The organism is Paenibacillus sp. Soil522, assembly GCF_001428245.1.
In the GTDB taxonomy this organism is placed as follows: domain Bacteria; phylum Bacillota; class Bacilli; order Paenibacillales; family Paenibacillaceae; genus Pristimantibacillus.
On record NZ_LMRV01000099.1, the window covers coordinates 1 to 57,671 of the forward strand.

The following is a 57,671-nucleotide window of genomic DNA, read 5'->3' on the forward strand; positions in this document are numbered from 1 at the left end:
TGGTATTATCCCCTTTAAGTAGACACTCTAAAAAAACCTCATGTTATCATGAAGGAAAGAGTGAACTTGGAGGGGATATTTTTTATGGCAAAACAAGGACAAGTGTTTCAGCAATATACGGAAGCATTCAAGTTAGCGGCAGTCAAAGCGTATGTTGAGGGATCTGAGAGCTATCAAGCAGTAGCAGAGAAGCTAGCCATTAGAAACTGCACTCAGTTAAAGGTGTGGGTAAAGAAATGGCGGAATGAAGAGGCATTCGATGTTCGTAAAGGTCTGTCGAGTCCACTAAAAGGACGACCACGTACARCCTTTGCCTCTGTGGAGGAAGAGCGAGATTACTTAAAAGCACAGGTGGACTATTTAAAAAAGCGGTATCCAAATCTGTTAAAGGAGACTGCCTCAGTCAGCAAGACAGCTATAAAGTAATTGAAGAACTACGTGACCTACACAGTGTCACACGTTTGCTAACCATTGCAGGTATACCCAGAGCCAGTTACTACAAGTGGAGAGCCACTCGGTCTCAACGTATCGACAAACAGACACGTGATCACGATCTCAAGACACATATGATGGCCATACACTTAGTGCATCCTTACTTTGGATATCCTCGAATGATGAACGCCTTGTGGGAAGAAGGTTATCGTGTAAATCACAAAAAAGTATGGCGGCTGATGAAAGAATGTGCGATCCAGTCCGTCATTCGAAAGAAACGAAACCATTCCAGTTATACCCCTTCTGTCATGTACCCAAACCGATTGAAGCGTCAATTCCATGCCATAGGGCCTGGACAGAAGATGGTCACCGATATTACGTACATCTCGGATGGYACGCGCTTTTATTACCTGTCGGCGATCCAGGACCTRTTCAACAATGAGATCGTGGCTTGGAAACTCTCCGAACGTAACGATGTCAAACTCGTATTGGATACGATTGATCAGTGGACAAAGAAAAAAGACGTCGCGGAAGCCGTGCTCCATTCGGACCAAGGCTTCCAGTACACGTCTCAAGCATACAACATACGGTTAGAAGCATTCAGCATCAAAGGCAGCCACTCTCGCAAAGCAACCTGCCTGGATAACGCGTGCATCGAATCCTTCTTTTCGCATCTCAAAACAGAGAAGTTGTATCTCCATCAGTGTAAATCAGAAGCTGAGATTCATCAAGCTATTGAGGAATACATCTATTTTTATAACTACCAACGATTTCAAGCCAAACTCAAACAGCGCGCGCCGATTGAGTATCGGCACGCGCTGGCAGCTTAGCTTTTTTCATCTGTCTACTTGACAGGGGTATGACCAACGATTTCAAGCCAAACTCAAACAGCGCGCGCCGATTGAGTATCGGCACGCGCTGGCAGCTTAGCTTTTTTCATCTGTCTACTTGACAGGGGTATGACCACAAGCAAAACCCGATCTGGTTTCTTTTGTTTCAAATGTTTTGTCCCTCATCAAAGTTATACTTCCACTCTAACCTACCATCAAGATTACAACCGCAATTTTTAAACCTGTCATAATCTTCTTCAGTTGCATCGTAGTTTATTGTCATTGTTGAACTGCATTGATTACATTCCCATATATACCATTTTTCCATATATCCCCCTCCTATTATTATGATCATTTCCAAAATCGAAAGTATATATAATAACAAAAAACGGAAAATTAAAAAAAGAGTCACTTGAAAAACCATCTCGCTATGGAAACAATCAATGACAATATAATGCTTATGACTATGCAAGTGACTATCGGGAAGTAGAACTTTACATTTCCCTTCTCGACAGCAATATCACCAGGTAGTCGTCCAAGGTTTATAAACCGTCCTATACCGATCTTTCAAGAAGCATGGAAAAAACCAGGCCGAGTTAAACTCGGCCTGGTTTCAGGTTTGGAGGAATTATTGCAGTTGAATGGGGAACATTCAGTGAGTGATTAATATCAGCAGACTCCGCCAAAAAATCCGCAGCTACATGCAATGATTACCAACAAAATGAATAGCACCAGAATAAAACCAATATTGTTATTAGCGCCGCCAACGATTCCAGACATTAAATATTCACCTCCGAAGTTTACTACCCTGTAGGTTATGCACGGTGTCTGCTTCATGTTTGGGTGTTTGTACTGGTTTTAATAGCCTAGATTAAATAAATAAAAACTTTGTCATTACGGGACGCCGAGACGATTCGATGGTCAAGAAGTGATGCGAACCTATACGAGCTAGCGATTTTTTGCTATATCACTTAGGACGTGCTATAAAAATAGTAATGATATACTTCTATTTTTTGTGTTATTATACATTTGTAATGTTTTAGTCCAAAAGCACTATACAAATATTGTAAAAGGAGAGGAAATCGATCAATAGATATGGTAAATCAATTGCTCATTCATCTTGTTATCATATTGTTTCCGATCTTTATCCAACAGTTTTTTTTCACACGTAAAAAAATATCTGATAGCATTCCCTCTCAGATTGTGAATGGATTAATGTTTGGCGCTTCGGCCATCCTTTGCATAGCCATGCCGGTTAATGTGCTTGGCAGTTTTCAAGGCGATTTAAGCAGCATTCCTATAATTATTTCAATAGTATATGGATCTGGCAAATATGTGCCGGGAACAATCGTCATTGTCGTTGCCGCTTTGTACCGCATATACTTAGGTGGTGATGCCGTATTATTAGCTACGGTTGCTTTACTGTTATGCGTAATTCCAAGCTTCTTTTTTGTTAAAACTTTTCAAAATTATTTAGCAAGAAAAAGAATATTCATTTGTTTGCTGTTATCGGCAAATACCGTAATTATCGGATTTATCATTCTTTTCCTATACATAGAGATCAATGATTATTCGCTAGAGAATCAAAAAAATTTCTATCTCATTCTTATTTTTTGGGGTGCAGTATCGTTCGTCGGGATGGGAATTTCCTCATTGCTTAAGGAGCATATCATTGAGACCAACTTACTAAAGCTTGAGCTGGAGCGCAGCGAGAAGCTGAAGATTGTAAGTCAAATCGCAGCATCTGTCGCACATGAAGTGCGCAACCCGCTAACGGTAGTCAAAGGTTTTCTTCAATTGCTCAAAGAGTCGGTGGATGACAAGAAGAAGGACTATTTGAAAATAGCGTTATCGGAATTGGAAAGAGCTGAATTTATTATCACCGATTATTTGAATCTGGCTAAGCCTCAGGCAGACCACCTTGAATTAATAGAGGTTTCGGGATTTCTGAGTAGCACGCTTGAGATCATGAACTCCTATGGATTGATTCAAAACGTTCAAATGCACCTAAACTGCAATCAAACCGATCTCTTCGTATGGGCGGATAAGCCGAAGCTTTCTCAAGTGATACTGAATTTAATCAAAAATGGCGTGGAAGCGATCCCAAATACGGGGGCAGTAACGGTAAACGCATATTATCGTAATGAGGAAATATTTATCGAGATCATCGATACAGGAAAAGGGATGACCAAGGAGGATTTGAACAACTTAGGTACGGCTTTCTATACAACAAAGGATACGGGCACAGGACTCGGCATTTTGGTGACCATTCGAATAGTTGAGGCATTAAACGGTAAAATCGTATTTGAAAGCGTATATGGCAAAGGTACGAAGGTTATCATCCGATTTCCGGCAGCAGAGCCGAGAAAATTAAAGTTATGATACATATGTAAAGGCCAGTTCAGAAAAATGCCCCCAATCTCGCATGCAGAGAACGGGGGCATTTGTCGTTATTTGATACGCAGCATCATCGTCCACAATTCAGAGCTTTCATAACCTAACCGCCAAGCCGCAACGCCTGCTAAATCGTAAGCTTTAGCGATGTCGATACGGGCTTTCACAGTACTTTCGGTTTCCGCCCAGAAGAGGTAAGTATAGCCGTCTTTGACGTACTTGTATTTCATCTGGCCTGATTCATTGTCAAATACGCCTTGAGCATTCGTATCGGCAATCAGCTTCGGTACTTCTTTCATGTAAATCGCGCGGTTCCCCACCAGCTTATTTGAACTGTCGAGCTTCCATTCCCTTACGTAGAACGGAATGCCAAGCATGAGCTTGCTCCGCGGAATACCGTAGCTTAGAAATTGCTTCACGCCTTCCTGGACCCATTTCAAGCCTGCGACGGAGCCGGGCGTATCACTGCCGCTCCAGTGCTCGTCATAGGCCATGATTATGATCGTATCCACAACAGCGGAGAGAGCAGCATGGTCGTAAGCGGTTACATGATTCCAGCTTAGGCTGCCTCTAGGCAGGTCAATGGATAGCTGCATTCCTTTCGCATGAACCGCTTTCGCAAGAGAGGTAACGAAGGTGGTGAAGGCGGTTCGATCGCTGCCGGCTACCTCTTCGAAGTCGAGATTAATGCCAGCTGCTCCAAGCTGCGCGAGCTTGGCGACGAGATTGCTAATAAACGCCTGCTGAGCAGCTTTATTTTTCAGAAAGTCTGTCGTCAGCTTCTTGTTGAATTGGTTATGAACGAGCGGCATTACTTTTATGCCTTGTTCCTTAAAGGCGCCCGCGACCGCGATATCCGATGTATCCGTTATAGAGCCGTCCGCAGCGGCAAGTTCAAACCAGGTCGGCGAGTCAATCGATAAACCCTGCGTATTCGCCACATGATTGACTACGGCCTCGCTGGTCGAGCTGCCATTCCAGCCCATATATACGAGGCGCTTTGTATTGCTCCATATCGTACGGCCTTCGGAAGTGCGGACCGTACTGTTAGAATAAGCTTTCGCGAAAGCTACGGCGCTGCTGCGCGTGTTAAACGCTCTTAATTTATTGTCTCCCTGGAAAACGGTTAAATAGGGAATGCCGGACCAATAAACGTTGCCTTTAAAGTAGACTTCAGCATTCGGCGTTTTCTTCGCAATGTGGACAGCTGCATCCAAGCTAAGTGAAGAGGTGACGATAACGCCATTTTTTTTGACCAAATAATTAGGTGCGTTCGAATGGACGATTTTGCCGGTTGCAACGTTTCGCACCTCACTGCCGGAAATGGGGGCAGAAGCGTTGATTGCATCGAAAAGGAAGGAATAGAGCGGTTTCTCTTCAACAGGCAAGCCGTCCACTGTAATCTGGTAGATTGGATTGGCTGCGCGCTGCGCTTTTTTTTGAGCATCGGTAAGGTTACCCCATACCCACTTGTTCGTCGTTAATTCGATAATGTGCGCGTTGCCCCATTTTTTGGCTTCCTGTTTAGCGGCGGCAAGTGTAAGGAAGGACCAATTCTCCCTCGTATTGTCGCCTTGGTACACCTTAAACTTCGCATAGGACTGATAGGTCCAACCGATGTTTTCTAAATCGCGAATATGTACGTTGTTTAGCTTCTTAGCGACGGTTAATGCTTTATCGTAAGAGCTAAATTCCCAATTTGGGTTGGTCTGGCCGTTCTGATAAATTTTGTACCGCGGGAAGTTGTCCCATACCCAGCTGCGGCCGGCAATCGTTTCGACATGGCTATACCGGAATTTGCCTGCATAAGCGATAGACTGCGGCTCCGTCGTAAATTCACGCAGCGCCTGGTCATTCTGATAGACACGGAACTTTGTCATTTGCATTGCTGCTGCGACTGTGATTCCGGCTGTACCTGTCATTACCGTTTGGAAAAATAATACCAGCAGCAAAGCGATGTTCAATTTTCTTCTCATAAGTTTGGCGAGCTCACTCCTCTCGTAGTCTAAAGGTTAGACGCAAGATGAGCAGGGAGGTTTCTTTAAATCTATCATTATTTCATTAGTAATTATTAGGAGGCTGATCGCTAACAGGAAAAAGCGCACAAAAAAACATCCTGGACCTGCTTTATCATTACTGATAAAGCAAGCCGCAGGATGCTTTCCTCGCGATTAATCGGAAATATCCGCCCAAAATTGTTCGTCCGCATCAAGCGTAATATTCGAACGGAACACGCGCCGATTATATTGCTTAAATATATATTGCTCGATAGCCTCGAGGATATTGGCTTCAATAATATATTGGCTGCGGCCGTTCACCCAAACTTCGGCCGTAAACCCATACTCTTCTTCCCAGGAGAGCTGCACTTCCACATCCGAAGGGCTTACGCCCCTGCGCTCAGCCATGCTATAGCAGATGGCGTTAATAATTTCATCCGTATATATACGCACGATTAGTAAGGTCTCCGTTGATCTGGCGGGTTACGCTTGCTGCGCAGATAAACGAACGCTACGCGGATAAGCATAATAACCGCGAAAATTGCGAGCAAATTAATCATCAAGCCAAGAATATTACCGAATGCGCCCAGGCCGGAGAACAAGCTGCCGAACATTAAGCCTGCCAGACCGCCGATCATCAAGCCTTTCATCAGACTGCCGCCGCCGAAAAATCCGGGTTTTGTTGTACCAGTTGTAGCACCAGTTTTCGTTCCCGGATTCGTTTGACTAACGTTATCCGATTTCTTTGGGGTTTGCGTATAGCTTTGCTTAGGAGATTTAAGGCCGCCCCTTGGTTTTGCATCGGCATACTGTCCGAACCCTAGCGTAAAAAATAGAGCTAATGCCAGTACAACCATGAATCCTTTTTTCATCTGTCTCTTCTCCTCCTGATATATGCTTCTAAAGCTAGTGCTAACAAGCTAAAATACGTCTAAAATAAACATTGGTTTCACTTATTCATATAGGATTGGTTTAAAGGTATGAAAGTATAAGCGACATATGCTAATATTTTTGTAAATGGCAACAAGACGAATGAATTATTTTCGCATGGCCGGGAGGATCTGATGATTACTTTTCCTAATGCTTATATATCCTATTTGGTGGAATTCCACGCTTCGCGAGATTATTTTGAATGCCATGAGCTGCTTGAGGAATATTGGAAGGAACATCCCGGAGACCCGTTTGCGAATACATGGGTGGGACTTATCCAGCTGGCGGTCGGACTTTATCATGAGCGGAGAGGCAATTTGCGGGGGGCAGCGAAAATGCTGGTGCAAGCAGAGCAAAAATTATCGTTATCGCCGCTGGAGAAGCTTGGAATTGATAAGGACAGCTTGCAAAAACAATTGATTCCGAGAATTGCTGCCTTGCAGGCGGAGGACGAGACGGTTTATTCTGACTTCAATCTTCGAATCATTAACGATGAGGTTTTTGCATTATGTAAGCAGGCTTGCAAAGATCGGGGGCTAGTCTGGGGCTCGCCAAGTCCGCTAGACGATGATTCGATCATTCACCGCCATACGAGGAGAGACCGTTCTGATGTAATTGCCGAAAGACTGAAAGCCTATACAGCAAAAAAACGGGAGCGTAACGGTCTGTCTTAACAGCCGTGATGCTCCCGTTTATGTGATTAGCCCTCAGGATAAGCAGAATCTACAAGCTCCAATTCACCCGTTTCCGAGTCGATGATTAATCCATGGACAAGAATGTTAGCCGGGAGCAGCGGATGATTTCGGATAATGCTCACGCTGTTCAAGACGCTGTCCCGAATATTATCGAGGCCTGTCAACCAGCGCATAAGATTGAGTCCGGAATGCTTCAGCGTTGTAATCGTATCGGCTGAAACGCCCCGTTCCTCCATATGCTGCATAATAAGCTCGGGGTTAATTCCGGTCATGCCGCAGTTCGTATGGCCGATGACGAATACTTCGTCTGTCTGCAGTTCATATAGGGAAATAAGGATGCTCCGCATAATATTACCAAAGGGCTGGGTGACGATAGCGCCGGCGTTTTTGATAATTTTGGCGTCTCCGTTTCTGAGGTTCATTGCCTTAGGAAGCATTTCCGTTAAGCGCGTATCCATGCAGGTGACAATGACCATCCGTTTATCCGGATATTTGCTTGTGGAGTATTTCTCGTATTCACGGTTTTCAACGAATTGCTTGTTATAGTTTAGGATTTCATCGATTTTGTTCATGCTGCACTTCCTTTGGTGATGAAGCGTAGGTGCAATGTATAGATTTGACTATCGCTCTTCAGACTAAAGCTGTTACGCTCCGTATTGTAATCTACGCGAAGCTGAGGCTCATAATAAACCTCATGCCGCGGTTCATACCAGAAGGGAAGGGGCTCGCCTTGCGCGAGCTTGTCGTCGACAGAAGGCTCACTTATTAGCTGAAGCGCAGGAACGCCGCTGACGACGCAGCCGCAGCCCTCCGTATCGTGGAGCAGCTTAAGCTGTTTTGTCCCGTCTTCTAAATAAGGGGATAACCGGTCCGTAGCTGCTTTGGAAAAAACAATATGCATATGGTTCCCTCTCTTTCTATCTATTGCACAGTATGTCTAGCAGGTTTAAGATGATTATAAGGATTGACATACGTAAGATCAAGTGAAGTTCCTATGAAAGGAACGCGGTTCCGAATCGAGAATAGGAAGGTGGAAAAATGATGTCGACAAAACATAACGATGCTCTGCAAAGCTTTACGGAAACGATTCGAAAAATAAAGAGCTATGACGAAGCACTCGGCGTTCTGTACTGGGATCTGCGCACCGGCGCGCCCCGCAAAGGGATGGATAATCGTTCCGAGGTCATCGGCGCTTTGTCCGCTGACCAGTTCAATCTGTCAACCTCGCCTGAGCTGGGAGAGTGGCTGTCCACGCTGGAGGAAAGCAAGGTTTATTCGAATCTCAGTGAAATCGAGCAGCGTCTAGTGACAGAGACTCGCAAGGAATATGACCGCAGCGTAAAAATTCCGCCGAAGCTTTATCAAGAATATGTAGTGCTATCCTCGCAATCCGAATCCAAGTGGGAGGAAGCCAAAGAAAATAATGATTATGCGGGCTTCCAGCCGTATTTGGAGAAAGTTATATCATACACGAATCAATTTATCGATCTGTGGGGTGCCAAAGCGACTCGTTATGATACGCTGCTTGATCAGTACGAGCCTGGGATGACGGTAGCAGAGCTGGACCAAGTATTCGGAGGCTTGCGTGAGCAGCTCGTACCGCTGGCAGCTGCAATCGCGAATTCGCCCCATCAGCCCGACACCTCATTCCTAAAGCAAAATTATGATAAACCGGCGCAAAAAGCATTTAGCTTATACATACTGGAGCAAATGGGCTATAGCTTCGAAGCAGGACGGCTGGATGAGAGCGTTCATCCATTCGCAACCGGTCTTAGCCCGGGTGATGTTCGGATTACGACGCGTTATTTGGAAAATGATGTTACGAGCGCTTTGTTTGGCACGATTCATGAGGGCGGTCATGCGCTGTATGAGCAAAACATTATGGAGGAGCTCATCGGCACGACACTCTGCACTGGAACTTCGATGGGCATCCACGAGTCACAATCCCGCTTCTGGGAAAATGTAATCGGCCGCAGCAGACCGTTCTGGAATCGTTATTTCGGCGAGCTTCAGAAGCGGTTTCCGGGTCAGCTGGATGTCAGCGTTGATCAATTTTATCGCGGGAATAACGTTGTGCAGCCATCGCTTATCCGTATTGAAGCAGATGAGCTGACCTACAATCTGCATATTATTATCCGCTACGAGATGGAGAAGCTCATCTTCAATGAAGGTGTGAAGGCAGCTGAGTTGCCTGCGATTTGGAACGATAAATATAAAGAGTACTTAGGCGTGACACCACCAAACGACGCGGAGGGCGTTCTTCAGGACGTGCACTGGTCGGGCGGCGCCTTCGGCTACTTCCCGTCCTACTCGCTCGGAAATATGTACGCTGCACAGATTGCCGATACGATGGAGCGGGAGCTTGAAGGCTTCTGGACGAAGGTTGGAAATGGCGAGTTATTGCCGATTAAGCAATGGCTGACTGAGCGGATTTACAAATACGGTAAGCTGAGAACACCTTCTGAACTTATTCAAAATGTAACGGGCAAGCCGCTTGATCCTCAGCATTTGGTCGCGTATTTAACGAAGAAATATACCGATATCTACAAGCTGTAGTGCTGGAGCGAAGCTTGCAGGAATGAATAGAAGGCAGTCCGGTCGTCCTTTGACGATGTGCGGGCAGCTTTCTTTTTTTTGTACACATTCACCGCCTAGAACACTGCCGCATAGGCTGGAGTACATTTATTAAACGCAATTGCGCGGGAGGGAAGAAACATGAAAAGACGAATGATGTGGTCACTGATGCTTACGGTAGCGCTCGTCATGTCTGCGGCTTTGGCAGGCTGCGGCAAAGGAGATTCGGAAAATGTGAAAATCCGAATTGGCGAAGTAACACGCTCGGTATTTTATGCGCCGGAGTATGTGGCGGTCGCGAAAGGTTTTTTTGAAGAGGAAGGTCTTGATGTGGAATTGACGACGACGCCGGGTGGCGACAAAACGATGACAGCATTGCTCTCGAATGTCATCGATGTTGCGCTTGTTGGCTCAGAAACGTCTATTTATGTGTATCAGCAGGGCACGGATGATCCGATTATTAACTTTGCTCAGCTTACGCAGACTGACGGCACGTTTCTCGTTGCCAGAGAGGCAGATGAAAGCTTCGATTGGAATTCGTTAAAAGGGAGTGTGTTCCTCGGACAAAGAAAAGGGGGCATGCCGCAAATGGCTGGCGAGTTTGCGCTGAAGAAGCTGGGAATCGATCCTAAGACTGATTTGGAGCTTATTCAAAACGTTGATTTTGCTAATATTCCTGCGGCCTTTGCATCAGGAACCGGCGATTATGTCCAGCTGTTCGAACCGACGGCTTCGATTTTTGAGAAGGAAGGCAAAGGCTATGTTGTCGCATCGTTTGGCGCTGAAAGCGGCCACCTGCCTTATACCGTCTTTATGGCGAAGCAGAGTTACATCAACAAGAACAAAAAAGCTATACAATCGTTTACGAATGCCATTTATAAAGCGCAGCTATGGGTAGAGAGCAACGATGCCGAGACGATTGCGGATGTTGTGCTTCCTTATTTTGAAAATGTAGATCGCGATATTCTCGTTAGCTCCATCGACCGTTACAAGCAGCAAGGCTCGTACGCAACTGATCCGATCATTGACGAAGCGGAATGGAATAACCTGCTCGACGTCATTACGACGGCAGGAGAGCTGGAAAAACGTACGGAGCATAGCGAGCTGGTAGACACCGGCTTTGCGGAAAAAGCGATCGAAGCGATGAAATAGACACGGGGCAAGAAACGGAGGCTTAGGCATGTCGCATGAACCGGTGCTTGAGCTGCAGCAATTATCACATGTTTATGTGAATGAAAAGGGAGCCTCGCTCGCGGTTGAGCAAATTGAGCTGACGGTTGACCGCGGGGAGTTTATTAGTCTGGTCGGCCCCAGCGGTTGCGGCAAGACGACGGTGCTTAGCTTGCTCGCCGGCTTGTTTCCTCCGACAAAGGGCCAAGTACTGTTAAACGGGGAGCGGGTTGCCGGCCCCTCGCCCAAGGTAGGCTATATGCTGCAGCAGGATTATTTGTTTCCATGGCGCACGATAAGTGAAAACGCCGCGATAGGGCTTGAGATCAGCGGCCGGAAGACGGAGAAGAGGCTTCAAGCCGTCGATGCGCTGCTCGGAGAGCTGGGCTTGCCTGAATCAGGCCGCAGATATCCGCATGAGCTGTCGGGCGGCATGAGGCAAAGGGTCGCGCTGGCAAGAACGCTGGCCACCGAGCCTGAGGTGCTTTTGCTCGATGAGCCGTTCTCCGCGCTGGATCTGCATATCAAGCTTCAGCTTGAGGAGTTGGTTCACCAGACGCTGAAGCGGCTTGGCAAAACGGCTGTGCTCGTGACGCATGATCTTGCCGAAGCGGCTGCGATGAGCGATCGCATCATCGTGCTCGGCCGCAACCCAGGCCATATACGCTGCGAGATGGAAATACCGGATGATATTCGCCGGGCAACGCCAATGGCGGCACGCAGGCTACCGGGCTTTCAAGAGCTATTTGAACGGTTATGGGCTGAGCTTGATAAGGAAGATATGGAAGGCGAAGGAGGTGGACAGAGTGGATGAACGCAGAAGGCCGGATCTTAGAAATGCGGAGAAGCCGGAAAGGGCGGCTGTTTCCGGTATACAGGAGGATCGCCTCTTTTGGATGAGCGAGCTTCATGTCCGCTTTAAAAAACGGAAGCGGCGGATAACGGCTGCTGTCGTTGCGACCCAAGCTGTCCTGCTTCTTCTATTTGTTAGCTTATGGGAAGCAGCGGGGCGAAATGATTGGATTGATCCCTTGCTGTTCAGCTATCCGTCCAAAATGTTTTTGCAGTTATGGAAGACGATGGCTGACGGATCCATTTGGCCGCATATTGGCGTGACGGTGACCGAAACGGCAGCAGGTTTTCTGCTTGGAACATTGCTGGGAACTGCGATAGCCGCTGCGCTGTGGTGGTTTCCATTTTTGTCGCGCGTATTTGATCCTTATTTGGTCGTTCTTAACAGTATGCCGAAGGTGGCGCTGGGTCCAATCTTTATTGTGGGGCTTGGTCCGGGATTTATGTCGATCGTGGCCATCACCTTGTCGGTGACCGTTATCATTACGACGTTAAACATATACAACCGTTTTCGAGAAATCGACTCCGGCTATATTAAGGTAGTCAGGCTGCTCGGAGCTTCCCGTTTCCAATTGTTCAAGCTCGTTATTTTGCCTGGCTCATTTCCCGTCATTATTTCAACCTTAAAGGTAAATGTCGGTTTGGCGTGGATTGGCGTCATCGTTGGCGAGTTTCTCGTCGCGAAGCTGGGTCTTGGCTATTTGATTATATACGGCTTTCAGGTATTCAATTTCACGCTGGTCCTGTCAAGCCTGATTGTTATTGCGGTAGTTGCAACAGTTATGTATCAGCTCGTTGCCGCGCTCGAGAGACGGTTGACGGCAGGCTGGCGCGAGCGGTAGGATGTAGAAATAAAATCCTACTGTTCGCGAGGTTATTTCATGGGCATTCGTATTATCAAAACGGCGTTAGCCACCATCGCAGCTATTTATACCGCCGTTTATCTGGGACTGGAGCCGCCTCTTGGAGCCGGTATTCTCGCGATACTCGGCGTCGAAGTGACGAGAATGAAAGGGCTGAAGAGCGCATTCGTCCGATTTATCGCCTCCGTGCTCGGACTTTTTTTTGCATCGCTTATTTTTACCTTGTTCGGCTTTCAGATATGGGCGGTTGCTTTATTTATTCTCATCACTTTTCCTGTATTATCGCGATTTCAATTAAAGGATGGCATTGTCACAAGCTCGGTTATCGTCTTTCATTTGTTTAATCGGGCCGAAGTGACGACGGGGATTATCGGCAATGAGATTTTGCTGCTGTTCACCGGTCTCGGATGGGCGACGATCGTGAACATTATTTACATGCCGAAGGATGAGCATCAACTAGGCTTTTACCGCTCAGCGATCGAGCGAAGCTTTGGCGTTATTTTTCAAGAGATGGCGCTCACGCTGCGCAATCCAGCGCATGTGTGGAACGGCGGGGAAATATTAGAAGCCTACAATGCGATCGAGGAAGGCGCGCTTCGCTCCGTCCGCAACCGGGAGAATCGGCTTTGGGGCCAGGAGCAGTATTGGTCTACTTACTTCGAAATGAGACGGCAGCAGCTTGAATCGGTGCAGCAGATGCTCGTCGAGCTGGCGTTTGTATTCGAGAAATTCCCTCAGGCAGTCATGATTGCCGAATTGCTTGATCAGCTTTCGAGCGATGTGAAATCGGATGTGTACGAAGGCAACGTCGAAGAACGGATATTCGAGCTGGCGCAATTATTCCGTGCGATGGAGCTCCCAAAATCACGGGATGAGTTCGAAATTCGCGCAGCACTTCTCATGCTGCTCCGTGAGCTGGAGAGGTATATAAGCATTGCGAAGCGATTAAAAAAAAGAAAAGTCATGTCGTCCGAACTTCAGCCATAGAATGTAGAGGGAAAAATTCGTTGCGAGGCAAGCGTAAACGGCTGGCGACGACTAGGGGAGGCGCAGCTATCGTTTCGCGCAGAAATGCAAGCGTGATTATTAGGGAGAAACCTGTAACGTCTTGCAATTCAAGCGTAAACGGCTGGCGGAGACTAGGGGTGACGCAGCTATCGTTCCGCGTAGAAATACAAGCGTGATTATAGGGAGGAGCCTGTAACGTCTTGCATTTCAAGCGTAAACGGCTGGCGGCGGGCTAGGGGAGGCGCAGCTATCGATTCGCTCAGAAATGTAAGTATGTTTATAGGTGAGGAATCTATAATATCTTGTATTTTCAAGCGTAGATGGCCGGCGGCGGCTAGTAGCGGCGCAGCATACGTTTAGCTGAGAAATATAAGCACCGTTATAAGTGTGAGACTTATGTATTCTTATATATCAAGCGTAACGGCTGCATCCGGCCTTGTACGGTTCTAGCCTTTCGTTCCGCAAAGATCTATATGGATCGCTATAAGTATGAAACTTATATAATCTTATATTTCGAGAAAATTAACAGTCACCCTAGACGAATGTCCTGCATACACTTTAAATGAATGATTGTATGGAGGAGGTTAAATCAATGACTATTGCAGATAAACAGCTCCAGTACAGAGAAATAATTACGAAAGCTGTCTGCGGCAAAGGTCGTAAGTTTTCCACTGTAACCCATACCGTAACACCGCCTCATCATCCGACCAGTATTTTGGGAGCATGGATAATCAACCATCAATATGAAGCGGTTCGTTCGGGCGACGGCATTGAGGTAATTGGTACTTACGATATCAACATTTGGTATTCGTACAGCAAAAACTCGCAAACAGACGTAGCTAAGGAATCCGTGCATTATGTCGAGCATGTCAACCTCTCCTATGTAGATCCGAAGCATCGGCCTTCTACAGTGGAAGTGTCAGCCGACGTGATACAGGAGCCGAACTGTATCGAAGCGAATATTTCTTCGAACGGCTCCAGTGTGGTGATTCGTGTAGAACGTGAGTTTTCGGTGGAGCTAGTTGCCGAGACTAAGGTTTGCGTGGCAGTACTTCCAGGCGGTTGCGGCGACCTGGACGGCAAGGATCTGGAATTCAGCCTCGGCGATAACGATTATGAGGATTTGGATCCGGATTTGCTGGACGAAGAGCTTTAAGCAAGCCGGGAAGCTTTGCTGTCAAGGTATCATATGCTGCGTGAGCAGCAAATTCGAGGGCGAAAGCCCTCTTTTTTTTGGAAATTTTTTCAGGCGTAAAATCACTCCGACAAAAATGACTAAAGGCGGGAAGCATGATGGCTTCGACGTGGATATGGAGGGGCAGCTACGACAGGTTGGAGAAGGTTACATATCATGAAAATGGTCTGCATGTCTCAGGGGAACGAAACGGGCAGCCGCTGCATGCGCAGCCATGGACCGAAGTGAAGGCAGGCGATGCGGTGATCGCATGGTCGGATGCCCGTTCGATCGATTGCAGCCGTTTTAAAGGCGCCTGGGTGCTTAATATTAATGGTCACATAGCCATAAAGCTGTCAGAAGCAGAGAAGCAGCGGATTTGGCGCCGGGCCGGCCTTTGCGGCGGTCCTAAGGCTGAGAGTGAGCGTTTGTATCGCATCGGCATTGTTCATTTGGAGCCGGTGGAAATGGTGCGCATTGACGTCTCGGGAAAAACGGTGCAAGGAAAGCCGCTGCTGCCTGCGGGTACTGGCGGCTGGCCGGAGGATCCGGCAATGCGGCGAGTGATTCATACTGCCGTTTCGGCGCTGTATGCGTTAGGCCTCGATATCGGCGAGGCCGTGATCTCGCTTGGCGGGGACGGGCGCACAGCCGTCCGCACCGCTTGGCCGAAGCTGAGTGATACGAGGCTGGAGGCGGCAGTGCTGCGGCGATTCGCCGCTTGGCATGCGGCGGCGAGAGCGGAGGCTGTGGGTCGGCAGCTGCTTATTGGCGCCGATCCGGAGTTTGTGCTTGTGACGCCGGCGGGGAAGGTGGCTTCGGCGTCGCGGTTTTTTGGAGCTGGCGTCGGCGGGGCAGCAGGGACCGACGCCGTGCTTGTCGGGCGGCGGCTGTTCTATCCCGTCGCCGAGCTGCGGCCCGAGCCGGCAGATAGCCCGGCCGCGCTCGCCGCGAACGTGCGGCGGCTGTTGCTGCGCGCCGCCGAACGCATCAGCGACCCCGCATTGCGCTGGGCCGCAGGAGCGATGCCCGTGCCGGGGCTTGCGCTCGGCGGGCACATCCACATCAGCGGAGCGCCGCTTACAAGCCGCTTGCTCCGCTTGCTCGACAGCTACGCGGCATTCCCGCTCGCTCTTATCGAGGACCCCGCAGGGCGGGCACGCCGTCCCCGTTACGGTACGCTCGGGGACTTTCGCCAGCAGCCGCATGGCGGGTTCGAATACCGGACGCTGCCGAGCTGGCTCATCTCGCCGGCAGCGGCAAAGGCTGCCTTCGCTGTGGCGCTGCTATGCGCTCGCGAGGCGCTAAACATCGACTACATTCCTGCTCTGGATGAGCGGTATGCAGAAGCCTATTATGCCGGCGACCGCTCCGGGCTGGCCGGCTGCTTAGACGGCCTTGCCGCATCCATCTCCGCCACTCCCGGCTACGACGCGCTCGCTCGCTTTATCGAGCCGTTGTTCGAGGCTGCGCGGCGCGGCACGACATGGGATGAGAGCTCGGATATTCGCGTCAAATGGCGGATACCCCAATAAACGTCGTTCAGCAAGTAATAAAACTCAAAATACGGGCGCCTACAGTTGAAAGTAAATCTATGGCGCCCTCTTTCGTTTTTCGTTCCGAAGCGAGTTCACCGTTTTCGCTTATGGCGCACATCTGTTCCGCTTGTTATAATGGGTATCTAATGTTTATTGCGGGGGATACAAGGCTTAAGTGGACTTGCGCATGTAATTAACGATATTAAATATTGAGATTCGGACGAAGCGTCAGGATATAAACGTTTTTGAGGAGGATCGGAATGGCTGGATATACTCCAATGATTTTGCAATATCTCGCGATAAAAGAAGAAGCGAAGGACGCATTTTTATTTTTTCGATTAGGCGATTTTTATGAAATGTTTTTTGATGATGCGATAGCGGCTTCCCGTGAGCTGGAAATTACGTTGACCGGCAGGGAGGGCGGAGGCGAGCAAAAAATTCCAATGTGCGGGGTGCCGTATCATTCCGCTGAAAACTATATTAGCAGACTGGTGGATAAAGGGTATAAAGTAGCGATTTGCGAGCAGGTTGAGGACCCGTCAGCTTCAAAGGGCGTCGTGCGCCGGGAAATCGTGCGCATTATTACGCCAGGTACGGTTATGGAATCGAAGGCGCTGGAAGGCAAAGCTAATAACTTTATCGCGGCAATCGTTCGCGTAAGCGGAGTACTTGGGCTTTCCGCTTGCGATTTATCGACAGGCGAGCTTTATGTGACGTCGTTTCCTGAGCATATCGAAGCGTTGATTGATGAAATAAACGTCTATCAGCCCTCCGAGCTTGTGGGCGATGGCCAGCTGCTGGAACTCGTTCAAGCCGCGGCGGTTTGGAATAAGCAGCTGCTTCTCACGGCGCGCGAGCCGATGGCCGCAGACAAGCTGTCGGAGCAATTCGGGGAGAGCGAGCTTGCCAAAATAACGGGAGCACGGCTTCTTGCCGTTAGCGTCCTGACTGGATATTTGGAGGAAACGCAGAAGCGTTCCCTAGGGCATGTGCGCACGATAACAAGCTATGAGCCTAATCAGTATATGATTTTGGATCATTATACAAGAAGAAATCTGGAGCTTACCGAAACGGTTCGCGACCGCAACAAGAAGGGCTCGCTTTTATGGCTGCTGGACCGCACGCAAACGTCGATGGGCGCGCGCTTGCTGCGCCGCTGGATTGATAAGCCGCTGCTAAGCAGCGCTGCTGTAGAAGCCCGCTTGGATGCGGTCGAAACCTTATATCTTGATTTCATTTTAAGAGACGATATCCGTAAGGAGCTGCAGCCCATTTATGATCTCGAGAGGCTGGTCGGCAGAGTGGCCTTCGGCAGTGCGAACGGACGCGATCTGAATGCGCTCCGCAGCTCCCTTCGCCGAATTCCGCAGCTGACGGATCTGTGCGAGCAATCCGGCTCAGCGGTGCTGCAGGCGCTCGTTGTGGGAACAGACAAATGCTCTGATTTAGCTGACCTTATCGAAACTGTGCTTGTCGACGAGCCTCCGGTTACCATTCGGGAGGGCGGGCTTATCCGTCCGGGCTATGACGCGTACTTGGATCAATTGAGAGAAGCGAGCACGAACGGAAAGAAATGGCTGGCAGAGCTTGAGCGCCAAGAGCGCGAGGCTACCGGCATCAAAAATTTAAAAATTGGCTATAACCGAATTTTCGGCTACTATTTGGAGGTTTCCAAAGCGAATTTGTCCAGCTTGCCGGAAGGCAGATACGAGCGCAAGCAGACGCTTGCTAATGCCGAGCGGTTCGTAACGCCGGAGCTGAAAGAGAAGGAAAGGCTGATTCTCGAGGCGGAGGACAAAATGGTCGATTTGGAGCATGAGCTGTTTACCCGGCTCCGGGATCATTTGTCTCTTCACCTGCACCGGCTTCAGAAGGCAGCCGCAATCATCGCCGAGCTTGACGTGTACCAATCGTTAGCGACGGTCAGCGCGGAGCGCCGTTTTTCCCGCCCGCAAATAACAGAAGGCTACGATTTGCACATTGCGGAAGGGAAGCATCCGGTCGTTGAAGCGATGATGGATGGAACGCCTTTTATTTCGAACGGCACGGGGCTTCACAAGGACAAGCAGTGGATGCTGCTTATTACAGGCCCGAATATGGCTGGCAAAAGCACGTACATGCGCCAAGTTGCGCTTATTTGCATTATGGCTCAAATGGGCTGCTTCGTCCCTGCCAAGTCGGCTGTTATTCCGCTTATCGACCGTATTTTCACCCGGATAGGCGCAGCTGACGATCTCATAGGCGGTCAAAGCACGTTCATGGTGGAGATGAAAGATATTCAGCTGATGACAGAGAAGGCAACGGCTAACAGCCTCGTTATTATCGATGAGCTTGGCCGCGGCACTTCGACCGGCGAAGGAATGGCGATCGCGCAGGCGGTAATCGAGTATGTCCATCATCATATCGGCTGCAAAGCGCTCGTGTCGACGCATTTCCATGAGCTGGCTCATCTTGAGGATTCTTTGCCGTCGCTTACGAATGCACGTATGGCAGTCGAAGAAAGCGGCGATAATGTAACGTTTCTGCGAAAGCTCATTCCCGGCGCAGCGAGCACCAGCTACGGCATATATTGCGCTCAATTGGCCGGCCTGCCGCAGTCTATTATTGGCAGAGCCTACGAGCTGCTTGATGAGACGGCTGCCGTCAATCCTCCCAAGGCAGCAGCAGCTGCAGCGGCTAATGGCTCTCAGCGCTCTTATTCATATGCGCAGCAGCCTTCCTTGTTAACGGAGGAGAGGAAGGAAGCCGTGATGGCTGCGGAGCCGCGCGGGATCGTACAGCTTTCGATATTTGATGAGCCTGCCGCCGCTAAGGAAGCTGAGCCTGCACGCAGGAAATCAAATCCGAAGGCCGAGCAGCTCGCGGAGCAGCTGCGGAAGCTGGATTTGTTTAACTTAACGCCGATGCAAGCGATGCAATGGCTGAATGATATGAAGAGTAAATTGAACGACTAGCCAAGCGGAAGGGGGAACGGTAACGTCATGGGAAAAATCAAAGTGCTGGACGAGCAGCTTGCCAACCAAATAGCCGCAGGCGAAGTGGTCGAACGACCGGCATCGGTCGTAAAGGAGCTTGTCGAGAACGCGGTCGACGCTGGCAGCACAACGGTTGATATTATGATTGAAGAAGGCGGTTTGTCGCTAATAAGAGTCATCGATAACGGCTACGGCATAGAGGCTTCTGACATCGTTACAGCGTTTCAGCGTCATGCGACGAGCAAAATATTGACGAGCAGCGATCTCTTTCGCATTGCGAGTCTAGGCTTTCGGGGGGAAGCGCTGCCGAGTATTGCCGCTGTTTCCCGGCTGCAGTGCATCTCATCGGAGACATCTACGGGACTTGCGCGCCGCATCGTTATTGAAGGCGGCAAGCTCACGATAGATGAACCGGCGAATGCGCCGCAAGGAACGGAAATGACCGTGCGTGATTTATTTTACAATACGCCCGCGCGTCTTAAATATATGAAGGCTATTCAAACCGAGCTTGGCCATATTTCTGATTATATTAACCGGATCGCGCTTGCTCACCCTGGCATTGCCTTTACATTCAAGCACAACGGAAACGTGCTGCTGCGTACGCTCGGGACTGGCGACAGGCTGCAGGTCATTGCCGCTGTATATGGTTCTAATACGGCAAAAATTATGCTGCAAGTAGAAGCGGAAACCGCCGATTACGAGCTGCGCGGCTACATTTCGAAGCCTGAGCTGACACGGGCCAATCGGAACGGAATTACCGCGATCGTTAACGGACGCTACATACGCAGCCATACGATCAATCAATCGTTGCTGCAAGCGTACCACACGCTTCTTCCAATAAATCGTTTTCCGCTGGCGATATTGGAGCTCGGCATGCATCCAAGCTTGCTTGATGTCAACGTCCATCCGTCCAAGATGGAGGTCAGATTCAGCAAGGAGCCGGAGCTCCGCACCATGATTGAGGAAGCTGTAAAAGCTGTGCTCGGACGCCAGCGTCATATTCCGGGTCCGGAATCAAGCAGCAGGCTGGAGCGCTCCAAGCCATTGTTCGTACAGGATGCCATTTCGTTTCACCGTCCAGAGCCGGCAGCAGAGTCCTTCAAGCCGTATCAGCCGACAGAGACGAAAAAAGCGTCTGCAATCCCTTACAAGGCACCGGTCATTGATCGGGAGTTCGTTCCCCGGAATGCAGCAGAGAAGCTTTATGCGCCGCCAGTCCAGGATGCGGAAGCTCTCGCCGTTCGCGAGGTATCTGCGCCTTGGGAGCAAGCCGCATCAACCGTCACCGATGCGGTTAAACCAAATATAGATCAAAAGGCTGAACTGTTAAAACAATCTCTGAAAACAGATACATCTGTTTGGATACAAGCTGATCCAGAAGCAGAGCAGGCTGAATATCAGAATGAGCCATTTGAAGCGCTGCCGCAAGCTCCGGAAAGTGCTGCCGGTGATACCGGCACATTTGAACCGGCTGCTGCAGGAGCTCCGGAAGCTCGGCTGCCGGCTGATGATGACGCTGCGGAGCAGCCTTCGTTTCCTGAACTGTACTGGATCGGTCAGCACCATGGCACCTATATCGTTGCGCAGTCTCAGGATGGTCTCTATCTGATCGATCAGCATGCGGCGCATGAGCGCATTAATTATGAATATTATTTTCACAAATTCGGCAATCCTGAAGCGGCCAGCCAGCAATTGCTCGTTCCGCTGACGCTTGAATTTACGACGGGAGAGGCCTCTCAGCTGCGGGACCTTATTCCTATGTTTGCACAAGCGGGGGTCGAGCTGGAGCCATTCGGCGCGCAGACGTTTCTCGTCCGTTCATACCCCGAATGGATGCCGCAGGGCGAGGAGCAGTCTTTGCTTGAGGAGATGGCGGAGCTGCTCATTACCGAGCGGAAATCCATTGATATCGGCAAGCTGCGGGAGAAAGCGGCCATCATGTGCGCATGCAAAGCATCGATCAAGGCGAATGACCGGATGAACCGCGAGGAAGGCGAGACCTTGCTTGCCAGGCTTGCGAATTGCAAGCAGCCGTACACCTGCCCGCATGGCCGTCCTATCATTGTGCATCTATCGACCTACCAGCTGGAAAAAATGTTTAAACGGGTGATGTCGTGATCGTCACAACGACGGCTAAGCCGTCTGCACGCGCATTAGAGCAAGCCGGACGGCTGTCAGCTGAGCTTTCAGCTGCGCTTAAAACACGCGGTAATTTAACTGTCAATAAGCTGATGACACTAAGCCGGGATAAGCGATTAATCGTAGTGACCGAGGAAGAGGTCCGCTATTATGACGGACAATCAGATACACCGCTTTATTTTCACCCCAGCATGGCGTTCGTTCGAGTGAAGCGTTTGCGCCGCGGCGAAACGGATCCGCTCATTCAGCTTTCCGGCTGCAAAGAGGGGGATCGGATTATCGACTGCACAGCGGGTCTGGCTTCGGATTCGCTCGTATTCTCTTATGCCGCTGGACCTACGGGCGCCGTCACGGCAATCGAAAGCGAGCCCGTGCTGTGCGCGCTCGTTCGCGAGGGTTTGGCAGGCTATCAGACAAGCCTTCCGGATGTGAATGAAGCGATGAGGCGCATTGAGATGAAATGTGTCCATCATATGGAATATTTGACGGGATTGCCTGATAAAAGTGTCGATATCGTTTATTTCGACCCGATGTTCAGGCAGCCGATAAACGAGTCGAGCTCGATGGAGCCGCTTCGTTCAATCGCCAATATGGACGCTTTATCCGGCGAGGTTATCGAACAGGCGAAGCGGGTTGCCCGCAAAAGCGTAGTTCTTAAGGAGCATCAAGCTAGCGGAGAGTTTGCGAGACTTGGCTTCGAGCGCCGGCATGTGAATACTTCGAAAATCGCATATGGAGTGATACAGCTTTGAGTGAAGAAATAAACGGTACGCAGCCAGTCAATGAAAGGCAAAATTTGAAGAAGCAGCCGCTTCTCGTTCTCATCGGCCCGACAGCGGTAGGCAAGACGCGCATGAGCCTCGATATAGCTAAAGCCTGGAATGCCGAAATCATTTCCGGGGATTCGATGCAGGTTTATCGCGGGATGGATATCGGGACGGCCAAAATCCCGTTAGAAGAGCGTGAAGGCATTCCGCATCATCTTATCGACATTTGCAATCCGGATGAAGCTTATTCCGCCGCTGATTTCCAAGCAGGCGCGGCACTTGCCATCGAGCAAATCGCTGAAAGGGGAAAGCTGCCTTTTATCGTTGGAGGAACAGGCCTGTATGTAGAGTCGGTATGTTACCAATTTCAGTTTGCGGATATCGGTTCCGACGAGGCTTTCCGGCAGGAGCAAGAGCGCTTTGCGGCTGAAAACGGCGCAGAGGCTCTGCATGAGCGGTTAGCTGTGATTGACCCTCCGGCAGGAGAGCGGCTGCACCCGAATGATCTTAGGCGCGTTATTCGGGCGCTTGAGGTTTATCATCTGACGGGTCAGACTTTTTCCGAGCAGCAAGCAGGCCAAACGAAGGAGTCGCCATACGAGCTTTGCATGATCGGTTTGACTATGGACCGTGCGGAGTTGTATCGTAGAATAGAGCAGCGGGTAGATTTGATGATGGAGCAAGGGCTAGTAGAAGAGGTGAGGCAGTTACTGGAAAGAGATTTGCCGCCTGCCGCTGTTGCGATGCAGGGTCTTGGCTACAAGGAGATTGCGGATTATTTGCGTGGAAATTGCTCGCTGGAAGCAGCGGTTGAGCGGCTCAAGCGGGATACACGAAGGTTTGCCAAACGACAGCTCTCATGGTTTCGCCATATGAAAGACATTCATTGGATCGACATGGGGGAAAATTTTCACAACAATTTGCAAACCGTTCATGGTATACTAGCAGGAAAGTTTCAAGTTAATCTTGAATAAACTTCTAATCAATCTTTTTAAGACGGGGGTAACGTCCAATGAACAAATCGATCAATATTCAAGATACGTTCCTAAATCAACTTCGCAAAGACAACATACCGGTTACGGTTTTCTTAATGAATGGCTTCCAAATTCGGGGCGTTATTAAAGCGTTCGACAATTTCACGATTATCATCGACAGCGAAGGCCGCCAACAAATGGTATATAAACATGCTATTTCGACGTTTACCCCGCAGCGGAATGTTTCTCTTATGCAGCAGGATCATACCGGTTCCGATTCATAGGTTAAAGCAATTAGTGAAACTTTCTAATATCGTGTATCGTTTAACTAGATAGCGGCATGCAAGAGCAACCCGCTCAAAGCTGGGTTGCTCTTTTCATTTCGTGGTAAAGATAGATTAAACGGACTATGGAACAACAGGAGGGGAGTCGGCTATGGCTGAACGACCGCGCAGCAAGACTGCACCGAAACAGAAGAGGAATAAGAAAATATCGGGCCGTAAATGGTTTTATGGATTATTCTTTACTGCGGTAATCGCAATCATTTGCGGCATTATCGGGTACTTGCTTATTATTTTAAACGGTGAGCGGGTTTTGACCGAAAATGCCAATAAGCTTAATCTCGGCGAAGCGTCAATTATTTACGATGCAAACGAAAATGAAATTTCAAGATTGTACGATCCGAATGAAAATCGCGAGATTGCTGAATTTTCAGAAATTCCTAAACAATTGCTGAATGCGATCGTTGCAACGGAAGACCAACGATTTTATGAGCATGCCGGCATCGATTTCTTTGCTATCGGGCGGGCTGTCGTGAAGGACGTTGTTGCGCGCAGCGCTGTAGAGGGTGCCAGCACCATTACACAGCAGCTTGCCAAGAACGTGTTTCTGACCGCGGACAAAACATTTTTCCGCAAAGCGACTGAAGCGTCAATCGCTGTCGCGCTTGAGCATCAAATGTCAAAGCAGCAAATATTGACGATGTATTTGAACCGGATATTTTTTGGCAAGAGGGTACATGGAGTCAAGGAAGCGGCAAAATATTATTTTGACACCGACCTTGATAAGCTGGAGCTTTGGCAGATTGCGACGATTGCCGCTATGCCGAAGGCGCCTAACCGCTACAACCCAATCAACCATCCAGAGGATTCGATGAATCGGAGAGCGGTCGTATTGAAGCTGATGTACGATCAAGGCTACATTACTGCTGAAGAGATGGAGAAAGCGAAGGCGGTTGTGTACGAGATTCCAAAAAATCATGAGGAAAAAAGTACGGATAAGTACCCGGCATTCGTCGATTATGTGATTGAAGAGGCGATGGAGGTGACGAACTTGTCCGAGGAAGAGCTTCGGATTGGCGGCTACCGCATTTACACCTCGCTTAACCAGCAGGCGCAAAATGCGCTGGATACGCAGTTTAACGACGATGATAACTTTGAGAACAGCAAGGATGATCAGCAGGTGCAGGGTGCGATGGTTATTATCGACCACCGCGACGGCACCATCCAAGCTTTATCGGGCGGCCGGGATTACGTGAAGAAGGGACTCAATCGCGTCGAGGTTCCCCGTCAGCCTGGTTCAGCGTTTAAGCCGATTATCTCTTATGGACCGGCACTTGAGTCGGGGAAGTACTTCCCGTGGACTGTTCTTGCCAATGACAAGAGATGCTACGGAAATTATTGCCCGACCGATAGATGGGGAGCGAACCCGGTTACGATGCAGCAAGCGATCAAGGATTCGCGTAACCTGGCGTCCGTGTGGATGCTGAATCAGATCGGATTGAAGCAGGGCTTTGCTTTTGCAAGCAAGCTTGGTTTCGAATTAGATGAGGAAGACCGTAACTTAACGGCTGCACTTGGCGGTTTGACGACGGGTACTACTCCCATGCAAATGGCAACCGCGTTCAGCGTGTTCGCTAATGGAGGGAAGTCTGTTGATACGCATTCGATCCTCAAGATCGAAGGAAAAAACAACTATACGTTTACCTACAAAGCCCCTGCTTCCAAGCAGCTGATGTCCCCGGAAACTGCTTATTATTTGACGGAGATGATGCAAACGGTCGTTCAGAAGGGCGGCACGGGTTCGAGAGCTGCTATCAATCGTCGGCTTGCGGGGAAAACGGGGACTACGCAGCATGGTATTCCTAATTACAAGGGCTCCGGCATTCGCGATGCATGGTTCGTCGGCTATACGCCGGAGTGGACAGCATCCGTATGGATGGGATACGATAAGACTGATAAGGACCACATCCTAAAGACAGGCAGCAGTCAAGCAGCTGCCATGTTCTCGAAGGTAATGAGGTCCGCGATGAAAAATGTGCCTCAGTCAAGCTTTAATAAACCGCAAGGCATTAAAGAAAATAAGCCGCCGGCAGCAATAACCAATTTTAATGCGATATTTATACCGGAAGAGATGAAGGTCCAATTGTCTTGGGATCCGTATCAGGACGGCGAGGTCACTTATCAAGTTTACCGCAAGGAAGCTTCGGAAAGTGAATTTATTCGTTTCGTAGATTCGCTCACATCGACTGGGGTAGATGATATGAGCGCATTCCCGGGTATGACCTATGAATATTATGTCGTGGCATATGACGCAGAGAATGATCTGGAAAGCACACCTTCCCAGAAAATTACGGTCGTTATTCCGGAAACGGAAATTATTCCGGATATTCCGATGGAGCCTGATCCACTCGATCCTAACGGCGGTGAAATTTCACCGCCGCTGGAAGGGGATGGCGGAGAAGCAACGCCTGAGCCAACTGGCGATATGGAGCTTCCCGAAGTGACGCTGGAACCCGGAGCCGATACGGGCGAATCTGATGTTACGCCAGTCCCTGGCGACAGCCCGGGTAACGGAAACAGCACGAATGCTTTAGAAAACTCTGAAACCGGCGGCAATAAGCAAGGAACGGGTGGTTAGTAATGGCGAAAAGACAGAAAGCGCGATTCCTTTATTTAATCACTCTTGCCGCAGTAGTTTTGCTGATTGCAGGCTGCGGCAAGGGCGGTTCAGGACTAATAAGCGGGAATAGTGCAGAAACTTCAGCCAAGATGAGCTGGGATAAGATGCCTGAGATGCAGATTGATCTCGATAAATCGTATTTAGCGAAGTTTCATACTACTAAAGGCGAGTTTACAGTCAAGCTGTTCACGGATGAAGCGCCGGTAACGGTAAACAATTTCGTCTTTCTGGCACGTGAAGGCTTCTATGAAGGATTATCCTTTCACCGCATTATCGAATCCTTTATGATTCAAAGCGGGGATCCAAAAGGGGACAGCACAGGCACGCCAGGCTATTCGATACCAGATGAGCTTAGTACGGAAATGAAATACGAAGAAGGCATTGTAGCTATGGCAAACGCCAGCAAGCCGAATTCAGGAGGAAGCCAGTTTTTTATTTGCACGGGACCAGATGCGGCGAATTTAAACCGGGAGCCCAATTATACGATTTTTGGCAGGGTGGAGAGCGGCATGGACATCGTCCAGGCGATTTCCAAAACACCATTGAAAAACAACCTGCCAACTGAAAAGATCATCATCGAAAAGATTGATATTATCGAGCATTAAACGATGAATACCGCCCTCATTTGGGCGGTATATTTTATTTTATGGCCGAGTGCTTGGTTTATTTTGTCTGTCTGCTGGAGATGGACGTTAAGATATGGTAATCTTTTTTTATAGGTTAATTTCAACTGTCGTCAGTCGCGATGTGTTCGTTGCTTTTACTAAGCCAAGTAGTGGTATGCAGGCATTTCGAGCTTTTCCCAAATGAACGGAAAGGTACGTTCCGTATGAAGAGAAAATTTTCAGACCGGGCCAACTGGCGGCGTATCTTGCGCAAAAGCTATTCATGCCTAGCGCTTGACGGCGATGAGTTCAAAGGTCTCGTTACGTTTTACCGGATTCATGAATTGCGTGAGCCGTTATGGAAGGAATATAACGGACGGAGGCTTTGTTTGGCCGATCGCGGTTACTTATGGATGCAGCATTTTCCAAGAGGCGAGCATTTTGTCGTAACGACGATGTTTGATGATAAGGGACGCGTCGTGCAATGGTATATCGATGTGTGCAAAACGCAAGGCTTAACGGATCAACAGGTGCCTTGGTTCGATGATCTTTATTTGGATGTTGTTGTGCTGCCGAGCGGAGAAGTGTTCCTCATGGATGAAGATGAGCTGGAAGAGGCATTAAGACAGGGTGACGTCAATGGAAAAGATGTAGCACTCGCGCGCAAAACGGCCGGTAAATTACTATCGAGTATCCGCAATGGCCGATTCCGTTATTTTACGCTCAGTCTCAAACACCGGAAAAGCTTGCTCGAGAGAACCGGGGAATTAAGCGAATCATGAATACGGCTACTGGTCGGAGGAGCAGAACACGTAAACGAATGAAAAAAAATCGTCCGTGGCTGCTCCTGTTTCGTGTTGTTGCCTGGATCATTTGTGCAGGTGTGTTTTGGTGCGGTTATTTATTGTGGTTAATTAATGGATTCGAGGCGAATAAGCCTGTAGCCAAGGCTGATGCCGGTATCGTGCTGGGGGCTGCCTTATGGAATGACGTACCGAGCCCGGCTCTAAAGGAACGCTTAAATTTCGCATTATTATTGTATGAGTCCGGAACGGTGGACAAGCTTATATTGTCAGGTGGCCATGACGGCAACGGTTCGGTCAAGACGGAGGCCGAGGGTATGCGCGACTATTTAATTGCAAAAGGTATTTCAGCTGACAAGCTGTTGCTAGAAAAAAAATCGACCAGTACATACGAAAACCTTTCCTTCAGCAAGCTGATCGCAGAGCAGCATAAACTGGAGAAACTAATTGTCATCACGCATGATTATCATGCGGCAAGATCGAATGAAATTGCCAAAAAGCTTGATTTTGAGCAGTTTCAAGTGGCTGCTACAAAGTCAAAGGTGCTTAACCCTGTATATAATGAGTCGCGCGAAGTACTTGCTTTCACCAAATGGAAGGTTGACTCGCTGCTCCTCGCTTTAGGTATCCGCTCTTCTGATTCGGCGCTGTAAATCTGCTAATATGCTGCTGCAAGCTAGAATAAACTTGTAGTGCGGTCAGCCGCTACAGCTTTCGATGCAAAGGATAGGTGATGCGACAAAATGAATGGACACGTCATATCGGGACCCGGAAATGGCTCCGCAAGGCCTTCCCGTCAAATTAATGTGGTCCTTAGAAGCCAAGAAACCTTTCAGACAGGAGCATCTGCTCATGCCTTAGAGACGGAACCGCTCCCGGCGGTAAAGCCGCTGCCAAGCGTGGATCATTATGCCGACATCCAGAAAGAGCTCGAGCCGATGATCGGCATGGAAAATGTAAAATCACTCGTTTACGAAATATATGCCTTGCTCTATATTAGCCGGATGCGTACTGAAGCTGGTTTATTTGGCGGCTCTCATGTGTATCATATGATTTTCAAGGGTAATCCGGGGACAGGGAAAACGACCATCGCCCGAATCGTAGCAAAGCTGTTTCAGAAGATGGGTGTCCTGACCAAGGGACATTTAATCGAGGTGGAACGAGCAGATCTGGTCGGTGAATATATCGGACATACGGCGCAGAAGACGCGTGATCTCGTGCGCAAAGCAATCGGCGGCGTATTGTTCGTGGATGAAGCGTATAGCCTTGCTCGCGGCGGCGAGAAGGATTTTGGCAAGGAAGCTATCGATACGCTTGTAAAAGCTATGGAGGATCATAAAAATCAATTTGTGCTTATACTCGCAGGTTATCCTGCCGAAATCGAAGATTTCTTGCTTACGAATCCCGGCTTGCCATCGCGGTTTCCGATCCAAATTGAATTCCCGGATTATTCGGTCGATCAATTGATTCAGATTAGCGAGCTCATGGCTAAAGACCGTGATTATATTTTGCTGCCTCAGACCATATTTAAATTAAGGCAGCATTTGATGCAGGAGAAGCTGGGCACGATGTTTTCGTTCAGCAATGCCAGATATGTCAGAAATTCGATTGAGAAGGCGATCAGGTTTCAGGCCGTTCGTCTGCTTACGCAATATGCCAGTTCTGTACCCGCGAAGCAGGAGCTAATGACGATTAGGCCTGAGGATTTGAAATGGGACACGAAGTCATAATGACGGCGTAGTTTAAGAAGGAGTATGAGATGAGCGAGAAAACATTCGATACCAACCCTAATATGACTGAGAAGGCCATTTTGGTAAGCTTGGTCACTTCTAACGATAAGCGGTATGGCGGAGACCCCGAGATGTCACTTCAAGAGCTCGTTCAGCTGACGGAAACAGCGGGAGTCGAAGTGCTTACGACGATAACGCAAAATAAGGAAACAGCCGATTCCAAGTGGTTTATCGGTAAAGGCAAGGTGGAGGAGGTTAAGGCGTTAGCCGATGAGCTTGGCGCTACGACTGCCATATTCGACCAAGAACTCTCGGGGGCTCAGGTTCGTAACCTGGAGGAGTCGCTCGATTTGAAAATAGTTGATCGCACCCAGCTGATCCTGGATATTTTCGCTGGGCGGGCCAAAACGCGCGAAGGGATTATACAGGTCGAGCTGGCCCAGCTTAGCTACCTGCTTCCGCGTCTTTCCGGACAAAGCAAAAATCTGTCGCGGCTTGGCGGAGGAATAGGCACGCGTGGACCAGGGGAAACGAAGCTCGAAACCGATCGCCGTCATATTCGTGACCGCATTTTTGATCTCAAGACGCTGCTTGAGGAAGTCGTTCGTCACCGGAAGCTGCATCGCGAGCGCCGCAAAAAATCGGGTGTTATCCAAGTAGCGTTGGTCGGCTATACGAATGCCGGCAAATCGACCTTGCTGCGCGAGCTAACGCAGGCTGACGTTTATGTTGAGAATCAATTATTCGCAACGCTTGATCCGACATCAAGAACGCTCGAGCTGCCGAACGGCAGAGAAGTCGTAATTACGGATACGGTAGGCTTCATTCAAAATTTGCCGCATGATCTTGTTGCAGCTTTCCGAGCTACGCTGGAGGAGGTTTGCGAGGCCGATCTTGTGCTCCATGTTATTGACAGCAGCTCGCCGATGCGGGATGAGCAGATTGCTGTCGTAAATAAAATTTTGGGTGATCTCGGCGCAGCTGATAAGCCTTATGTGATGGTCTATAACAAGAAGGATATGTGCATAAACAACGGCACTTTAGCCGATTTGCCGATTACAAGCGGCGATAACCTTGTAATCAGTGCCTATGAAGCTGATGATCTTGAGCTTCTGAAGCAAACGATTCAAGATAAGCTGAGCGGAGATACGTTAACCTTCCTCGTTCCAGCTGAACGAGGAGACCTCATCGCGCTGGCCTATCGAAGCGGAGAAGTTATTAATCAAGAGGTTGAAGAGGAATTGCTGCGGTTAACGGTACAGGTCAGCAAGCAAGAATATGAGCAGCATGGGCAACGGTTAAAGCAATATATGGAATAATCGAATGTAGATCATGGGAGAAGCTTGGGTTGCAAAGCGAATATTGCTTCGCAAAACTAAGCACATGCTTACGAAGTAAGTTTTGCTTTGCAAAACTTTGAGGGAGAAGATATCGGAATGAATGTGCAACATGAGAATCAGAAGCTATGGGAGCATCTGGAACAGCTAGCCGAACAGGCCGAAGGACTTGCCGCAGAATCCTTTCGCAGCGTGGAAAGGATAGCGGAACGCAATCAATGGAAGGTTATTGAAGCATTTCAGCGCCACAATGTGAGCGATTTTCATTTTACAGGCTCGACAGGCTATGGTTACAACGATCGCGGACGTGAAATTCTTGATCTTGTTTACGCGGACGTGTTTGGTGCAGAAGCTGCGCTCGTCAGGCCTCACTTCGTATCCGGCACGCATACGATCAGCTGTGCATTGTTTGGTGTGCTCCGGCCTGGTGAGGAGCTGCTTTATGTAACGGGCAGACCTTATGATACACTCCACAAGGTCATCGGGAAGCCTGGTGATCGTACCGGCTCCTTGCAGGACTGGGGAGTCATCTATGCGGAGGTTCCTCTGCAAGAGGATGGCAGCCTGGATTGGCAGCTTATCGAGCAAGCGATTACGGATAAGACGAAGGTTATCGGCATTCAGCGCTCACGCGGCTACGATTGGAGAGCTTCTTTCACCGTGTCTGAGATTGAAAATATGGTCAAGCGTGTCAAAGCATTAAAGCCGGACGTGCTTGTATTCGTTGACAATTGCTACGGCGAATTTACAGAGCTTCTGGAGCCTACTCAGGTTGGCGTTGATTTAATGGCCGGCTCACTGATCAAAAATCCGGGCGGAGGCTTGGCCGAAACGGGGGGCTATATCGCCGGAACGGCTTCGGCGGTAGAAGCGGCAGCCTATCGATTGACCGCTCCAGGCATCGGAGGCGAGGTTGGTGCCATGTTAGGCACGCTTCGCCTTATGTTCCAAGGGCTATTTTTGGCACCGCATTTAGTGGGACAAGCGATTAAAGGGAGCGTGTTGGCCGCTGCACTGTTTGAGGAGCTCGGATTCGTGACAAAGCCGCGATGGAACGAGCCGCGAACCGATCTTATTCAAGCTGTTCGTTTTGGACAAGCTGAGCACTTAATTGCTTTCGTTCAAGGGATTCAGCAGGCTGCAGCGGTAGATTCGCATGTAGTGCCTGAGCCGTGGGACATGCCTGGCTATGAGAATGCTGTCATCATGGCGGCAGGAACGTTCATTCAGGGCGGTAGTCTTGAGCTGTCAGCTGACGCACCCATACGTGAACCTTACATTGCATATATGCAAGGCGGCCTAACGTACGCTCATGCAAAGTATGGGATTCTGACTGCGTTATTTCGACTTGTGGAAAGTGGTTTAATTGTGATTAAACCTTACATAACTTGACACATTTATGTTGTAACGTATAGAATGAACTTATAAATGAGCGACTGGAAGGTTGATGCGACATGGCTGATGATATTCGCAGAAATATGGCCTTATTTCCCATCGGCATCGTAATGAAGCTGACGGATTTAACAGCCCGCCAAATCCGGTATTACGAACAGCATGAATTAATCGTGCCTGCAAGAACCGCAGGAAACCAACGGTTATTTTCGTTTAATGACGTAGAACGGCTTTTGGAAATTAAATCATTGATTGAGAAGGGTGTTAACATCGCTGGCATTAAGCAAGTGATGAATCCGGTTTCAAAGGAATCGGACGATGCGACCATTGTAAGCGAGCAATCGGAAGTGAAGCGTCGTGAGCTGTCCGATCAGCAGCTGCACCGTTTGCTAAAACAGCAATTATTGGAGAAGAGACCGGGTCAAGCGTCGCTTATTCAAGGTCAATTGACTCGTTTCTTAAATAAACGCTAGTTTGACTATAATAACAATCGATTAGCAAACTAAGGAGATGATTCAGTGAATTACACTAGTTACACTAAAGAGGATATTAGACGTATTGCAAAGGAACAAAATGTACGTTTTATTCGTTTGCAGTTTACGGATTTGCTAGGAACAATTAAAAACGTCGAAATTCCTTTCAGCCAGCTTGAGAAAGCTCTTGATAATAAGATGATGTTCGATGGCTCATCCATTGAAGGTTATGTGCGTATAGAAGAATCCGACATGTACTTGTACCCTGACTTAGATACTTGGGTTGTATTCCCATGGGTAACGCAAGATCGCGTTGCCCGTTTGATTTGTGATATCTATATGCCGGATGGCACGCCTTTCGCTGGAGATCCTCGCGGTATTTTGAAGCGTGCTTTGAAGGAAGCGGCAGAGCTTGGTTATACAGCAATGAATGTCGGACCGGAGCCTGAATTTTTCCTGTTCAAAACCGATGAGCGCGGAGAGCCGACTACAGAGCTTAATGACCAAGGTGGTTACTTCGACTTAGCTCCGATGGATATGGGTGAAAACTGCCGTCGTGAAATCGTTTTAACGCTTGAAGAAATGGGCTTTGAGATTGAAGCTTCTCACCATGAGGTGGCCCCTGGTCAGCATGAAATCGATTTTAAATATGCAGACGCGATTAAGGCTGCGGATCAAATTCAAACGTTCAAGCTTGTTGTCAAAACAATTGCCCGCGAGCATGGCTTGCACGCATCGTTTATGCCAAAACCGTTGTTTGGCGTGAACGGCTCGGGTATGCACTGTCACCAATCGTTATTCAACGGCAATACGAACGTGTTTTACGACGAGAAGGATAAACTTGGCCTCAGTGCGGTTGCTCGTCATTATATGGCTGGTATTTTGCTGCACGCGCGTGCGATGGCTGCAATCACGAATCCGACAATCAATTCCTACAAACGGCTTGTACCCGGCTATGAGGCGCCTTGTTACGTAGCATGGTCTGCAAGCAACCGTTCGCCAATGATTCGTATTCCGGCTTCGCGTGGTCTAAGCACTCGCGTAGAGGTGCGTAATCCGGACCCGGCTGCAAACCCATACTTGGCTTTGGCTGTTATGCTTAAAGCAGGTCTCGACGGTATTAAGAACAAGCTGCCATTGCCGGCTCCGACTGACCGGAACATTTATATCATGACTGAAGAAGAACGTCAGGATGAAGGTATTCCAAGCTTGCCGCTCGATTTGAAGGAAGCGCTTGACGAAATGCTTAGAAGCGACATCATTTGTGATGCGCTAGGCGATCATGCGCTTGCACATTTCTATGAACTGAAAGAAATCGAATGGGATATGTACCGCACCCAAGTTCACCAGTGGGAAAGAGATCAATATTTGACTCTTTACTAAAAGGTAAATGTAAAATAATGATAAGAAACGCATCCCCTAAAGCAGATATCGCAAGTACCCGTCGGTGCATTGCCTTACTCCTTTGGGGGATGATTTTTTTCTATTTAAGGGTGATTCATGCTTTATTATTTAAAAATACCTATTATTCGATTAATTTGGTATTCAAAATTCATGTTAGCAGGGTGAAACGGATGAGTGAGTTTAAGGCATCGAATCACGAGTCGGCCAAAAAAATTAATGTTATCATTACTGGTGCTACCGGAATGGTTGGGGAAGGTGTTCTGCACGAAAGTCTTCAACATCCGGATGTAGAGCGGGTACTCGTCATCAACCGAAAACCGTGCGGTGTAACCCATATTAAATTAAGCGAAATCGTGCACAATAATTTTTTTGACCTGTCTGGAGTTGCACCGCAACTGAATGATTACAATGCCTGTTACTTTTGTCTTGGCGTGTCATCAGTTGGTATGAAAGAAGAAGAATACAAGCGGCTGACTTACGACCTAACACTGCACATGGCAAGCTTATTATCGAGCTTGAATCCAGAAATGATTTTCTGTTATGTGTCCGGAAGCGGAACAGACAGTACTGAGCAGGGAAGAAGCATGTGGGCTAGAGTGAAAGGGAAAACCGAAAACCGTCTGCTCCAGCTCCCTTTTAAAGGAGCTTACATGTTCCGTCCAGGTTATATTCATCCAACAAAGGGATTAAAAAATACGCATGGCTATTACTCCGCTTTAAGCTTGCTGTATCCGATGCTTCGTGCTGTTTTACCTAAGTATGTCATTTCATTGAGGGAGCTCGGCCTTGCCATGATCCACATTGCTCAAACAGGCCGCGAGCGTGCTATTCTTGAAAGTAAGGATATAGCTAGAATAGCGGGAACCTGAGCCCGGATAATCGGAGTTCGAACTTACCTAAGTTGAGTGATCATATTCAACATAAGGTTGTATTAAGTCTTAACAAATACAAAAAGACCCAAAGTATGGGTCTCATGTGTTAAGTTGTAAAATAAAGTTAAGAAGTTGTGATTTCATACATTAATTAGAAGCCGAATCCCGAGCAGCTGCAAGCGATAATAACTAACAAAATGAAAAGAACCAAAATTGTGCCTGTGTTATTAAAAATTCCACCAACGTAACCGGACATTTTTCAATGCACCTCCTTACGTTTTGAGTACATAGTATGTTATGCGAGTTAAACGTTTAGTGATTGGGTGTATGTCACAGCTGAATAGGATGTAAGGAAACTTGGTGATCATGTTGTATAATCGTTATTAAAGAAGAGGCTGAATCTATGATGCAACGATTCAGCCTCTTCTTTATGTAAGCAATTGATTTTTGGTTTAATGAATATCGCGGAAAAGCCCGATGACTTTGCCTAGAATCGTTACATTTTGGAGTAAAATCGGCTGCATAGTGGAATTTTCCGGTTGCAAGCGGATGTGATTTTTCTCCTTGTAGAACGTCTTTACCGTTGCTTCATCATCCTCGGTCATCGCCACTACGATTTCACCGTTATTTGCAGTTTGCTGCTGTCGAACGATAACGTAATCGCCATCGTGAATACCTGCTTCTATCATACTCTCGCCCATGACATTCAGAATAAATACACTGCTGTCACCAACGAAATGGGAAGGAAGCGGGAAGTACTCCTCGATGTTCTCTGTTGCTGTAATAGGCACACCCGCTGTAACTTTACCGACAATCGGCACTTTCGTTACGGAAAGGGGAATTATGCCGTCCGCGCCTTCTTGATCTAAAATTTCAATAGCACGAGGTTTAGTCGGATCTCGGCGGATTAGACCTTTCTTCTCCAAGCGGTCCAAATGACCGTGAACGGTTGAACTGGATAACAATCCAACAGCTTCGCCGATTTCTCGAACGGAGGGTGGATATCCTTTCTCCCGGACTTCATTCTTAATAAATTCAAGAATCGAATGTTGTCGGTTCGAAATCTTCGACACTGCGATCACTCCATTAGTAGGTTTGTAAAAAATTATAACATAGAACCGGAGTTCGTACAAACATAAGTTCTTAAGTACAGAGGTTCGCATTTTTTCGTTGACACCAAACGTTTGTTCGTGTAATCTAAAAACAGAACAAACGTTTGGGGTGTTGAAAAATGATAACCAGTCCAAGTTTTTATAGAACGATTCATAAGCAAGAAGCAGGCAAAGCAACTATGCTCAGCCATCTGATAAAGAGATTGTTGAAGCGGCATGCAGCTAAGACCGTAGTTTGCACTGCAGTATTCGCCCTTTTATTTACTAGCTTTCTGCTTATGGGAACAGACGCTTCCGGTAATCACCCTGAAGAAGCGACAGGGGAAGAACAAATTATAATTGTGCATTCGGGAGATACGCTGTGGGAGATAGCAAAGCAATATACTGATGGCAGAAATGATATTCGATTCATCGTTTATTTGATTAAAGATCGTAATGACCTGCAATCTGCAGAGATTAAGCCGGGGCAGAGGCTTATTATTCCAAGTATGTAATCAGGGCGTCAATTTTAATGTAACAGATATGATTTCCCCCAATCAAAGCTTTCTAAGCCAAGTAGATTAAGCGAATCTACCTGTTTAGAAAGTTTTTTTGCAATTATGCATATGATTTAGGCTCGTTACTTTATCCGGTAAGGCGCTTCTGCTCCTTGACAATTGAACGGCTGAAATGTCAAACTATAGAGTAGAGTTTTTTTCAACATGAGAGGAGTTTAGCAAGGATGGAATTTTCAAAAATTATTGAGCGTATAAACGAGCTCGCTCGTAAAAATAAATCGGAAGGCCTGACAGGGCCGGAAATTGCCGAAAGAAATGAGCTGCGCCAGCTGTATTTAAAAAATTTCAAAAACAATTTCCGTCAGCAGCTGGAAAAGATTGAAATTGTTGAAGATAATGATAATATCAAGCATTAACGAAAGTCAGCAGTACTCATTTAATATCCACGAAAGGGTGATTAGTTGAAATATAATCTGTTAGGGAAAAGTGGACTAGCCGTATCCGAGCTTTGTTTGGGAACGATGACATTCGGCAATACGACAAGTGAAGCGGACTCAATCGAAATGATCGATCGTTTCGTTGACCGCGGCGGCAATTTTCTTGATACAGCCGACGTATATGTGAACGGCCGTTCTGAGGCGGTCGTTGGCAAAGCGATCAAAAACAAACGTTCCGACATCGTCCTCGCCACAAAGGTGAGAATGAGCACATCCAGCAATATCAATGGAGTAGGCTTATCGCGCAAGCATATTTTGGACGGGGTTGATGCTAGTCTAAAACGGCTTCAGACGGATTATATCGACTTGTATCAGGTACATGTATGGGATCATGCAACGCCGATTGAAGAGACGCTTCGCACACTCGATGATCTCGTTACTTCCGGCAAGGTGCGTTACATAGGGTGTTCAAATTTTTTTGCATGGCAGCTTATGAAGTCTTTGGCTTATAGCGATGCTAACAGATACGTACGTTTTGTATCGATTCAGCCACAATACAGCTTAGTGAGCAGACAAATGGATCGCGAGATGCTGTCGCTTTGCAAAGAGGAGAAGGTAAGCATTATTCCTTGGGCTCCTGTCGGCGGCGGTTTTCTGACCGGACGCTACAGCAGGGAAGTGCCTACAGAGGGTCGTTTAACCTCAAAGGTAGGGGAGAGCGCATGGATTAACCGTGCTTCAGACAAAAACTTCGTAATCCTCGATGCTCTGCTTGAAGCAGCCAACGAACTTGGTAAAACACCTGCTCAGGTTGCGCTTAGATGGCTTATTCAGCGGGAAGGCATTACATCACCCATATTTGGTGCCAGCAAATTAGAGCAATTCGAGGATAATATCGGAGCAATTGGTTGGGAAATGCCAAGCGAGGTATGGAACCGCTTGGAACAAATAAGCGCATTACCGGATGACTATCCGAATCGCTTCATCGATAAGTTCCGCAGACCGTTTGAATAGTGTTTCAATTAGGAGGAGAGTCAGCTTGTCACGTTCCTGGGAGCGCAAGGTGCGCAAAAACATGAGTGTAGTAAATAAGCAACGCAAAAAGCAAGGCAATGGTCAAATCGTATTCAATGCCGATAAATCGGAGAAGATCATTGGGCGTAATTTCATTGCTCCCATATTATTGATTTTATTTATTGGCATGTACGTCATTCTGATGCAAAGTTCTACCGAGTTTAAAATGGACACGATGTTTTGGATCACGGTAGGATGCTATATTTTGCTGGCAATCCTATTCTTTTTCCGCAGACCGTACATTACGATAGGCAAAGATTTCGTACAGTCCCGCCGTATGACAGGAGATAAACGTATTCCTGCATCCGCGATCAAAGGCATATTCATTCAAAAGGGCTATGTAATCGTGGAGCAGCACAAAGGCGGAAACTGGGTATTCTCCAAATTGACTAACCGGTTTCCGACAGAAGAACTTGGCGAGAAGCTGAAGGTTTTCGCGCAAGCTAACAATATTGCTTTTCAGCAAAAATAAACAGGCAGGAGAGTTCGAACAACGATGACGAAACAAGCAGTTTTATTTGATCTGGATGACACATTGTTGTGGGATGACCGCAGCGTAAAGGAAGCCTTTGAAGCTACGTGCCAAACGGCAGCGGCAGCGACTGGAGTTGATCCTGATGCACTAGAGGAATCGGTTCGCACCGCAGCGCGAGCGCTCTATGAATCGTATGAAACTTACGCGTTTACGAAGATGATCGGCATCAACCCGTTTGAAGGACTTTGGGCGCCATTCCGCGAAGGCGAGCAAGAGGAATTCCGCAAGCTCGAGAGCCTTGCACCGGGTTACCGTAAAGCAGCGTGGACCCAAGGCTTAAGTGCACTTGGCATTGATAATGAGGAGCTTGGCGCCAAGCTAGCTGAGCAGTTCCCGGCTGAACGCCGTTCGCGTCCGATCGTATACGAAGAAACATTTCGCGTTCTAAGCGCGCTTAAGGGTAAATACAAGCTGCTTTTGCTGACGAACGGATCACCTGATTTGCAGCGGGAGAAGCTTGCTGGCGTACCGGAACTGATTCCTTATTTCGACCATATTATAATTTCGGGTGAGTTCGGGGAAGGGAAGCCGGCCGCATCGATTTTTAAGCATGCGCTTGATCGTCTTGGCATCGAAACCGATCATGGCATCATGGTTGGCGATAAGCTGACGACGGATATTTTGGGCGCAAATACGATCGGAATGACCTCGGTTTGGATTAACCGACACGGTGCCGTCCGCAACGACGAGATCGTGCCAACCCATGAAATTAAACATTTAGAAGAGCTTCTGCAGCTGCTGGAGGCTTAAATAATAGCAATAAAAAGCCCCTTGCATCAGCTTTAACAGCTAACGAGGGGCTTGCATTTTTTTAAAATCCGTATTATGCCTGTTTGGATGCGAATTTCTCGTCTGCATAAGGATGAGCGATCCAGCCTTCTGTTTCGATGAAGAGACGAACGGCTACGATTTGACGGTTTTCCATAAGCGTGAAGAAATGCGGTTTGTATTCCGGTACGGATATAACGTCACCAGCTTCCAGCTCAACATCGAAATAACCAACGTCGTCCGTTCCTTTAATAATGAAGATACCGCGTCCGGCAGTAATGGCGCGTACTTCATCTTCGGTATGCGTGTGCACGTTTTCGAATTTTTTAAGCAGCTCATCCAGGTTAGGCGTAGCATCGGACAGTGCGATAATATCCCAAGTTTTATAACCGCGACGCTCAGCCAAGTCACGAATTTCATCATCATATGTGGCTAAAATTTGCTGCTTCTCTTCATCAGAGAGAACAAATTTTTGTTGTAATTCTTTTGTTAGCTTGCTTGGTTGCCAATGCTCGTAAAGCACCTCTTGTTGCTCTAGAAATGCACGGACAGCCTCTTCCCCTTGAATCCGTTCCTCTGTATTGCGAATTCTTATCTCAGCCATGAACATTCCCTCTTTTCCTATATAAATTAAATGATATAATAATTATAAAATAAATCAAATGGAATGTCGATGGATTTACCTTTTCACATAACGGGTATTCTGATAAACTATTTGTTAATGATTTTGGGAAGGGTGTAGTAAATTGTCGAAACCGACCATTCAACAAATGCTTCAGAAACGCATACTCATTTTGGACGGCGCGATGGGTACGATGATTCAGCAGGCCGATTTGAAGGAAGCTGATTTTGGAGGAGCAGAGCTGGACGGCTGTAATGAAATGCTCGTTCTGACTCGTCCTGATGTCATACAATCGATTCACGAGCAATACCTCGAGGCTGGCGCGGACATTTTGGAAACGAATACGTTCGGGGCTACAAGCGTCGTATTGGCCGATTATGATATTCCGGAAAAAGCAAGAGAGATTAATTTAGCCGCAGCCAAGCTGGCTCGTGATGCATGCGACAAATACAGCACGCCCGACAAGCCGCGTTACGTAGCCGGAGCGCTTGGTCCCACGACCAAAACCTTATCGGTAACGGGAGGCGTGACCTTCGACGAGCTTGTAGAGAGCTATTACGAGCAAGCGCTAGCTTTGATCGAAGCAGACGTGGATGCATTATTGCTTGAAACTTCACAGGATACGCTCAATGTAAAAGCAGGCAGTATCGGTATTCGCAATGCGTTTGACAAGCTTGGCAAGGAGCTTCCGATTATGATTTCCGGTACGATTGAACCGATGGGCACAACGCTCGCCGGACAAACGATCGAATCGTTCTATATTTCGTTGGAGCATTTAAAGCCGATCTCGATCGGGCTGAACTGTGCAACCGGCCCGGAATTTATGCGGGATCACCTGCGGACGCTCAGCGAAATTGCGGACTCTGCAGTAAGCTGCTATCCGAATGCCGGCCTGCCGGATGAGAACGGTCATTATCATGAATCACCGGAATCGCTTGCCAAGAAAATGTCGGCATTCGCTGAGATGGGCTGGTTAAATATTGCCGGCGGCTGCTGCGGAACGACTCCTGAGCATATCCGGGTTATGGCTGAGACGATGGCTGCTTATGCTCCGCGTACGAAGATGGGGGAGCACCCGAATGCAGTATCAGGTATAGACACCGTATATATCGAGCCGGAAAATCGCCCGATCATGATCGGGGAGCGTACGAATATTTCCGGATCCCGTAAATTCAAACGGCTGCTGAAGGAAGAGAAGTTCGATGAAGCCTCTGAAATCGCAAGAGCGCAGGTTAAGGGCGGCGCACATGTAATCGACATTAACTTGCAGGATACCGATATCGATGAGGCGTATGCCGTTCAGCAATTTTTGCCGCAGGTTGTGAAAAAAATCAAGGCGCCTTTGATGCTCGACTCCACCTATGATCATATTATTGAACTGGGGCTAAAATATTCGCAGGGCAAGGCAATCATTAACTCCATTAACTTGGAGGACGGCGAATCGAAGTTTGAGAAAATTTTACCGTTAATTCACCGCTATGGCGCTGCTGTCGTTATGATTCTCATCGATGAGCGCGGCCAAGCCGTAAACCGCCAAGCGAAGCTGGAGGTTGCCGAGCGTTCTTATAACCTTCTGACACAGAAATATAAAATGAACCCTGAGGATATCATTTTTGATCCGAATATGTTCCCTGTCGGCTCAGGCGATCCGCAATACATCGGTTCGGCCGTAGAGACGCTTGAAGGCATTCGTATGATTAAAGAGAAGTTTCCGCTTGCGAAGACTATCCTCGGACTCAGCAACATTTCCTTCGGATTGCCGGATGCGGGACGTGAAGTGCTTAACTCCGTCTACTTATACCATGCAACAAAAGCGGGTCTGGATTACGCGATCGTGAACACGGAGAAACTGGAGCGTTATGCTTCGATTCCAGAAGAAGAGCGGCGCTTGGCTGAGGAACTGATCTACAACACGACTGATGAGACGCTGGCTGCTTTCGTTGCAGCTTTCCGCAACAAGAAGGTAGAGAAGAAAGAGAAAATTTCGAATCTATCCCTGGAGGAGCGTCTGGCTTCATATGTTGTTGAGGGAACGAAGGAAGGCCTCATCCCTGATTTGGACGAGGCTCTAAAAAAATACTCGGCCATGGATGTCATAAACGGACCGCTTATGCGAGGGATGGAGGAAGTCGGCCGTTTATTCAACGGCAACGAACTGATCGTAGCGGAGGTGCTGCAGAGCGCCGAGGTTATGAAAGCATCTGTAACCTACTTAGAGTCGTTTATGGAAAAGGATGAAACCTCTGTCAAAGGTAAAATTATTTTGGCAACGGTTAAGGGCGATGTGCATGACATCGGTAAAAACCTTGTTGAAATTATTTTGTCTAACAATGGTTATAAAATAATAAATCTAGGCATTAAAGTACCGCCGGAGCAGTTAATTGAAGCTTACCGCAAAGAGAAGGTCGATGCGATCGGCTTGTCAGGCCTGCTTGTTAAATCAGCGCAGCAAATGGTTATTACCGCGCAGGATTTGCGTACGGCCGGCATTGATGCACCGATCCTTGTTGGCGGCGCGGCGCTTACGCGGAAATTTACAAAAACAAGAATCGGCCCGGAATATGATGGACTGGTTCTATACGCGAAGGATGCGATGGACGGTCTGGACATCGCGAACAAGCTGATGGATCCCGGGCATCGATCACGGCTTGAAGACGAGATGGCCGCATTCAAAGCGTCTGGCGGATTGTATGAGGAAGAGAAGAAGCCTTTGCCTGAGTTGACACGCGCCGTACGTTCCAAAATTTCGCCGGATGCGCCTGTGTTCACACCGCCGGATTTAGATCGTCACATCCTGCGTGATGTACCGCTTCCTCATGTCATTCCTTATGTGAATATGCAAATGCTGCTCGGTCATCACCTCGGACTGAAAGGCAATGTTGATAACTTGCTTAAGGAAGGCAATGAAAAAGCGCTTCATCTCAAAGCAACCGTAGATGAAATTTTGAAACAGGGAACAACTGAGGGGATTTTGAAAACGCACGGTATGTATCGTTTCTTCCCGGCACAATCCTCGGGTAACGATATTATTATCTATAATCCGGTAGATTCCAAGCAGGAGATCAAGCGGTTCACATTTCCTCGCCAGCAGGTTGAGCCTTACTTATGCTTAGCGGATTTCTTGAAATCTGTGGAAAGCGGCGTGATGGATTATGTAGGCTTCCTGGTCGTAACGGCCGGCCACGGCATTCGCGAGCTCGCGAATGAGTGGAAGGATAAGGGCGATTATTTGCGGTCGCATGCGCTGCAGTCAGTGGCACTCGAAGTAGCGGAAGGGATGGCTGAGCGCGTACATCATATGATGCGCGATCTATGCGGCTACCCGGATCCGGCTGAAATGACGATGAAGCAGCGTCATGGCGCTCGTTATCAAGGCATTCGCGTATCATTCGGCTATCCGGCATGTCCTAACCTCGAAGATCAGGAGCCGTTGTTCGATTTAATGAGACCGCAGGATATTGGCGTCGAATTGACGGAGGGCTGCATGATGGAGCCGGAAGCATCCGTGTCTGCGATGGTATTCGCACATCCGGAAGCGCAATATTTTAACGTGGAGAAACTATAGGTTATAATTTGAAAAGAGCCCTTGAGCGTTCGGTAATACGAGCTTAAGAGGGCTCTTCGTTTCAATTCGGCAAGTGATGCAGCAGCCGCTATGAGTGAGGTGGACGAGATTATGAACATGTGGTTTTTGGGGACGGGTGCAGGCAGGCCCTCCAAGCATCGGAATGTGACTGCAATGGCGCTGCAGCTTCCTGAGCCTTGTAACAGCTGGTGGTTATTTGATGCAGGAGAAGCTGCGCAGCATCAGATTATGAGAACGCCGCTGAAGCTTAACAAGCTAGAGGCTGTGTTTATAACACATTTGCATGGTGATCATATTTACGGTCTGCCGGGCTTGTTAAGCAGCCGTTCATTCGATGGCGGGGTTACTCCCGTTCAGCTTTATGGTCCGACTGGCATAAAGCGCTTTATTGATACGATATTTGACATAAGCGCTACTGGGCTGGACTATGAGCTAAACATCCATGAGATAACAGGCGATGAAGGGATTATTTATGAAGATGAGCGCTTTAAGGTGGAGGCCCTGCAGCTTGAGCATCGCGTAACCAGCTTCGGCTATCGTATTACAGAGCATAATCAGCCTGGAAAGCTGCTTGTGAATAAGCTGAAAGAGCTTGGCATAGAGGAAGGGCCGCTGTACGGAAAAATCAAGCAGGGACATCCGGTTACGTCTCCGAACGGGTTGATCGTCCGGACGGAGGATGTTACCGGACCCGCACATATCGGCAGAATTATTACGGTGCTTGGGGACACTAAGCCATGCGATAATGCGTTGAAGCTGGCAGCCGGCGCCGATTTGCTCGTTCATGAAGCGACCTTCGCCGCAGGCATGGAGGAGAAAGCGTATGAGTTCGGACACTCAACTTCGGCAGATGCGGCAGAAACGGCGGCAAAAGCTAAGGCGAAGCGCCTGGTCATGACACATTTTAGCGGAAGATACAGCAATGAGGATTTGAGTCAGTTGGAAGCGGAGGCTACCGTGCGTTTTCATGCAGTAACGGCGGCAAGGGATTTCATGCATATCGAAATTGAACGTGCTTCGCAAGAGGAATAAAGCAAATACGCGAGGGCAACCTCGCGTATTTGCTTTATTTGTTGTCTTTACTAAAGTGAAACGACAAATATACGGAAGCGAGGACGATCAGGACGATAATGCCAAAGAAGATGATCATTTGATATGGTGCAGGGACAAATGCGGCTGCGATCAGAAGCAAGCCGCCATACACATAAAACTTGGCCGCTGCTTGATGCGTTTTTCTCCAAACGGTCTCGTTTGCAAGCGTTTGACTTGTTTTTATGCCGAAATAGCTATTTGGCTGAAAGCGCGGCATATAATTACCTGTAACTGCAAATATAAGGCCGACCATAGGCAGGATGACTTTTACGATATTGATTTCTAACCCATAGCCAAAGGCAATCGTGACACTGTGCAGAACAAGGAGGCTGAGCAGGACGATATTTTGAACAATCAGCATACTGGGCTTGTGTTTGTTGTAGTTTTGCTTTCTGGGAAGTATGACGATCATGAGGACCATTAACGCCGGCAGAAGCAAAAGTGCAAATGCTTTATGCGCCAATCCATTGACTTCGTTGGTTACATTCCAGTGAATAGCCATTTGCTCTGGTAAATCGGGATAGGTTACGATGCTCGCGATGACGGCAATGGCAACAATGATCCAAGATAATACGCTCGATTTCATTCGGCTTCATTCCTTTCGGTTCCGTTATGCTGAAAGGGAATGATCCATTTCATTAAATCTTGGAAGACGGTCGTATGAAGCGAATAATAAATATGCTGCCCTTGTCGTTCATCCCATACGAGATCCGCTTGCTTCAAAAGGCTGAGATGATGGGAGATGCTCGGTTTGGTCATTTGAAAGTGGTCTGCAATTTCTCCGGCTGTGAGATCGCGCTCGCGCAATAAATCTAAAATTTTACGTCTAGTCGGATCGGAAAGCGCTTTGAAGGCAAGGTTGATTGACATCTAAGCCGTCCTTTCGAAGTTAACTTTCAACTTTTTAGAAATTTAGGTAATTGTCTAAATATATATTCTCTAGTTAATATAGCCCAGCCTCTATCTAGTGTCAATTCACTGGACGCCATCTATTTTGTTAAATTAAATTGCAGCCCGAACATGTATTCTGTAAAATATAAAGAAACGTATGTTTGATGGGAGAGGGACGGTCATGAACCGGTTTACAGGTAAAACCTCCGGCTTGGAGGAATGGTTAGAGCAGGTTCGGCTAAACACCGAGATCATGGACAATGTGACGCACTGGCGGACCATTTCTCCACGTGAGGCGCGTACCGCTCCGCTGCCGGATGGACTGCATCATGCATGGAAAGAAGCGCTGCGTTCCCGGGGAATCAGCGAATTATATACGCATCAAGCTGAAGCATACCGCGCCGCGCGCGCAGGACATCATGTAGTTGCCGTAACGCCGACCGCTTCAGGAAAGACGCTCTGCTACAACCTGCCCGTCATGCAGTCACTGCTGGAAAACGAAGAGGGCAGAGCGCTCTATTTGTTTCCGACGAAAGCGCTGGCTCAGGATCAGGTAGCTGAGCTGCAAGCGCTCGCCGATCTAATGGACGTCGGGATTAAGACGCATACCTACGACGGCGACACGCCTCCAACTGTACGAACGGCCATTCGAAATGCCGGACATATCGTAGTCACGAATCCTGACATGCTTCACTCGGCGATATTGCCGCATCACACGAAATGGGTCAAGCTATTCGAAAATATTAAATTTATCGTTATCGATGAGGTTCATGCTTATCGCGGGGTGTTCGGAAGCCATGTAGCAAACGTCATTCGCAGGTTAAAACGAATATGTAGGTTTTATGGTTCGACGCCGCAATTCATATGCGCCTCCGCCACGATCGATAATCCGCAGGAACATGCGGAGCGTCTAATCGGAGAAAAGGTTGCGCTTGTAGACAACAACGGCGCTCCGATGGGGGAGAAGCATTTCGTATTTTATAATCCGCCCGTTGTGAACAAACAGCTCGGGATCCGTCGAAGCAGCGTGCTAGAGACGCGCAAGCTTGCCGGCTTGCTGCTAAAACAGGGTGTGCAGACGATTGTATTCGCGCGCAGCCGCGTCCGGGTTGAGCTGCTGCTTACTTATTTGCAGGAACTGATTCGCGATAAGGTGAATGACAAATCGATAAGAGGCTACCGCGGCGGCTATTTGCCAAAATTACGCAGAGAAATCGAGCGCGGCTTGCGGTCCGGAGAAATTCGCGGCGTTGTCAGCACAAACGCGCTGGAGCTCGGCATTGATATCGGTCAGCTGCAGGCATGCGTGCTGAACGGTTATCCGGGCACGATCGCCAGTACCTGGCAGCAGTCCGGACGCGCGGGCAGAAGGCAAGAAAGCTCCATCACGTTTATGGTCGCCAGCAGCAATCCGCTCGATCAGTATATGATTCAGAACCCGGACTTCTTCTTTAACCGGCCGCCTGAGCGAGCGTTAATCCACCCCGATAACCTGCTCGTGCTCATGGATCATGTGAAGTGCGCGGCCTATGAGCTTCCTTTTGAAATAGGAGATACGTTCGGCTCGGAATCACTTGAGGACATGATGGAGTTTTTGGTGGAGGAGAAGGTGCTGCATAAGGCAGGCAGCCGCTGGTTTTGGATGGAGCAGTCCTTTCCCGCGCATAACATTTCCCTGCGGTCGGCCGCGCAAGAAAATTTTGTCATTATTGACAACACGAACGACAGCCGGGTTCTGGGCGAGGTTGACCGCTTCAGCGCTCCGACGCTTATTCATGAGGAAGCGATCTATATACATGAAGGCGTCCAGTTTCAAGTTGAGAAGCTCGATTATCCGGAGAAAAAGGCTTATGTTCGCGAGGTTAATGTTGATTACTATACGGATGCCCATTTAGCGGTTGATCTGAAGGTGCTCTATGTCGATAAGGAGCGGGAGTCAGGCGAGCTTATCAGACAGTATGGAGAGCTGACGGTAAATGCAAAGCCGACTATTTTCAAAAAAATAAAGCTTCGCACGCATGAAAATATCGGATCGGGCCCTATTCACCTGCCTGAAGAAGAGCTGCATACAAGTGGCTACTGGTTCTCATTCAGCGAAGAAGCAGCAGCCCGCAAAAGTAAAAACGAGATGCAATTTGCCCTGCTGGGCATCGCTAACGTACTCGTGCACATCGCGCCCCTCTATTTAATGTGCGATCCTTTCGACATTCGAGTGGTACCGCAGGTAAAGGCCGTACATACGCAGAAGCCGACGATCTACTTCTATGACCGTTATCCTGGCGGCATCGGACTCAGCGAGCGATTGTTTGAAGTGCATGATGAGCTCATTCGGCAAGCCAAATCATTGATACGCTCTTGTACCTGCTTAAGCGGCTGTCCGGCCTGTGTCGGTCCTATCGAAGAGGTCGGTCTTCTTGGAAAGCAGCAAGCGCTGGAGCTTCTGAATGAAGCGGAGGGTAATCGATGAGCGGTATGCGCGATAGAATGAATCGATTGCGGGGAGACAGCTCGGAGAAGGTTAAGGAGAAGCAGGCTGAGGCAACAGCCTTTGCGAATGAGCTTCAGCAGGATCCATTGCTTGAAGAGGATGAGGATTGGCTCTCACCCGTGTGGGAGACGTTCGACGTAAAGCTGCATAAGAATGCAACCGGAAGCTTCCTGCTTCGGAAGATTGTATATGCAAGTGATTTTCACCATGGTCATCATGTCATAAAAGAGCTGCACGAGGCGGCGCCGGGCTTATCAGCTTTTCATCCGGCTTCTCAAACGGCTGCCGAGCAAATATTGTTTCTTGATTTAGAAACGACAGGTTTAGGCGTTGGAGCCGGGAACGTTCCTTTTATGATCGGCATAGGCTATATGTCGAAGGAACATTTTGTTATCGAGCAAACCTTGATTAGACATCCGGCAGAAGAGAGAGCGATGCTCATTTATTTAGCGGAGAAGCTGCAGCATTACACTTTTCTGGCGACGTACAACGGTAAAGCCTTCGATTGGCCGCTTGTCCAAAATCGCTTCATTATGAACGGGCTAGGCCGTAAAATGTGGGAGCCGCAGCATCTCGACTTTTTACATCCCGCGAGATCCGTATGGAGAAATACGCTAGTCTCCTGCAAATTAAGTCATGTCGAGGAGGAAAGGCTCGGTATTCACCGCGAGGATGATGTACCGGGCTCTCTGGCGCCTCAGCTTTATTTTCAATATTTGGCGAATGGGGATCCTGCACCGCTTGAAGGTGTATTTCGTCACAATGAATCGGATATGCTCTCCCTTGCATGCTTGGCCATTCGATTTGGACACTTACTAAATGGCAATATAGATTCATTTATTCCGCTGCCTAATGAGCCGGAGGAAATGGTCCGTACTGGACTGTGGCTGGAGCGAATGGGCAAAAACGAGCTGCCTTATCAATTGTACAATCTGGCTATGGAGTCGGATCACGCGAATCCATCAACGCTTCTCATGCTTGCGGCTCGCGACAAGAAGGCTGGAAATTGGATTCGTGCTGTGTTATTGTGGCAGAAGGCTATTATTCATTCCTCGTCTAATTTTGGTACGGCAGCACATGAAGCGAGCATCGAGCTTGCTATGTATTATGAGCATAAACGCAAGGATTACGAAACGGCATTAGGGTACGCGAACTTAGCTTTTGAGCATACATTAAATCATTCTACGCTCGTTCGCCGGGATACCAAAAACAGAGCAGAGCTTGAGGCGCTGCGCAATCGAATTGCGCGGCTGCGGCGCAAGACGGAAAAACAAATACAATAAACAGGATTTTAAAAATAGAACAAAGGCGTAAAACAGACAGTTGCAACTCTATATAATGGCTTAACTTTTAACGGAAAACGTTAGCTGAGTCACCAAATTGCGGCAACTGCCGTTTACGCTTGGGAGGATTACAGCTATGACAGGGAAACAAACTGCAATGCGGGGCTTACTTATTGATCTTGATGGTACATTATATCATGGCACGCATCGCATCGACGGTGCTGACGTGCTGATTTCTTACTTGCGACAATCTAAATTTCCTTTTCGTTTCGTGACGAACAACTCATCATCGACGCCTGAAGAGGTTGCGGAAAGGCTGTTGAAAATGGGCATTCCCGCCGCTGCCGAAGAGGTATGCACTTCCGCACAAGCGGCTGCGGAGCATATTGCGGGACTAAAACCAGGAGCTGCTGTATTTGTAGTAGGGGAAAATGGTTTAAGAAAGGCTGTGCAGGAGTCTGGCTTATTGCTGACGGAAGATCAGCCGGACTTTGTCCTGCAAGGAATAGACCGGTCATTCACGTATGAACGCTTAACGAAGGCGATCCGGTATATTCATCGCGGAGCGCAGTTCATATTGACGAATCCTGACCTGCTGCTTCCATCCGGCGACGGGCTCATACCGGGTGCGGGCTCCATAGGAGCGATGCTGAAGGCTGCGGGAGGCAAGGAGCCTGTTCTGATTGGCAAGCCCTCATCTATTTTAATGAACTACTCTCTAAGAGAGATCGGTTTAAAGGCTGACGAAACGTGGGTAGTCGGCGACAATATGGCAACGGACATCGCTTTTGGCGAGGCTGCCGGGTGTGGCACAATACTTGTATTAACAGGACTTACGACGGCTCAAAATATCGATTATTACATGGAACAGGCCGGCTGTAAGCCAAATATCGTTTGCGAAAACTTAGAAGAGCTTCGTTCGTATATTTCTGACCATAGAGAGATATAAAATAAATGAAACGGAGAACATAGGAAGGAAGCGAGCTTCATGCAGGAATTACCGGAACTGGACATTTATCGGGCTTTATTAACGGAGCAATTCGCAGGAGCCCAGATTACCGGTATTGAGATATCGAATGTAAAGGCTTTTCAAGCTGACGAGGAGCAAGTACAGCGAGATGTTGTTGGAAAAGTAATTTGGTTTGTTGAAAGACGAGGCTTACATTTATTGCTGCATATGGACAATGGAAAGCGTCTGCTGCTGCATTTGGGGCAAGGAGCTTATTTGTATAAAGGCAGCGAAGCTGACAAACCGACGCGCACAGCGCAAGTGAAGCTGTATTTTGGCGATGTCATATTGTTTTGCTTAGGGCTGCGAGCGGATGATTTGCAGCTTTTAACGGTGAAGGAAGTCGAGGAGAAGCTTGGACGTTTTGGACCGGATGTTTTTGATAAAAGACTGACGGTCGACCGCTTCATCGCGCGTTTTGCCAAGAAACGCGGAGCGATCAAAACCGCTTTAATGGATCAGAATGTAATTTCGGGTATCGGAGCCATATATTCCGATGAAATTTGTTATGCTGCGGCCGTGCGCCCCGATGCAAAAATTCCGTTGTTTGAACGTGAGACTTGGGAACGCCTATACGAAGCGATGCATAGTATATTAAATGAAGCGATTTCACAAGGCGGAGCGGGAGTGCAGCCTTTTGCCGAGGGGGACAGCTTGACAGGCGGACATCACGACCATTTTAAAATTTACGACCGTGAGGGTAAAATTTGTCAGCGCTGTGGCGGCGTAATCGAGAAAATAGACATTTCTGGCCGGAAAGCATTCGTTTGTTCAGACTGCCAAAAGGATCAGTGATATAGCAAGCTTTGAATCTTATGGTTGAACGGGGGATTCATTCATGATTCATGTTTATTTAGATGATTATCGTTTATGTCCAAAAGGTTTCGTTTTGGCAAGCAACGCGGAAGAATGCAAGCAGCTGCTTGATCTCGAGACAGTCGGAATTCTGTCACTCGATTATGATTTAGGATGGGCTCAGCCTACCGGCTACGAAGTGGTTCGCCATATCGTAGAGACTGGCCGTTACCCGGAGCAAATCTACCTACACACCTCGAGCGCAGCCGGCCGCATGCAAATGTACGACATGTTATCAACAAGTGCGCCGGCCGAGACCCGGTTATACAATGGCCCAATGCCGGATTCGCTATTAAATGAAATTGCTGGAAGACCAAACCTATAAATGAAATAACCAAACCTTTAAAGGCGTTTCGAACCCACCCAAACCCTCCCTTCCAAGGGAGGGCCCCAAGGGTTGCACCCTCTGGACACCCGCAACTGGACTAACGTGGGAGGTGGACAGGTGCTCAAAGGGCTGCGTTAGTATAGGAGCGCTCGTCCCTTCGGGATACGCTTGAATTGGAGACCGTGAGGGTCACTTGAAAACCGAGAAACGTTTGAGGAACATAGTAGTGGACAAGCTACTTATAGCGGATGGAACGCTTTCTTCCCACTTGGACACGTTTTCAGGCGTGTGGATTAATTTAGTTGCATTTCGTGAAACTATTGGAAGGTACACTTAAAAATGTGTTAGTTTAGTTGCCATTCTCGAAACTAAACCGGTTTTCAGATACTTCCTCGAAATAGCCAGGTTTAGTTTCACGAATTGTAACTAATTCAGCTATAATGCATGCAATGGACAAATTAAGTTCATGAATTGAAACTAAATACGCAACCATTTTAAAAAGTAATCTCAACAGCTCTAAACAAAGCGTGTCCCGAAGGGATGAAAGCGCTCCAAGCTCAAGCGTAACAATCAATCACCACACCAACTTGATCGTTACTCAGGTTTAGGTGTTCAAGTAACTCAATTGGTACCGATTTAAAGCGTGTCCCGCAGGGACGAAAGCGCTCCTAAACTAACGAAGCTCGCGAGCACCTGTCAACTCCGACGTTATTCCATTTGCAGGTGTCCAGAGGGTGCAACCCTCGGAGCCCTCCCTTGGAAGGGAGGGTTTGGGTGGGTTCGAAAAGCCTTTTAAGGTTGGTTATATGCCCTTCAGGGTCTGAGGTTTTAATTTAATGTTTGGGTACAGGTGTACAAGCCCTCACAGATTTGGGGTATAACCCCTTAAGGGGCAGGGGGGCAAATCCCTTTTAGGGACCCAGGGTAATTCATATACGAAAGAGGTTTAAACACGTGAGTCAATGGATCGGAACAGCAAATCAAACTTATGCACCATATGCAATGGAAGAGCTTCGGAAGCTGATCGAGGGTGCATCATTTACGCAGCTGGCGGCAGGTGAAGTGTTTTTAATGTCGAGTCCGCAAAATCGGGAAGAGACGCAGCAAGCCATTCGTCAGCAGGAGCCGATCTTTTTACGGCATGTGCAGCCGGTGGACCGGACGATCGAAATTGCTGGAAATGCGAATGATTTAGAGCAATTGTCAGAGATGGTGCGTCATGCCGTGCTGAGCTTTGAAAATAAACGAGTTGGCGTCCATATTAGACGTCTATCAAAGTCAGAGTTTGTTTATTCGGCTGCGGATACGAAGGCTGTGATTGATGCGGTGCTGGAAGAGATCGGTGCGGAGCCCGTTGTGCAACAGCCGGAGATTATCATTGCGATTTATGCTGCGGTCAATCAGCTTTATGTTGGCTTCGGAACGCCACCCGACATGCTGTCGGATTGGCCGGGTGGAGCGGTTCGCTTCCAGCGTGAAGAAGGACAGGTATCACGTGCTAAGTTCAAGCTGCTTGAAGCGGAGCGGGAATTCGGGCTTAATTACGCCGGGTATCGGAATGCGCTCGACGTAGGCGCAGCGCCAGGCGGCTGGACATCACTTCTGCTGGAGCGTGGATTGCGGGTAACCGCTGTCGATCCTGCAGAACTACATCCATCCTTAATGGCCTATCCGACGTTAACCTATTTAAAACGTAATGCTTCGGAAGTAAAGTTTAATGCCAGCTCGTTCGACTTACTCGTCTGCGATATGAGCTGGAGTCCTATGCTGATGTGTAAGCTTGTGCTTGATCTGGAGCCTGCCCTTACGAAGGGAGCAACAGCAATCATTACGGTTAAGCTCATGCACCGGAAGCCGCTTCAAACGATCCGAGACGTCATTTCAAGACTGTCAACCGAATTCACGCTTCAAAAAGCGAAGCAATTGTTCCATAACCGGGAAGAGATTACGCTATATTTGATCAAAAAATAACGCTAGCCGCCCTCGCCTTAAGGCAGGGCGCTCTTTCTTCTTCTATCGAAAAGGAAGCATACTTACTTACTTACTTACTTACTTGGCGTTTGCTGTTAACGCTTGAAGGAGGCTTTTAGCGGTGCCCAACTTGAAAGCGCTTTATACAAATTTGCGGATCAAGTACAAAATGTTTGTGTTAATTTCTGTCATTATGCTCGTTGTAGCCGTACTTGCGATAATCATCCAACAATATGCGTTCGATTTTTATGATCAGGAAATTTACAAGCAATCTTCCAAGGCGCTTAGCTTATCTTCAATTAGCATCGAGAACGAACTAAAAAAGATGGAGAAGCTGACGTTCATGTTAGCGACGGACTCAACCATTCAAAAATATTTGAGATCGATTAAGAGCGGCTTGTCTGATTACGATAACTATGTCGTTCAATTGACGGTCAAGGAACGAATGGTTAATATCGGAGCGCTAGATAAATATGTACTCTCTGCGCAGCTTTATGACGTGAACGATAATGAATACGCAGTAGGGGCCAACTCGATTACGGTGTATCCGGATCGTTTGAGCGTGTATAAGAAATTAACGGCGGTAAATAAGGGGGGGAATACTTGGATCGCTCCCTACAGCAACGATAAGTCTTTGATTGCCGCGCGAGAGGTGCGTTCATTCCAGCAGCTGAAGCTGGATTACATTGGTACATTAGCGCTTCGTATCGATATGGCCAAGCTATTTCACGACTTAGCTAAAGGCATGAACAGTAATGACGCCCAGCTGATCATTATGAAAAACGATGAAGCTGTTTATCCTGAAGCATCCGCATTTCCAATTGATACGTTGTCGGCGCTGCCTGGCGATGAAGGCTACAAGGTCATTCGTTACGAAGGCAAGCCGTATTTCGTTACTTATATCGCATCAACGTATACCGATTGGACCTATTATACGTTAATTCCGTTCGATGATATCTTTGACCGCGTTGCAAAGGTGAAAAATACGATTATTGTTATTTTCATCGTGTTGTTTGTCGTCATCCTCATCATTGCCGTCGGATTCGCTAACGGTATTACGGAGCCTATCGAACGATTGAACGCTAAGATGAAGAGGGTGCAGCTCGGTAATTTCGAGTATAACGAAGAACCGAATGAGAGAGCGCTCGCGATGGATGAAGCCGGTCAAATGCATCGTAATTTCCGCATAATGGTCGAACGAATCAATGAGCTTATACATGAAAACTATGTGAAGCAGCTTACGATTCGCGATACGGAATTTAAGGCTCTCCAAGCTCAAATTAATCCGCATTTCCTGTACAATACGTTAGAATCGATAAACTGGTCGGCCAAGCTAAACAATCAGACGCATATTTCCCAAATGGTCGAAGCATTAGGCTCATTGCTCAGAACCTCGATCAACCTGAAGGAGCCGCTCATTCCGCTGAGCAAGGAGCTTGACATCATTAATCACTATATCACCATTCAAAAATACCGATTCGAGGAACGGCTGGACTTTCAGGTCGATATGCCGGAGAAGCTGCTGCATTGCAGTATTCCTAAGCTTTCGCTGCAGCCGCTCGTCGAGAATGCGATCAACTACGGGCTTGAACAAATGATTGACACCTGTATGATAAAAATTCATGCTTATGTGGAGAATGGGTTGTTATACATCGCGGTAGAGGATAACGGTCCGGGTATGGAGGAGCCATTTGTCGCTCAGCTATTGAGCGGCCAAGTAAAACCGAAAGGCTCAGGCTTAGGCTTAAAAAATATTGAGGACCGCATAAAGCTTCTTTACGGCGAAACATATGGTCTGAAAGTTGAGAGTGAGCTAAACGGAGGCACGAAGGTCACGCTGATGCTTCCTTACGAAATGAGGGATTCCGATGTATAAGGTGCTGCTTGTAGATGATGAGCGGATAATTGTCGAAGGTATTTCGCGCAAGGTGAATTGGAATGCGTATCACACGGAGCTGGCGGGAACAGCTCGGAACGGACTTGAGGCGATGGCTTTTATAGAAAGCCATCTGCCGGATATCGTCATTTCGGATATCAAAATGCCAGGTATGAACGGGCTGCAGCTCGTCGAGAAAGTATCCGAGAAATACCCGCAAATCGCTTTTATTTTATTATCAGGCTTCAGTGAATTTGATTATGCACGTTCTGCGATGCAATTTGGCGTCAAGCACTATTTGCTTAAGCCATGTAACGAGAATACGATTACCGATGCGTTGACCGAGGTCATTGCTGAGCTCGAGAAGCAGCATACGCAAGAAAGCTTCATGCTCAATATTCAGAAGGAATTGTCCAAGGTGCTTCCTCATGCGAAGGAACAATTTTTGAAGGAGCTTGTAACAAATAAAACCTATGGTCAACGCGACTGGGACGACTATGGAAACCTGTTTCATATTACGGTAGAAAATGATAACGTGCAGCTGCTTTTGTTTCAAATCGAGGGACAATTTGAATTCGAGCATATGTTCGCAGTCAAAAACATCGCGCAGGACGTACTCGGCAAATCGATTGTGCTCCTCAGCACGACGATAGGGAAGCATGTGCTGCTGCTGATTAAGGAGATCGTGGAAGCTGACGCTTTATTTGCTCAGTTGAATGAAATTAAGCAAACCTTTTCGACTTACTATAAGCTGGATGCTACTGTGGCGGTTAGCGATGCCGGACAAATTATTAATGCCCGCAAAATGTACCGCGATACGCTGGAATGCTTAAACTACCAGTTTTATTTGGGAGAAGGCAGCATCATCACGCAAAAGGATGTCGAAAGAGGCGACGATAGCTCGCATAAGCCTTTCTTTTACGATGAAGAGCCGCTTTGCATGCATGTTAAATCGGGTGACTGGTCGTTTGTACAGACCGAGCTGGAAAACTTTTTTACATTGCTGGCTGATAGCCGGATGGATACCCAGCTGTCTATGTCTTATGTCATTCCGTTATATATATCGATTGTACGGCAAGGAAATCCGGAGGAAATTAACGATTACTTAAAAAAGATCGCCAGCTTCGATCAATTTTTCACACTGCGGGCCACCCAGCAATTCGTGACCGAAAATGCTGAGCAAATTTGCTTGAACAACTTCCAAACGCATACCAAAAAGCACTCCTCCATCATTCATAAAATGATTCAAGTGATTGAAGAGCATCTTTCGAATCCGGATTTATCGCTTAACTGGGTAGCGAGTGAGATTTTGTATATGAATGCCGACTATTTAGGCAAGCTATTCAAGAAGGAAACAGAAGAGAAGTTCTCTAACTATGTCATGCGTTTAAGGATGGACAAGGCGATGGAGGAAATCGAAAAAACCGGCGATGTGAAGGTGTTTGAGCTTGCCGAAAAATTCGGTTTCGGAGACAATCCGCAATATTTTAGTCAGGTATTCAAAAAACATACAGGATTCACCCCATCGGAATACAAAAGGTCGCCATAATGGCGACCTCTGTTTTTTTAACAAAGAAAGCGGTTTTTTTAATTCCGGCAATTCGACATCGGGCCTATAATAAGGCTTGTAAACAACATTTAAGAGTCTGGAAGGGGCGTAACACAATGAAAGCACCGAAAAAAATGCTTTTACTGCTCATGGCTTTTGCACTCGTTCTGGTAAGTGCTTGTAGCGGCAATAACTTAGCTAATGGAAATACAGCTAATTCCACCAACACCCCGAAATCGGGTAATGAAGTAAAAGAGGAGACGGACGAGAAGCCGGTCACTCTGCGTATCGCTTGGTGGGGCGGACAGCCTCGTCACGATTACACAATGAAGGTTATCGAAATGTACAAAGCAAAAAATCCGAATGTAACGATTGAAATGGAATATGCGAACTATGATGATTACTGGAAAAAGCTGGCGCCTCAAGCGGCTGCGAACGAGCTTCCTGATATTATCCAAATCGATACCCAAAACTACTCGCAATATGCCGGCAGAAATCAACTCGCTGATTTGACTCCTTTCCTAGGGAACCAAATCGACGTTAGCGATATTAGCCAAAATGCGATTGACGGCGGTAAATTGGGCGACGGTCTATACGGCATTAACCTTGGCGTAAACGCGCTAGGCCTTAACTATGACCCGGCTCTTCTGAAAAAAGCAGGCATCAATTCCATCCCTGAAAACTTCACTTGGGATGACTACGTTGAAATGGCCGGCAAAGCAAAAGCAGCAGGTCTTTACTTCGATAACGGTATGCGCGCAGAAGTGTTTTTCGGCTACTACCTCCGTACATTAGGCAAAACTTTGTTT

General features: G+C 47.9%; 52 protein-coding genes and 2 pseudogenes (1 of these 54 running past the window's edge). 43 read left to right on the forward strand and 11 right to left on the reverse strand.

Translation table 11 applies throughout. The features are described from left to right. Nucleotides 1-84: 84 nt before the first annotated feature. Together ASG81_RS26990 and ASG81_RS26995 are read left to right on the forward strand one after the other, a co-directional pair. The gene (locus ASG81_RS26990) at nt 85-426 is read left to right on the forward strand and encodes a transposase (protein ID WP_056641969.1); all 342 of its coding nucleotides are present in this window, start codon (nt 85-87) and stop codon (nt 424-426) included. Further along, nucleotides 420-1,262, forward strand: a pseudogene (locus ASG81_RS26995) (IS3 family transposase); the annotation flags it as partial. The gene ASG81_RS26990 and the pseudogene ASG81_RS26995, both read left to right, overlap by 7 nt. Nucleotides 1,263-1,428: 166 nt before the next feature. Here ASG81_RS26995 and ASG81_RS31495 read toward each other — a convergent pair. Further along, nucleotides 1,429-1,590 carry a hypothetical protein gene (locus ASG81_RS31495; protein WP_155971994.1) on the reverse strand — a complete coding sequence of 54 codons (162 nt, stop codon included), beginning with the start codon at nt 1,588-1,590 and terminating at the stop codon, nt 1,429-1,431. Between the two features lie 80 nt (nt 1,591-1,670). Beyond that, nucleotides 1,671-1,817: pseudogene (locus ASG81_RS30445) on the reverse strand (DUF2905 domain-containing protein); the annotation flags it as partial. Nucleotides 1,818-2,357: 540 nt separating this feature from the next. Between ASG81_RS30445 and ASG81_RS27000 the strand changes: the two are divergent. Then, on the forward strand, nt 2,358-3,644 hold the full coding sequence (locus ASG81_RS27000; protein WP_056641975.1) for a sensor histidine kinase: 1,287 nt from the start codon (nt 2,358-2,360) through the stop codon (nt 3,642-3,644). Between the two features lie 68 nt (nt 3,645-3,712). Here ASG81_RS27000 and ASG81_RS27005 read toward each other — a convergent pair whose 3' ends face one another. From ASG81_RS27005 to ASG81_RS27015, 3 genes are all read right to left on the reverse strand, one after another. Continuing rightward, nucleotides 3,713-5,632: a glycosyl hydrolase family 18 protein gene (locus ASG81_RS27005; protein ID WP_056641978.1), complete on the reverse strand. Its 1,920-nt coding sequence runs from the start codon at nt 5,630-5,632 to the stop codon at nt 3,713-3,715. A 195-nt stretch (nt 5,633-5,827) separates the two neighbouring features. Beyond that, nucleotides 5,828-6,106 carry a YxcD family protein gene (locus ASG81_RS27010; RefSeq protein WP_200961628.1) on the reverse strand — a complete coding sequence of 93 codons (279 nt, stop codon included), beginning with the start codon at nt 6,104-6,106 and terminating at the stop codon, nt 5,828-5,830. A gap of 2 nt (nt 6,107-6,108) precedes the next feature. Continuing rightward, the gene (locus ASG81_RS27015) at nt 6,109-6,525 is read right to left on the reverse strand and encodes a hypothetical protein (protein WP_056641980.1); all 417 of its coding nucleotides are present in this window, start codon (nt 6,523-6,525) and stop codon (nt 6,109-6,111) included. Between the two features lie 192 nt (nt 6,526-6,717). Here ASG81_RS27015 and ASG81_RS27020 point away from each other — a divergent pair, with 192 nt between their 5' ends. Further along, complete coding sequence (locus ASG81_RS27020) at nt 6,718-7,257, forward strand: DUF309 domain-containing protein (protein WP_056641983.1); 540 nt, start codon at nt 6,718-6,720, stop codon at nt 7,255-7,257. Between the two features lie 26 nt (nt 7,258-7,283). Here the strand turns inward: ASG81_RS27020 and ASG81_RS27025 are convergent, their stop codons facing one another. Together ASG81_RS27025 and ASG81_RS27030 are read right to left on the reverse strand one after the other, a co-directional pair. After that, nucleotides 7,284-7,850, reverse strand: coding sequence for a beta-class carbonic anhydrase (locus tag ASG81_RS27025; protein WP_056641987.1), 567 nt, complete (start codon nt 7,848-7,850; stop codon nt 7,284-7,286). After that, a complete protein-coding gene (locus ASG81_RS27030; RefSeq protein ID WP_056641988.1) occupies nt 7,847-8,179 on the reverse strand; it encodes an iron-sulfur cluster biosynthesis family protein in 333 nt (110 codons plus the stop codon). The genes ASG81_RS27025 and ASG81_RS27030 overlap by 4 nt, the downstream gene beginning before the upstream one ends. Nucleotides 8,180-8,319: 140 nt before the next feature. On the opposite strand from ASG81_RS27030, the gene ASG81_RS27035 reads away from it, so the two are divergent. The 23 genes from ASG81_RS27035 (at nt 8,320) to ASG81_RS27140 (ending at nt 34,886) form a co-directional block, all read left to right on the forward strand. Beyond that, on the forward strand, nt 8,320-9,834 hold the full coding sequence (locus ASG81_RS27035) for a carboxypeptidase M32 (protein ID WP_056642498.1): 1,515 nt from the start codon (nt 8,320-8,322) through the stop codon (nt 9,832-9,834). Nucleotides 9,835-9,993: 159 nt separating this feature from the next. Continuing rightward, entirely contained in the window at nt 9,994-11,004 is a 1,011-nt protein-coding gene (locus tag ASG81_RS27040) for an ABC transporter substrate-binding protein (protein ID WP_056641991.1), read from the forward strand. A gap of 28 nt (nt 11,005-11,032) precedes the next feature. Then, a complete protein-coding gene (locus ASG81_RS27045) occupies nt 11,033-11,836 on the forward strand; it encodes an ABC transporter ATP-binding protein (protein ID WP_056641992.1) in 804 nt (267 codons plus the stop codon). Nucleotides 11,837-11,918: 82 nt separating this feature from the next. Continuing rightward, on the forward strand, nt 11,919-12,716 hold the full coding sequence (locus tag ASG81_RS27050) for an ABC transporter permease (protein WP_081417633.1): 798 nt from the start codon (nt 11,919-11,921) through the stop codon (nt 12,714-12,716). A 39-nt stretch (nt 12,717-12,755) separates the two neighbouring features. Then, nucleotides 12,756-13,724, forward strand: coding sequence for an aromatic acid exporter family protein (locus tag ASG81_RS27055; RefSeq protein WP_056641995.1), 969 nt, complete (start codon nt 12,756-12,758; stop codon nt 13,722-13,724). 20 nt (nt 13,725-13,744) lie between these two features. Further along, nucleotides 13,745-13,921, forward strand: a complete 177-nt coding sequence (locus tag ASG81_RS31500; RefSeq protein ID WP_155971996.1) for a hypothetical protein — start codon at nt 13,745-13,747, stop codon at nt 13,919-13,921. Nucleotides 13,922-14,337: 416 nt separating this feature from the next. Next, nucleotides 14,338-14,901: an outer spore coat protein CotE gene (locus ASG81_RS27060; protein WP_056641997.1), complete on the forward strand. Its 564-nt coding sequence runs from the start codon at nt 14,338-14,340 to the stop codon at nt 14,899-14,901. Between the two features lie 176 nt (nt 14,902-15,077). After that, nucleotides 15,078-16,454 (forward strand): putative amidoligase domain-containing protein, encoded by a 1,377-nt coding sequence (locus ASG81_RS27065; protein ID WP_162255078.1) that lies wholly within the window; start codon nt 15,078-15,080, stop codon nt 16,452-16,454. Nucleotides 16,455-16,717: 263 nt separating this feature from the next. Then, entirely contained in the window at nt 16,718-19,411 is a 2,694-nt protein-coding gene (gene mutS / locus ASG81_RS27070) for a DNA mismatch repair protein MutS (RefSeq protein WP_056642007.1), read from the forward strand. A gap of 27 nt (nt 19,412-19,438) precedes the next feature. Continuing rightward, nucleotides 19,439-21,550, forward strand: coding sequence for a DNA mismatch repair endonuclease MutL (gene mutL, locus ASG81_RS27075; RefSeq protein ID WP_056642010.1), 2,112 nt, complete (start codon nt 19,439-19,441; stop codon nt 21,548-21,550). Further along, on the forward strand, nt 21,547-22,323 hold the full coding sequence (locus tag ASG81_RS27080) for a class I SAM-dependent methyltransferase (protein WP_056642013.1): 777 nt from the start codon (nt 21,547-21,549) through the stop codon (nt 22,321-22,323). The genes mutL and ASG81_RS27080 overlap by 4 nt, the downstream gene beginning before the upstream one ends. Next, complete coding sequence (gene miaA / locus ASG81_RS27085) at nt 22,320-23,312, forward strand: tRNA (adenosine(37)-N6)-dimethylallyltransferase MiaA (protein WP_442952966.1); 993 nt, start codon at nt 22,320-22,322, stop codon at nt 23,310-23,312. Before ASG81_RS27080 ends, miaA begins: the two co-directional genes overlap by 4 nt. Before the next feature lie 38 nt (nt 23,313-23,350). Further along, nucleotides 23,351-23,596, forward strand: coding sequence for an RNA chaperone Hfq (hfq, locus tag ASG81_RS27090; protein ID WP_056642016.1), 246 nt, complete (start codon nt 23,351-23,353; stop codon nt 23,594-23,596). A 151-nt stretch (nt 23,597-23,747) separates the two neighbouring features. Beyond that, the gene (locus ASG81_RS27095; protein WP_056642019.1) at nt 23,748-26,231 is read left to right on the forward strand and encodes a penicillin-binding protein 1A; all 2,484 of its coding nucleotides are present in this window, start codon (nt 23,748-23,750) and stop codon (nt 26,229-26,231) included. 2 nt (nt 26,232-26,233) lie between these two features. Next, nucleotides 26,234-26,878 (forward strand): peptidylprolyl isomerase, encoded by a 645-nt coding sequence (locus ASG81_RS27100; RefSeq protein WP_056642021.1) that lies wholly within the window; start codon nt 26,234-26,236, stop codon nt 26,876-26,878. Nucleotides 26,879-27,102: 224 nt separating this feature from the next. Further along, nucleotides 27,103-27,660: a DUF402 domain-containing protein gene (locus tag ASG81_RS27105; RefSeq protein ID WP_056642024.1), complete on the forward strand. Its 558-nt coding sequence runs from the start codon at nt 27,103-27,105 to the stop codon at nt 27,658-27,660. A 38-nt stretch (nt 27,661-27,698) separates the two neighbouring features. Beyond that, complete coding sequence (locus tag ASG81_RS27110; protein ID WP_235549050.1) at nt 27,699-28,334, forward strand: YdcF family protein; 636 nt, start codon at nt 27,699-27,701, stop codon at nt 28,332-28,334. Nucleotides 28,335-28,424: 90 nt separating this feature from the next. Beyond that, nucleotides 28,425-29,411, forward strand: coding sequence for an AAA family ATPase (locus ASG81_RS27115; RefSeq protein WP_056642034.1), 987 nt, complete (start codon nt 28,425-28,427; stop codon nt 29,409-29,411). Nucleotides 29,412-29,440: 29 nt separating this feature from the next. Further along, complete coding sequence (hflX, locus tag ASG81_RS27120; protein ID WP_056642036.1) at nt 29,441-30,730, forward strand: GTPase HflX; 1,290 nt, start codon at nt 29,441-29,443, stop codon at nt 30,728-30,730. A gap of 117 nt (nt 30,731-30,847) precedes the next feature. Continuing rightward, nucleotides 30,848-32,140, forward strand: coding sequence for a methionine gamma-lyase family protein (locus ASG81_RS27125; protein ID WP_056642040.1), 1,293 nt, complete (start codon nt 30,848-30,850; stop codon nt 32,138-32,140). 62 nt (nt 32,141-32,202) lie between these two features. Continuing rightward, the gene (locus ASG81_RS27130; RefSeq protein ID WP_053376247.1) at nt 32,203-32,613 is read left to right on the forward strand and encodes a MerR family transcriptional regulator; all 411 of its coding nucleotides are present in this window, start codon (nt 32,203-32,205) and stop codon (nt 32,611-32,613) included. A 45-nt stretch (nt 32,614-32,658) separates the two neighbouring features. Continuing rightward, nucleotides 32,659-33,996, forward strand: a complete 1,338-nt coding sequence (gene glnA / locus ASG81_RS27135) for a type I glutamate--ammonia ligase (protein WP_056642043.1) — start codon at nt 32,659-32,661, stop codon at nt 33,994-33,996. Nucleotides 33,997-34,187: 191 nt separating this feature from the next. Next, complete coding sequence (locus tag ASG81_RS27140; RefSeq protein ID WP_056642507.1) at nt 34,188-34,886, forward strand: epimerase; 699 nt, start codon at nt 34,188-34,190, stop codon at nt 34,884-34,886. Between the two features lie 455 nt (nt 34,887-35,341). Here the strand turns inward: ASG81_RS27140 and lexA are convergent, their stop codons facing one another. Next, nucleotides 35,342-35,962, reverse strand: coding sequence for a transcriptional repressor LexA (gene lexA, locus ASG81_RS27145; protein ID WP_056642045.1), 621 nt, complete (start codon nt 35,960-35,962; stop codon nt 35,342-35,344). Nucleotides 35,963-36,120: 158 nt separating this feature from the next. Between lexA and yneA the strand changes: the two genes are divergently transcribed. The 5 genes from yneA (at nt 36,121) to ASG81_RS27170 (ending at nt 39,294) form a co-directional block, all read left to right on the forward strand. Continuing rightward, the gene (gene yneA / locus ASG81_RS27150; protein ID WP_056642051.1) at nt 36,121-36,495 is read left to right on the forward strand and encodes a cell division suppressor protein YneA; all 375 of its coding nucleotides are present in this window, start codon (nt 36,121-36,123) and stop codon (nt 36,493-36,495) included. A 227-nt stretch (nt 36,496-36,722) separates the two neighbouring features. Then, a complete protein-coding gene (locus ASG81_RS27155) occupies nt 36,723-36,914 on the forward strand; it encodes a DUF896 domain-containing protein (RefSeq protein ID WP_056642053.1) in 192 nt (63 codons plus the stop codon). A gap of 45 nt (nt 36,915-36,959) precedes the next feature. Continuing rightward, complete coding sequence (locus ASG81_RS27160) at nt 36,960-37,949, forward strand: aldo/keto reductase (RefSeq protein ID WP_056642056.1); 990 nt, start codon at nt 36,960-36,962, stop codon at nt 37,947-37,949. A gap of 25 nt (nt 37,950-37,974) precedes the next feature. Beyond that, on the forward strand, nt 37,975-38,481 hold the full coding sequence (locus ASG81_RS27165) for a hypothetical protein (RefSeq protein ID WP_056642059.1): 507 nt from the start codon (nt 37,975-37,977) through the stop codon (nt 38,479-38,481). A gap of 24 nt (nt 38,482-38,505) precedes the next feature. Further along, nucleotides 38,506-39,294 carry an HAD family hydrolase gene (locus ASG81_RS27170; RefSeq protein WP_056642061.1) on the forward strand — a complete coding sequence of 263 codons (789 nt, stop codon included), beginning with the start codon at nt 38,506-38,508 and terminating at the stop codon, nt 39,292-39,294. A 73-nt stretch (nt 39,295-39,367) separates the two neighbouring features. Here ASG81_RS27170 and ASG81_RS27175 read toward each other — a convergent pair whose 3' ends face one another. Further along, the gene (locus ASG81_RS27175) at nt 39,368-39,916 is read right to left on the reverse strand and encodes a 1,2-dihydroxy-3-keto-5-methylthiopentene dioxygenase (RefSeq protein WP_056642066.1); all 549 of its coding nucleotides are present in this window, start codon (nt 39,914-39,916) and stop codon (nt 39,368-39,370) included. A gap of 166 nt (nt 39,917-40,082) precedes the next feature. Here ASG81_RS27175 and metH point away from each other — a divergent pair, with 166 nt between their 5' ends. Both metH and rnz read left to right on the forward strand, forming a co-directional pair. Beyond that, nucleotides 40,083-43,499: a methionine synthase gene (metH, locus tag ASG81_RS27180; protein WP_442952969.1), complete on the forward strand. Its 3,417-nt coding sequence runs from the start codon at nt 40,083-40,085 to the stop codon at nt 43,497-43,499. 111 nt (nt 43,500-43,610) lie between these two features. Next, nucleotides 43,611-44,552, forward strand: coding sequence for a ribonuclease Z (rnz, locus tag ASG81_RS27185; protein WP_056642072.1), 942 nt, complete (start codon nt 43,611-43,613; stop codon nt 44,550-44,552). Between the two features lie 34 nt (nt 44,553-44,586). Here rnz and ASG81_RS27190 read toward each other — a convergent pair whose 3' ends face one another. Together ASG81_RS27190 and ASG81_RS27195 are read right to left on the reverse strand one after the other, a co-directional pair. Continuing rightward, nucleotides 44,587-45,198 carry an SdpI family protein gene (locus ASG81_RS27190; RefSeq protein ID WP_056642074.1) on the reverse strand — a complete coding sequence of 204 codons (612 nt, stop codon included), beginning with the start codon at nt 45,196-45,198 and terminating at the stop codon, nt 44,587-44,589. After that, nucleotides 45,195-45,482: an autorepressor SdpR family transcription factor gene (locus tag ASG81_RS27195; protein WP_056642077.1), complete on the reverse strand. Its 288-nt coding sequence runs from the start codon at nt 45,480-45,482 to the stop codon at nt 45,195-45,197. The genes ASG81_RS27190 and ASG81_RS27195 overlap by 4 nt, the downstream gene beginning before the upstream one ends. A gap of 202 nt (nt 45,483-45,684) precedes the next feature. On the opposite strand from ASG81_RS27195, the gene ASG81_RS27200 reads away from it, so the two are divergent. The 9 genes from ASG81_RS27200 to ASG81_RS27240 all read left to right on the forward strand — a co-directional run. Further along, nucleotides 45,685-47,970, forward strand: coding sequence for a DEAD/DEAH box helicase (locus tag ASG81_RS27200; protein ID WP_056642080.1), 2,286 nt, complete (start codon nt 45,685-45,687; stop codon nt 47,968-47,970). After that, entirely contained in the window at nt 47,967-49,274 is a 1,308-nt protein-coding gene (locus tag ASG81_RS27205) for a ribonuclease H-like domain-containing protein (protein ID WP_056642082.1), read from the forward strand. Before ASG81_RS27200 ends, ASG81_RS27205 begins: the two co-directional genes overlap by 4 nt. Before the next feature lie 136 nt (nt 49,275-49,410). After that, complete coding sequence (locus tag ASG81_RS27210; protein ID WP_056642085.1) at nt 49,411-50,223, forward strand: TIGR01457 family HAD-type hydrolase; 813 nt, start codon at nt 49,411-49,413, stop codon at nt 50,221-50,223. 39 nt (nt 50,224-50,262) lie between these two features. Further along, nucleotides 50,263-51,078, forward strand: a complete 816-nt coding sequence (locus tag ASG81_RS27215) for an Fpg/Nei family DNA glycosylase (protein WP_056642091.1) — start codon at nt 50,263-50,265, stop codon at nt 51,076-51,078. A 43-nt stretch (nt 51,079-51,121) separates the two neighbouring features. Beyond that, entirely contained in the window at nt 51,122-51,463 is a 342-nt protein-coding gene (locus ASG81_RS27220; protein ID WP_056642094.1) for a cyclic-phosphate processing receiver domain-containing protein, read from the forward strand. A 957-nt stretch (nt 51,464-52,420) separates the two neighbouring features. After that, a complete protein-coding gene (locus ASG81_RS27225) occupies nt 52,421-53,437 on the forward strand; it encodes an SAM-dependent methyltransferase (RefSeq protein ID WP_235549051.1) in 1,017 nt (338 codons plus the stop codon). A gap of 121 nt (nt 53,438-53,558) precedes the next feature. Continuing rightward, nucleotides 53,559-55,313, forward strand: a complete 1,755-nt coding sequence (locus ASG81_RS27230) for a cache domain-containing sensor histidine kinase (RefSeq protein WP_056642100.1) — start codon at nt 53,559-53,561, stop codon at nt 55,311-55,313. Continuing rightward, complete coding sequence (locus ASG81_RS27235) at nt 55,306-56,862, forward strand: response regulator transcription factor (protein WP_056642103.1); 1,557 nt, start codon at nt 55,306-55,308, stop codon at nt 56,860-56,862. Before ASG81_RS27230 ends, ASG81_RS27235 begins: the two co-directional genes overlap by 8 nt. 116 nt (nt 56,863-56,978) lie before the next feature. Continuing rightward, nucleotides 56,979-57,671, forward strand: partial view of an ABC transporter substrate-binding protein gene (locus ASG81_RS27240; protein ID WP_056642106.1) — the 5' portion only. Its footprint extends 645 nt past the window's final position; 693 of the gene's 1,338 nt are visible here — the first part of the coding sequence; it begins with the start codon at nt 56,979-56,981; its stop codon lies off the right edge, out of view.

Bases quoted from the DNA above. Each gene is read 5' to 3' on its own strand.
- ASG81_RS31495 (WP_155971994.1), bottom strand. From the start codon at position 1,590: ATGGAAAAATGGTATATATGGGAATGTAATCAATGCAGTTCAACAATG.
- ASG81_RS27000 (WP_056641975.1), top strand. From the start codon at position 2,358: ATGGTAAATCAATTGCTCATTCATCTTGTTATCATATTGTTTCCGATC.
- ASG81_RS27005 (WP_056641978.1), bottom strand. From the start codon at position 5,632: ATGAGAAGAAAATTGAACATCGCTTTGCTGCTGGTATTATTTTTCCAA.
- ASG81_RS27015 (WP_056641980.1), bottom strand. From the start codon at position 6,525: ATGAAAAAAGGATTCATGGTTGTACTGGCATTAGCTCTATTTTTTACG.
- ASG81_RS27020 (WP_056641983.1), top strand. From the start codon at position 6,718: ATGATTACTTTTCCTAATGCTTATATATCCTATTTGGTGGAATTCCAC.
- ASG81_RS27025 (WP_056641987.1), bottom strand. From the start codon at position 7,850: ATGAACAAAATCGATGAAATCCTAAACTATAACAAGCAATTCGTTGAA.
- ASG81_RS27030 (WP_056641988.1), bottom strand. From the start codon at position 8,179: ATGCATATTGTTTTTTCCAAAGCAGCTACGGACCGGTTATCCCCTTAT.
- ASG81_RS27035 (WP_056642498.1), top strand. From the start codon at position 8,320: ATGTCGACAAAACATAACGATGCTCTGCAAAGCTTTACGGAAACGATT.
- ASG81_RS27040 (WP_056641991.1), top strand. From the start codon at position 9,994: ATGAAAAGACGAATGATGTGGTCACTGATGCTTACGGTAGCGCTCGTC.
- ASG81_RS27045 (WP_056641992.1), top strand. From the start codon at position 11,033: ATGTCGCATGAACCGGTGCTTGAGCTGCAGCAATTATCACATGTTTAT.
- ASG81_RS27050 (WP_081417633.1), top strand. From the start codon at position 11,919: ATGAGCGAGCTTCATGTCCGCTTTAAAAAACGGAAGCGGCGGATAACG.
- ASG81_RS27055 (WP_056641995.1), top strand. From the start codon at position 12,756: ATGGGCATTCGTATTATCAAAACGGCGTTAGCCACCATCGCAGCTATT.
- ASG81_RS27060 (WP_056641997.1), top strand. From the start codon at position 14,338: ATGACTATTGCAGATAAACAGCTCCAGTACAGAGAAATAATTACGAAA.
- mutS (WP_056642007.1), top strand. From the start codon at position 16,718: ATGGCTGGATATACTCCAATGATTTTGCAATATCTCGCGATAAAAGAA.
- mutL (WP_056642010.1), top strand. From the start codon at position 19,439: ATGGGAAAAATCAAAGTGCTGGACGAGCAGCTTGCCAACCAAATAGCC.
- hfq (WP_056642016.1), top strand. From the start codon at position 23,351: ATGAACAAATCGATCAATATTCAAGATACGTTCCTAAATCAACTTCGC.
- ASG81_RS27095 (WP_056642019.1), top strand. From the start codon at position 23,748: ATGGCTGAACGACCGCGCAGCAAGACTGCACCGAAACAGAAGAGGAAT.
- ASG81_RS27100 (WP_056642021.1), top strand. From the start codon at position 26,234: ATGGCGAAAAGACAGAAAGCGCGATTCCTTTATTTAATCACTCTTGCC.
- ASG81_RS27105 (WP_056642024.1), top strand. From the start codon at position 27,103: ATGAAGAGAAAATTTTCAGACCGGGCCAACTGGCGGCGTATCTTGCGC.
- ASG81_RS27110 (WP_235549050.1), top strand. From the start codon at position 27,699: ATGAAAAAAAATCGTCCGTGGCTGCTCCTGTTTCGTGTTGTTGCCTGG.
- ASG81_RS27115 (WP_056642034.1), top strand. From the start codon at position 28,425: ATGAATGGACACGTCATATCGGGACCCGGAAATGGCTCCGCAAGGCCT.
- hflX (WP_056642036.1), top strand. From the start codon at position 29,441: ATGAGCGAGAAAACATTCGATACCAACCCTAATATGACTGAGAAGGCC.
- ASG81_RS27125 (WP_056642040.1), top strand. From the start codon at position 30,848: ATGAATGTGCAACATGAGAATCAGAAGCTATGGGAGCATCTGGAACAG.
- ASG81_RS27130 (WP_053376247.1), top strand. From the start codon at position 32,203: ATGGCTGATGATATTCGCAGAAATATGGCCTTATTTCCCATCGGCATC.
- ASG81_RS27140 (WP_056642507.1), top strand. From the start codon at position 34,188: ATGAGTGAGTTTAAGGCATCGAATCACGAGTCGGCCAAAAAAATTAAT.
- yneA (WP_056642051.1), top strand. From the start codon at position 36,121: ATGATAACCAGTCCAAGTTTTTATAGAACGATTCATAAGCAAGAAGCA.
- ASG81_RS27155 (WP_056642053.1), top strand. From the start codon at position 36,723: ATGGAATTTTCAAAAATTATTGAGCGTATAAACGAGCTCGCTCGTAAA.
- ASG81_RS27170 (WP_056642061.1), top strand. From the start codon at position 38,506: ATGACGAAACAAGCAGTTTTATTTGATCTGGATGACACATTGTTGTGG.
- ASG81_RS27175 (WP_056642066.1), bottom strand. From the start codon at position 39,916: ATGGCTGAGATAAGAATTCGCAATACAGAGGAACGGATTCAAGGGGAA.
- metH (WP_442952969.1), top strand. From the start codon at position 40,083: ATGCTTCAGAAACGCATACTCATTTTGGACGGCGCGATGGGTACGATG.
- rnz (WP_056642072.1), top strand. From the start codon at position 43,611: ATGAACATGTGGTTTTTGGGGACGGGTGCAGGCAGGCCCTCCAAGCAT.
- ASG81_RS27190 (WP_056642074.1), bottom strand. From the start codon at position 45,198: ATGAAATCGAGCGTATTATCTTGGATCATTGTTGCCATTGCCGTCATC.
- ASG81_RS27195 (WP_056642077.1), bottom strand. From the start codon at position 45,482: ATGTCAATCAACCTTGCCTTCAAAGCGCTTTCCGATCCGACTAGACGT.
- ASG81_RS27200 (WP_056642080.1), top strand. From the start codon at position 45,685: ATGAACCGGTTTACAGGTAAAACCTCCGGCTTGGAGGAATGGTTAGAG.
- ASG81_RS27205 (WP_056642082.1), top strand. From the start codon at position 47,967: ATGAGCGGTATGCGCGATAGAATGAATCGATTGCGGGGAGACAGCTCG.
- ASG81_RS27210 (WP_056642085.1), top strand. From the start codon at position 49,411: ATGACAGGGAAACAAACTGCAATGCGGGGCTTACTTATTGATCTTGAT.
- ASG81_RS27215 (WP_056642091.1), top strand. From the start codon at position 50,263: ATGCAGGAATTACCGGAACTGGACATTTATCGGGCTTTATTAACGGAG.
- ASG81_RS27220 (WP_056642094.1), top strand. From the start codon at position 51,122: ATGATTCATGTTTATTTAGATGATTATCGTTTATGTCCAAAAGGTTTC.
- ASG81_RS27235 (WP_056642103.1), top strand. From the start codon at position 55,306: ATGTATAAGGTGCTGCTTGTAGATGATGAGCGGATAATTGTCGAAGGT.